We start from the raw sequence: 55,960 nt of genomic DNA, 5'->3' as shown, positions 1-55,960 counted from the left end.
GGGGTAGCAGCAATTGCTCGCACAGGGTAATGGCGGGGTACAGCGCCATGGCCTGGTTGAGTTGCTGGTCAAGTGCCCGCTGCGAGAGGTTGGCGATAGCCTCGATCAACTGCGTCTGTCGCGCCTGCCAGTTGCTGTGTGGGGCGGTGCTGGCCGGTTTATCGAGCAGCTCGCGTACCTGCCCCACCGATGCGCCGCGCTGCAGCCAGGCCAGGATCGCTTCGACCCGTTCGACCTGCTCGTTGGAATACAAGCGATGCCCTTTTGCGGTGCGCTGTGGCTTGAGCAGGCCGTAACGGCGCTCCCAGGCCCGTAGGGTGACTGGGTTGACGCCGGTGCGGCGGGCGAGTTCGCCGATCGCTAGCAGGGCCTCAGACGGCATTGCGCAATCCTAGGCTTTCGGGGTGTGGCTGCAGGTAGGCCTGCTGCATCAGGTAAGGGTCGGGGTGCTTGCGCAGGTGGTGCTTGAGCAGCGTCAGCGGCACCACCAGCGGCACCACGCCCTGTTGGTACTGGCTGATGATGGCTTGCAGTTCGGCCTTGTCCTGCTGGGTCAGGGCATCTTTGAAGTAACCGCTCAGGTGCTGCAGTACGTTGCAGTGCGTGCCACGGCTGGCGCAGCGGCGCAGGGCCTGCATCAGCTGGCTGAAATAGTGTGGGCCGACCTGCTGCGGGTCGTCATCCCGGCTCATGCTGCCCAGTAGTCGCCCCAGGGTGCGGTAGGCATGGGGGTTGTTGGCCATCAGCAGGTACTTGTAGCGCGAGTGAAACCGCACCAGGGCGCCGCGGCTCAAGCCTTCGGCCAGCAGGCGCTGCCAATCGGCATAGGCGTATACGCGGCTGATGAAGTTTTCGCGTAGCACTGCGTCATGCAGGCGGCCTTCCTCCTCCACCGGCAGGTCCGGGCGAAGGTTGCAGAAGGCCTGGGCATACACACCACGTCCGCTATGCAACGCAGGGTGGCCGTTATCCTGGTAGACCTTGACCCGCTCCAACCCGCACGAAGGTGACTTCTGCATGAAGATATAGCCGCAGATATCGTCGAGCTCGCCGGCCATCTGCTCGCCATAGGTGCGCAGCGGGCCGGTGAGGTCCATGCCGGGGTTGCGGGTACCGACCACTTCCGGCTGCTCCGGGTTGCCTACCAGGCGAATAGGGTCGCGCGGTACACCGAGGCCGATAGCGACCTCGGGGCAAACCGGCAGCCATTCGAAGTGCGCTTCAAGTTGCGCGCGGCACAAGTCGGATGCCTTGTGCCCACCGTTGTAGCGCACACTGTGCCCGGTCAGGCAGGCGCTGATGGCGATGCGAGGCTTGCAGTGAGCGGAAGGGGATTGCATGGCTGTCTCCGATAAACTTGTACGCGATATCTATTTTGTACAAGTTTATTCCAGCACAGCCTTGGCGTTATGCAAACTGATTTTTTTGTACAGGCTCAGCGCCCGTTCAGTCGAGATGCTCCAGCAGCCGGCGAGCGGCTTCCTGGCCACTCAGCCAAGCCCCCTCGACGCGGCCGGACAAACACCAGTCGCCGCAGGCGTACAGGCCCTGATCGGCATCGGCCAACGCGCCCCACTCATGGTGGCTGGTGGGGCGTGCATACAGCCAGCGGTGGGCGAGGGAGAAGGTGGGTGCCGGCACCACGCAGCCGACCAGTTCGGCGAATTCGCCCCATAACTGCTCGATCACCTCTTCCTTGGGCAGGTCGATATGCTGCCGGCTCCAGCTCGGCGTGGCATGCAGCACCCAGGTGTCGAGGTGCTCGTCACGCCCGGGCTTGCTGCGGTTGCGGGCCAGCCAGTCGAGCGGGTTGTCCTGCACGAAGCAACCTTGCATGGGGGTGTCCAGTGGCGTCTGGAAGCCCAGGGCGACGGCCCAGGTAGGCTCCATCTGCACGCCAGCGGCCACGGCAGCCAGTTTGGGTGTCGAGGCCAGTAACGGCGTTGCCTGCGGCGCAGGCACCGCGATCACCACGCGGCTGAACGGGCCGTGGCTGCAGCCTTCGGTGTCTTGCAGGTGCCAGTACTGCTTGCCGCGGAATACTTCAGCGATGCGGCAGCCAAAGTTGACCGTCACATCCTTGAGCATGCCGCGGGTGATGGCACTCATGCGCGGCACGCCTACCCAGCGAGTCTGCTCATCCGGGGAAGGTGTGAGTTCGCCGTCGCGGTAGTTGTACAGTTGCGGCTTCCATTGCTCGGCCCAACCCGCAGCCACCCATTGCTGGACCTGATCGACGAAACGCCGATCACGGGCAGTGAAATACTGGGCGCCGAGGTCCAGCGCGCCAGCGTCGCTGCGCTTGCTGGCCATGCGCCCGCCACTGCCGTGGCCTTTGTCGAACAAATGCACGGATTGCCCGGCCTTTTGCAGCGCCTGGGCGGCGGACAGACCGGCGATACCGGCACCGATGATGGCAATAGGTACTGTCATGATGGCCTCTTCAAACCTTGCTGTGAGCAGACTACGCTGTCAGGCAAACCTGTACAATGCACAAATTTTGTATAAGGTTATTCCGCTTTATAGAGCAGGTTGGCCTATGTTTATCCGAGAGCGTCGGGTCAAAAAAGTGCCTTGTTCTAAAAATAGACCACTGCCGCATTCTGCGAGGACACAGCCATGCATATATTGCTGACAGGCGGCACCGGTTTGATAGGCCGGCACCTGTGCCAGCTCTGGCTCGGCCAGGGCCATCGCCTTACGGTTTGGAGCCGCCGGCCTGATCAGGTACCCACACTGTGCGGTAGCCAGGTGCGCGGCATCGCCCGGCTGGAAGAACTGCAGGCGGATGATCAGTTGGATGCGGTCATCAACTTGGCCGGCGCGCCGATTGCCGATCGGCCTTGGACCGGCGCCCGGCGTAACCTGCTGTGGGCCAGCCGGGTCACCCTGACCGAGCAGTTGCTGGCTTGGCTGGGCAGCCGCGAGCAGCGCCCGGAGGTGCTGATCTCCGGGTCTGCGGTGGGCTGGTACGGGGATGGCGGTGAGCGCGAACTGACCGAGGTATCGCAGCCGGTACGCGAAGATTTTGCCAGCCAGTTGTGCATCGCCTGGGAAGAAACCGCCCAGCGTTCGCAGGCACAAGGCATCCGGGTGGTGCTGGTGCGAACGGGGCTGGTGCTGGCCAGCGATGGCGGCTTTTTGTCGCGCCTGCGCCTGCCCTTCAAACTGGGGCTGGGCGGGCCGTTGGGCGATGGCCGGCAGTGGATGCCGTGGGTCCATATAGACGACCAGGTCGCCCTGATTGATTTTCTCTTGCAGCACAAGGACGCCAGCGGTCCTTATAATGCCTGCGCCCCAGAGCCTGTGCGCAACCGCGAGTTCGCCAAGCGCCTGGGCCGGGCCATGCACCGGCCGGCCGTGCTGCCCGTGCCTGCGCTGTTGCTCAAGGCCGGCCTTGGCGAGCTGTCGACGCTGTTGCTCGGTGGCCAGCGGGCGCGCCCGGTGCGCTTGCTGGCGGCAGGGTTCACCTTCCGTTTCAATGATCTGCAATCGGCCCTGGACGACTTGTCCAGCCGCCTCTGACATAGGACGCTGCATGACTGATCACGCCCTGCTGCTGGTCAACCTGGGTTCCCCGGCCTCCACTTCGGTGGCCGATGTGCGCCGTTACCTCAACCAGTTCCTGATGGACCCGTACGTGATCGACCTGCCCTGGCCGGTGCGGCGCTTGCTGGTGTCACTGATCTTGATCAAGCGCCCGGAACAGTCGGCGCACGCCTACGCCTCCATTTGGTGGGAGGACGGTTCGCCACTGGTGGTGCTGACCCGCCGTCTGCAAGCGGCGATGGTCGAGCACTGGCCCCATGGCCCGGTGGAGATGGCCATGCGCTATGGCCAGCCGGCATTGCCCGAGGTGCTCGAGCGCCTGGCCGCCCAAGGCGTGCGCACGGTCACCCTGGCACCGCTTTATCCACAGTTTGCCGACAGTACGGTTACCACGGTGGTCGAGCAGGCGAAGCAGACCATCAGCGAACGCCAGCTGCCGCTGCAGATGCGTGTGCTGCAGCCGTTCTACGATCATCCCGACTACATCGACGCGCTGGTGGCCAGTGCCAGGCCCTATCTGGAGCAGGATTACGATCACCTTCTGCTGAGTTTCCATGGGCTGCCGGAGCGGCACCTGAAGAAGCTGGACCCCACCGGCAAGCATGATTTCCGAGCGGCCGATTGTTGCAAGGACGCCAGTGCCGAGGAGCGCGCAGTGTGCTATCGAGGGCAATGTCAGGCCACGGCCAAGGCGTTTGCGCAGAAAATGGGTATCCCGCACGGCAAGTGGTCGGTGTCGTTCCAGTCGCGGCTGGGGCGGGACAAGTGGATCGAACCCTACACCGAGAATCGCTTGGATGAGCTGGCTGCTGCGGGGGTGAAGAAGCTGCTGGTGATGTGCCCCGCGTTCGTTGCCGATTGCATCGAGACGCTGGAAGAGATTGGCGACCGCGGCAAGGAGCAGTTCATCGAGGCGGGGGGCGAGGAGTTGGTGCTGGTGCCGTGCCTGAATGATCACCCGGAGTGGGTGCGGGTGTTGGCGGGGATGTGCGAAAAGGCTTGAATGCAAAGGGCCGCATTGCGGCCCTTTGCGAGCGGTCTGGCAAGGCCGCTCTTACACATCCAGCTTCTTGTTCTTCCAGCCATCATTGCCCGGCAGAATGAGGTTCAGGGCAATGGCCACTACGGCGCACAGGGAAATACCCTTGAGGCCCCAGTCGTCCGGGCCGTCACCGCTGCCGATCAAGACCCCGCCAATGCCGAACACCAGGGTCACCGAAACGATCACCAGGTTGCGCGCTTCGGCCAGGTCGATCTTGTGGCGGATCATGGTGTTCATGCCCACCGCCGCGATCGAACCGAACAGCAGGCACAGAATACCGCCCATGACCGGTACCGGAATGCTCTGCAGCAGCGCGCCGAACTTGCCGATGAAGGCCAGGGTGATGGCAAAGATCGCCGCCCAGGTCATGATCTTCGGGTTGTAGTTCTTGGTCAGCATCACCGCTCCAGTCACTTCGGCGTAGGTGGTGTTGGGCGGGCCACCGAACAGGCCGGCAGCCGTGGTCGCCAAGCCATCACCCAGCAAGGTGCGATGCAGGCCGGGCTTTTTCAGGTAGTCGCGGCCGGTCACGCTGCCCACAGCGATCACCCCGCCGATGTGTTCGATCGCCGGCGCCAACGCCACCGGCACGATGAACAGGATGGCCTGCCAGTTGAACGCCGGCGCGGTGAAGTTGGGGATCTCCAGCCAAGGCGCGGCGGCAATCTTGGCGGTGTCGACCACACCGAAGGCGAATGCCAGGGCAAAGCCCACCAGCACGCCGGAGATGATCGGTACCAGGCGGAAGATGCCCTTGCCGAACACCGCGACGATCAAGGTGGTCAGCAGCGCCGGCATCGAGATCAGCATGGCGGTCTGGTAAGGCATCAGCGCAGCACCATCACCGCCCTTGCCCATGGCCATGTTGGCGGCGATCGGCGCCATGGCCAGGCCGATCGAGATGATCACCGGGCCAATCACCACGGGCGGCAGCATGCGGTCGATGAAACCGGTGCCTTTGATTTTGACCATCAGCCCCATGAAGGTGTAGACGAAGCCTGCGGCCATCACGCCGCCCATGGTCTCGGCCAGGCCGAACTGGCCCTTGGCAAGGATGATCGGGGTGATGAAGGCAAAGCTCGACGCCAGGAACACCGGTACCTGACGGCCGGTGACCAGTTGGAACAGCAGCGTGCCGATGCCAGCAGTGAACAGCGCGACGTTCGGGTCGAGGCCGGTGATCAGTGGCATCAGCACCAGCGCGCCAAATGCCACGAAGAGCATCTGCGCGCCCGAAACGACCTGGCGCCAGAGCGGGTCGTTGAAGCCGTCCTGCATGGTCAGGCGTCCTTTTGCTTGGTGCCGAAGATCTTGTCGCCGGCATCACCCAGGCCCGGCACGATGTAGCCGTGCTCGTTGAGGCGCTGGTCGATCGAGGCGGTGTAGATCTGTACGTCGGGGTGGGCTTTTTCCACCACGTCGATACCTTCCGGTGCTGCAACCAGGACCATGGCGCGGATTTCCTTGCAGCCAGCCTTTTTCAGCAGGTCGATGGTGGCGACCATCGAGGCGCCGGTGGCCAGCATCGGGTCGATGATCAAGGCCAGGCGCTGGTTGATATCCGGTGCGAGCTTTTCCAGGTAGGTGTGGGCTTCGAGGGTTTCCTCGTTGCGCGCGACGCCAACGGCACTGACCTTGGCACCCGGAATCAGGCTGAGCACGCCGTCGAGCATGCCGATACCGGCGCGCAGGATCGGCACCACGGTAATCTTCTTGCCGGCGATTTTTTCGACCTGCACCTTGCCGCACCAGCCGTCGATCTCGTAGGTTTCCAACGGCAGGTCTTGAGTGGCTTCATAGGTCAGGAGCGCGCCGACTTCCTGGGCGAGTTCGCGAAAATTCTTGGTGCTGATGTCGGCACGGCGCATGAGGCCGAGCTTGTGGCGGATCAGCGGATGGCGGATCTCACGAGTGGGCATAGGGGGGGCTCCGAAAGGCGGGCAAAAAAACCGCGCTAGATTAATCTATTCAACCTGTGCTGTCGTGTAGTCCTTTTGGACGTTAGTCCATAAATGCTTGATCTGTGACGAGCGGATGCGTACCTTTGCCCGCTTTTCCAAAATACCCCCGGAGAGCGCAATGTCCGCCGATCTCGAGCACATCCGTCAAGTCATGCGCGAAGCTGACTGTCTGTACAACGAAGCCGAAGTCGAAGCGGCCATCGCCAAGGTCGGCGAGCAGATCTGCAAAGACCTGCACGACAAGAACCCGGTGGTCTTCTGCGTGATGAATGGCGGCCTGATTTTCACCGGCAAGCTGCTGACTCACCTGCAGTTCCCGCTGGAAGCGTCGTACCTGCACGCCACCCGCTACCGCAACCAGACCAGCGGCGGTGAGCTGTTCTGGAAGGCCAAGCCTGAAGTCTCGTTCATCGACCGTGACGTGCTGATCGTCGACGACATCCTCGACGAAGGCCACACCCTCAGCGCCATCATCGAGTTCTGCAAGCATGCCGGCGCTCGCTCGGTGCACACCGCGGTGCTGATCGACAAGGACCACGACCGCAAGGCCAGCCCGGACCTCAAGGCCAACTACGTCGGCCTGCCGTGCGTCGATCGCTACATCTTCGGCTATGGCATGGATTACAAAGGCTACTGGCGCAACGCCAACGGCATCTTCGCCGTCAAGGGGCTGTGACCATGCGCCAGCCCGCGTTCATCGACCAATCGCTGTTCGCTGGGCTGGCGCAAAAGGCTGCCGCCAACCCTCGCGGGCGGCAGCACCACAATTTCCACGAGATGGAAGAGCCCTGCCACCGCATGGCGGTCGGGTTGCAGCCGAGCACGTACATCCCGCCGCATCGGCATCTGAATGACGACAAGGCCGAAGCACTGATCGTGCTCAAGGGGCGCCTGGGCCTGCTGATTTTCGATGAGCAGGGCGCGCTGACCGACAAGCGTGTGCTGCAGGCTGGCGGTGACTGCCTGGGCGTGGACCTGGCACCCGGTACCTACCATGGGTTGGTGGTGCTGGAGCCAGACAGCATCTTGTTCGAGTGCAAGGCCGGCCCGTACCGGCCGGTGGGCGAGGGCGAGCATGCGCACTGGGCGCCACGCGAAGGCGAAGCGGGCGTGGCCGAGTACCAGGCCTGGATGCGCGCGCAGTTCGATTGAGCGGCGGCTCCGGTACAGGCTGAACACAGCATGCTAGAGTGCCTGTTCATGCCAAGGAGCCTCACATGCGTGCGATTGTTCCCCTCCTGCTGGCGGTCAGCCTGCCGATCGGTGCAGCCCCCCTGCACAGCCAGTTTCTGCCGCCCGATGACCTGTCGTTGCGCCAGGAAGCGCCGACTGGTCAGCAACTGCTGCAGGTGACCGATTATTCGGTCGTAGTAGGTGCCCAGCGCCAGTCCGACCAGCAGCCGATCCCGATCACCGCCTCGTTGCAGATGCGCCTCAAGGGCAAGCCGCTGAGCAAGGGCGCCACCCTTGCCCAGGTGCTGCTGACCTTCGATGGCGAGCCCGGCAAAAGCTTGAAAAAACCGGTCTATGACGAAAAAACCCGCACCTTGAGTCTCAATTACCCGGTCAGCGATTACCGCGTAATCATGGACCTTTTGCGCAACGAGACGCTCTACGTGCAGTTTCTGACCTATGGCAACGGCCATATCTGGGCCGACCTGCACACCGGGACCGTACGTACGCGTTGAGGCGTGCGCCCTGCGGGGGGTAAACTGCCGGCCTTCGAAATTCCGTGATGGTCCAGTTGGAGTCGGCAATGCGTAAAGACAAGAAACAGGTAATCGGTGACGAAATCAGCGACGACTACATCAAGTCGTACCTTCAGTTCGAGCCGGCCGATGGCGTGACTTCGCCTTCTCAGCACAAGCTGATCAAGGCTTACCGCGGTCTGCGTATTGACGACTTCGAGCGTTTCGTCCGCTTCTTCGTCGAAGCTGGCCTGGACCTGGATGGCAAGGACGAGCACGGCAAGACCTTTGTCGAGGTAATCGCCGACCAGCGCGGTGCGCCGGAGTACATCGAGGTCATCGAGAAAGCTCGGAGCTGATATGTAGCCTGTATCGCAGCTACAAAAAAAACGCCCCGAGGGGCGTTTTTTCGTTTCAGCCAGCTCAGGCGTAATGCTGGGCCGGGCTGTCTTCTACCAGTTCCAGCGCCGCATCGTTGTCGGCACTGATCTTGCGGTACAGCGCAGCATCGGTTGCCAAGGTCTTCTCGCGAGCCGGGAAGATCTCCTTGAGCTTGGCAGCCCAGGCACCTTTGGCCTGCTCGGGGAAGCAGCGCTCGATCAGTTCGAGCATGATCGAAACGGTGACCGAAGCACCCGGCGATGCGCCGAGCAGCGCCGCCAGGCTGCCGTCCTGAGCCGAGACCAGCTCGGTACCGAACTGCAGAATGCCGCCTTTTTTCGGGTCTTTCTTGATGATCTGCACACGTTGGCCGGCCACTTCCAGGCGCCAGTCTTCGGCTTTAGCCTGCGGGTAGAAGCGACGCAGGGCTTCCAGGCGTTGCTCCATCGACTGCATCACTTCACTGACCAGGTACTTGGTCAGGTCCATGTTGTCGCGGGCTACGGCCAGCATCGGGCCGATGTTGCCCATGCGTACCGACAGCGGCAGGTCCATCAACGAGCCATGCTTGAGGAACTTGGTGGTAAAGCCGGCGTAAGGGCCGAACAGCAACGAGGTCTTGCCGTCCACCACGCGGGTATCCAGGTGCGGCACCGACATCGGTGGCGCGCCGACTGCGGCCTGGCTGTAGACCTTGGCCTGGTGCAGTTTGACGATTTCCGGGTTGTCGCAGCGCAACCACTGGCCGCTGACCGGGAAGCCGCCGAAGCCTTTGCTCTCGGGGATGCCGGAAAGCTGCAGCAGCGGCAGGGCCGCGCCGCCGGCGCCGAGGAACACGAAGCGGGCATCGACTTCACGGCTGCCGCCGCTGTTGACGTCCTTGATGCTCACGGTCCAGCCGCTGCCGTTACGGCGCAGGCCGACGACTTTCTTGCTGTACTTGACCTGCGTGTCCGGGGTGTCGGCCAGCAGCTTGAGCATCTTGTTGGTCAGCGCGCCGAAGTTGACGTCGGTGCCTTTCGCCACGCGGGTGGCGGCGATGTGCTGGTCGGCCGGGCGGCCGGGCATCATCAGCGGCATCCAGTCCTTCATCACGGCCTTGTCTTCGGTGTATTCCATCTCGGTGAAGGCGTGATGCTGCTTGAGCAGCTCGAAGCGCTTCTTGAGGAAGGACACACCCTTTTCACCTTCGACGTAGCTCAGGTGCGGGACAGGGTTGATGAAAGCACGCGCCGAGCCGAAGTTGCTCTTCTTGCTCAGGTAGGCCCAGAACTGGCGCGAGACCTCGAACTGGGTGTTGATGTGCACGGCCTTCTTGATGTCGATGCTGCCATCGGCGGCCTGGGGCGTGTAGTTAAGCTCGCACAGGCCAGCGTGGCCGGTACCTGCGTTGTTCCAGGGGTTGGAGCTTTCCGCGGCCCCGGAGTCCATCGCCTCGACGACCTCAAGCTTCAGGGTCGGGTCGAGCTCCTTGAGCAGTACGGCCAGGGTGGCACTCATGATGCCCGCGCCTACCAGTACTACATCAACCGATTCGTTCTGCGCCATTTAACGCGTCTCCACAATCTACAGCTACCTAATTGACAGCATAGGACCTGGGTTTGCCAGGATCGCCATGTCCGACTTTTCGCAGTTCTTGCAACTTCCGCGGACACCGCCAATCAGTCTTCGGGTTCAGGTATTGAACCCCGTTTGCCACAGGTGCGGCAATTCGACTTATGGTCAAGGTGTCGTGCGTGCGTTATGGAGCGGCCTCAAATACTCATCCGGGATGAGCGCAGTTGCCGCCTGTTCAGGGCTGTTCGGGACACATCTGCTGCTTTTGCACATGCCAGACTGTTCATTTGCTCGCCACACTCTCGTGAAGTTGTGAAAAACCGTTTTTTCACGCTCTTTTGGAGACGTGAACCTCAAAAGGGGACTGCGCGATGGCAACCCACAGGTTCATGCAGTGCGAAGGGCCGGAAAAGCAGGCACGACAGCCGATGCAAGACCTGAGTGGAAGGCTCTCTGTGGGCGAAGCGGTGAAGGTGCCGGGGTCAAGCGGCAAATGCGGGGCCCGATCAGGAGACGTCCTTATAATCGGGGGGAGATTATAGCGATGTCGCGGGCAGAAAGGTCGTTATTCGTGGTTTTTATTGCAGCGTTTGTCAGGCCGGCAGGCTGCGTTGATGCCAACGGTTGTTTGCGCGCGCGCAAACCCGAGCGCTGGCGGGCAGTTGGCGGCCCAGCCAGGCGAGCTGCACTTCGCTGACCTGCACCCAGCCACTGCCGCTTGGCGGCTGGCTACAGTGCTTGAACGCCAGGCATTTGCCGTCGGCGTCAAGGTGGGCATAGGGGCGGTGGCGCGGGCGTTGGAAGAGCAGGGTCCAGAGCGAGGCCATGGCGGTGAGTCCTTTGTGTTAGGGCTGGGCCAAGGATAACGGCAGGGGCATGAAACGATTGTGACAGCGCAGCCTTGGCGATGACTGGCCTGTGCGAGGCTGGGTATACTGTGCGCCTTAGCCGCATTTTCTGGAGAAACGCGCATGTTGCAACGTCTGTTGTTCGGTTTGATCGCCGTGGCCAGCCTCAGCCTGGTCGGATGTGCCCACAGCCCGCAACAACTCAGCCCGCAACCCAAGCTCACCGCCCAGCTCGCACCTGTCGGCCAGGGTCAGCCGGTGGTGGTCAAGGTGGTTGATGGTCGGGCTTCGCAGTCCCTGGGCACTCGCGGTGGCATGTACCCCGAGACCAGCACCATCAGCGTCAGTGGCAATGATGTGCTGCCCAAGCTGCAGGCCCAGGCCGAAGCCGCTGTACGCCTGCTCGGTTTCACCCCGACGCCGAACGCTAACAATGCGCCGCAACTGACCGTGACCCTGGCCGAGCTGAAATACCAGTCGCCCAAGGACAACCTGTACGTGACCGAGGCCACCATCGGCGCCACCTTCCGTGCCGACGTGGCCAACGCCAACCGCCGCTACAGCGGCCGTTACGGCGCTTCGCTGGATCAGCGCTTCGGCATGGCGCCGAACCAGGAAACCAACACCAAGCTGGTCAGTGATGTGCTGAGCGACGCCCTGACCCGCCTGTTCAAAGACCCGACCATCGGGCAGGTGCTGGCCGAGTAAGCGTTCAGTTGCCTTACAAAAAACCCGCTGCCTGGCAGCGGGTTTTTTGTGGGTGGCTGCGGGGGCTTCAGGCCGCCTGGATGTGGAAATCCAGCACGCTGAAACCGGTGGCAACATCCACCTCTGGCAAGTCTTCATGAGCATGCCCCCCAATGCGCAATAGACCAGCCACTGCCGGTCTTGCACATTGATGGCGAAACCGTCGATCAACGCCTGTTGTTCGTCGCTCTGGGCAACGAGATAGAGGCGGTCCTGGTTTTCGGCGTGCAGCATGAACAAGCTCCGGATCGGGGAAAGGCCGACAGGGTGGCCTGTTCTGATGACGAGCATGTGACAGATGAAATTTAGTGACACTTTGTCGCCCAGGCCGGGCGCCTGGGTCGGAGTTGGGTAGAATGCCGGCCTTCGTTGTCGTTCAAACCGAGGAAGCGTGATGTCGTTGCAAGTGCTCTGGGGGTTTCTGGCCGCCCATCCCACCAAGCTGATCAACCTGCTGGCATTGCTGATGACCTGCCCAGGCGGCCTGCTGCTGCACAGCGCACGGCGCCGCGAGGCGGTCACGCGTGAAAGCCTGGCAATGGATGAAGGGGTGATGGATGCGTTTGACCTGAGGGTGCCGCGTTACTTCTATATTCTCGGTTTTTCGTGCCTGGCCCTGGCGCTGTTGTTGTCCTGGTTCAGTACCTGGGTCTGAAAACCTGGGGCCGCAGAGCAGCCCCAAGGTTGGTCAGGCGACCGGTGCCTGCTGCCTGACCTGATACTGGTTGCGCACCGGCGTCGCATACTGCAACACCAGGTACGGCCGCTGCTCTTCGGGGCATGCCTCCAGGCGCCGCTGCCATTCTTCCTTGGCCCGCGCCAACTCTTCGGCCGGGAACACCTTCTCGGCACTCGGCACCTGCAGTGCCTCATCCTTTTCGTCCCACATCGCGTAGGCCAGGTAGTGCACCGGGAACAGCCGGTAGCCGCCGAGGATCTGCCGGTCGATTTCGGCTGCCAACTGCTTGGTGTCTTCGAAGTATTCGGTCACCGGCGCTGCAAAGTTGATGTGCACACGACCTTTGTAGCCAGTGATGCCTTTGGCGATGCTGTTGTCGTCTTCGCCCGGCGCCTTCTTGTAGGTGCCAGTGGTGGCGCGGATGTACAGCTCACGGGCTTTGGCCTGGTCGCAGGGGTCGTACTCGTAGCTGATCGACACCGGCGTCAGGTTAAGGCTCTGGATGACCGCGCCGAACGGTTCGTCCTTGCGGCTCATGTGGAACATCTTGAGGATCGCCGAGTCGGTGCGGTCGTCACCATCCTTGGCACGGCCTTCGGCCTGGGCGATCCAGATCGACGCAGTATCGTTGCGGATCGAGTGGTTGATGTAGGCCGAAAGCAGTTGGTAAGCCGCCAGCTTTTCGCGACGACCGCTGAGCGAGCGGTGCACGATGAAGCTCTTGTTCAGGCGCATCATGTCGCTGACGAAGGGCTTTTGCAGCAGGTTGTCACCGATGGCGATGCGTGGGGTCGGCAGGCCGGCGTGGTACACGGCGTAGTTGACGAATGCCGGGTCCATGACGATGTCGCGGTGGTTGGCCAGGAACAGGTACGCGGTGCCGGCCTTGAGCTGCTCGACGCCCGAGTAGGTGACGCCATCGGTGGCACGTTCGATGGTTTGATCGACGTAGTACTCGACTTTGTCCTGCAAGGTCGAGACGCAGGTGACGCCGGCGAACTCCTTGCGCAGGCGACGGGCGATTAGCGGCTTGAGCAGCCATCCGAGGGGGCCAGCCGCACGCGGGAAGCGGAAGTGGGTGAGGATATCGAGGAATGCCGGGTCGCTGAGCAGGCGTGCCAGCACGGCAGGGACCTCAGCGTCGTCGTACGGTCGGATGGCATCGAATTCGCCCATCATGCTCTCTTGTTGGAAACGGCTAGGGTAATAAGGTAGGGACGGGGTCCGAAAAACGGCTCGAACACGCGCAGGCCCTGTAATCAGACCGGCAATTATACGCATAAGTCACCGCGGAGGCCGCGATGCTGGAAACCGACTTCTATGATTGCCCTTATTGTGGCGAACGTGTGGAAACCACTGTCGATATTTCCGGTGGCGACCAGCGCTACACCGAGGATTGCCAAGTGTGTTGCCAGCCTGTGGTGTTCATTTTGCAGGTGCACGGTGACGAATGGATGCTTGAGGTCAGACGCGAGGACGATGCCTGATGCAGCGAATCTACGAACCGGAGAGTTTGCTGGAGGCCGAAATGCTGATGGGCATGCTGGCCAGTGAAGGTGTCTCGGTACATTTGATTGGGCGCGACCTGGTCGGTGCTGCCGGTGAGCTACCGATGCAGGGCTTGCTGGCGCTGGCCGTGCCCGACGAGCAGGCCGAATACGCACGGCAGCTGATCGATGCGTACAATGCTGCCCAGCCACTGGTTGGCGACGAACCGGAGAGCTATCCCGGTACCTTGATCTGCTAGGTTCAGAATTCGCTCATGTGTGGACGTTACGCCCTGTTTCGCTGGCCCCAGGCCCTTGCCAGTCTGCCGGGCTTTCCGGCCGGCCAGCCGGCCCAATGGAATATCTCGCCGGGTGCTTCGGTGCTGATACAGCGCCAGCTCGACGGCCAGCAGCAACTGGCCAAGGCGCGCTGGGGGCTGACCCCGGCCTGGCTCACCGACCTTTCCCGTACGCCTGCCCATGCCCGCGCCGAAACCCTTGCCGAGCAACCGATGTTCCGCGAGGCGTTTCGCCAGCGCCGTTGCCTGATGCCGGCCAATGGCTTCTATGAGTGGCGCGGTACTGTGCGCAAACGCCCGTACTGGCTGACGCCAGGGGAGGGGGCTTCGCTGTATTTCGCAGCGGTGTGGGAAGCGTATCCGGTACAGGACCAAGTCTGGTTGAGTTGCGCGGTGGTGACCCAGGCGGCCATGAACCAGCGCCGGCCTTTGATTCTGGATGAGGCGGGGCGAGCGGCCTGGCTGGCCCCTGATACGCCGATGGCGCGGTTGCATGAATTGCTGGCCAGCCCGCCGGCCACGTTGCGTGAGCGGGCGTTGGCACACTTCGTCAATGACCCGAAGCTCGATGCGCCAGAGTGCCTGACCCCGGCCTGATGCGCTGGCTGCAGTGCCGGTAAAATTCTTCCCTGCGGCTATGGCGGGCCTGGGCGACTAGGCCTAGGATACGCCGCATGTAAAAGGGAGTGTTTTCATGCGTAAGTCATTTGTTGTCAGTCTGTTGAGCGCCGGTATCCTGCTGGCAGGCTGCCAGTCGGTAAATACGACCAGCGGCGGGGCCGTCGGTGTCGAGCGCAAGCAGTACATGTTCAGCATGCTCTCGACCGATGAGGTCAACCAGATGTATGCCCAGTCCTACCAGCAGACCCTCGGTGAGGCGTCGAACAAAGGCGTGCTGGACAAGTCCAGCGCCGACGCCAAGCGCGTGCAGGTCATCGCTGACCGGCTGATCGCCCAGGCGCCGATCTTCCGCCCGGATGCTGCGCAGTGGAAGTGGGAAGTCAACGTGATCAAGAGCGATGAGCTCAATGCCAACTGCGGGCCTGGCGGCAAGATCATCGTTTACACCGGCCTGATCGACCAGCTCAAGCTGACCGATGCCGAGATTGCAGCGGTGGTCGGCCACGAGATCGCCCACGCCTTGCGTGAGCACAGCCGCGAAGCGATGTCCAAGGCCTATGGTGTGGAAATGGCCCGCCAGGGCGCGGGCGCCCTCTTCGGACTGGGCCAGAGCAGCATGGCCTTGGCCGATACCGTGGTGAACTACGCCATGACCCTGCCCAACAGCCGTTCCAACGAGAACGAAGCGGACCTGATCGGCCTGGAGCTGTCGGCGCGTGCCGGTTACGACCCGAATGCCGCGATCACCTTGTGGAACAAGATGAGCAAGGCTTCCGAAGGCGCGCCGCCTGAGTTCATGAGCACTCACCCGGCGTCCGAGAGCCGTATCGCCTCGTTGCAGGCAGCCATTCCGAAGGTGATGCCGTTGTATCAGGCGGCCAAGAAGTAAGCATTGCCATGGGGGCCGCTTTGCGGCCCTTTTGCAACGCAAGGCGCCCCCAGCTTTGTGTTACCCCACCCAGCCACTGGCTTTCATCGCCGAATAAACGGCCACGACCGCCAGCACGATGAACGCGGTAGCCGCCAGGCGACGAATCAGCGTCAACGGCAGTTTATCCGCCGCAAAGTTACCCGCCAGTACCACCGGCACGTTGGCAATCAGCATGCCCAGGGTGGTGCCGATGATGACCATGATCAGGTGTGGGTACTGTGCTGCAAGCATCACCGTGGCCACTTGGGTCTTGTCGCCGATCTCGGCCAGGAAGAACGCAATCAGTGTGGTCAGGAACGGGCCGAAGCGGCGCGCGGGATTTTCATCGTCATCCATCTTGTCCGGCACCAGCGTCCACAGTGCAGTGGCGGTGAAGCTGGCGGCCAGGATCCAGTGCAGCGCCGAGTCGCTGAAGAACCCGCCGACCCACGCACCCACGGCGCCTGCGGCGGCATGGTTGGCCAGGGTGGCGGCGATTATACCGGCGATGATCGGCCAAGGCTTGCGAAAGCGGGCAGCGAGGATGAGCGCGAGCAGTTGCGTCTTGTCGCCGATTTCGGCGAGGGCAACGATGGCGGTGGGGACCAGCAGGGATTCCAGCATCAGGTTTCCTACGGGGGCGGGTCGACACGGCTATGACACGTACAGCCTTCCCGCCCCGGGTAAGGTGTGCGTGTCATAGGTCTTGTCAAACCGCGGATCCGTCTGTGCGGATCTCTCTATGCAGGCGCTGCATAGCGGGTCGCACGCGCCATGGCCTGTGGGCCAAGTATGTTGACGCGTGCCGGGCGAGCTGGGTGCTCGCGGGAGACTACTCCCCTAGGACGGTGCGGATTCTGCCTAGCCGAATCGGTTTCGGCAAGCGCTGTTTTTAACCGCGTGTTGCCTGGTAGATACGAAAACCGTCGGCCTCGGCGCGTACCTGGCAGTTGCCCAGCGCCCCTACGATCAGCGGCTGGTAGCGCAGGAAGCTGTTCGCCACCAGGCGCATTTCGCCACCTTTTCGCAGATGAACGCTGGATTTTTTCAGCAAGTTCTCCGACGCTTGGTAATTGGTGTGGACCCCGGTATGAAACGGCGGGTTGCTCAGGATCAGGCTCAAGTCGGTGGGGGCCGCGTCGATGCCATCGCCGCTGATCACTTCACCTTCCAGGCCGTTGGCGGCCAACGTCAGGCGACTGGCAGCCACGGCGAAGGCGTCGACGTCCAGCAAGGTCAGCCGGCTTTGCGGATAGCGGCGTTTCACCGTGGCACCCAGCACGCCGGCACCGCAACCGAAGTCCAGTACATGCCCGCACGGTAGGCCATCGAGGTGCTTGAGCAGCAGTGCGGTACCGCGATCGAGGCGGCCATGGCTGAACACGCCCGGCAGGCTGACCACCTGCAGTGGGCCGTCTTCGAGGTCGAGCTCGAAGCGCTCGGCCAGGCTTTGCAGCGGCGTGGCCGCTGGCGCCTGGTTGACGGTCACTTGCCACAACTGGCAATGCCGGGCGCTGTCGAGCTTGCGCGGTTTGCCAAAGGCCTGCAGTTGCTTCGCCGCGCCTTCGATACCGCCGCGTTTCTCCCCGACCAGGTACAACTCGCGCCCGGCCAGGCGCGACGCCAGGGCGTTGAGCAGGTAGGCGGCCAGCTCACGGGACTTGGGCAGAAACAGCACGGCGCTGTCGAAGGCCACCGGGGGCGGTTCGACACCGTAGTGGCTGCGCCCGGCAAAGCGCCCTTCGAGCATGGCCTGGTCGCCGGCATGCCAGGTCCAGCCATGGGCCATGGGCAGGTGGCCGAGCAGATCGTCGGCGGGCGCACCGGCGATCAGCAGCGGGCCCTGGAACAGGTCCGCCTGGCGGAGCAACACTTCACTGCGCGGGTCCATGGACGACGCCTCCTGGAAAAAAGTCGCGCAGTGTAGCAGAGGCTAACGCTGCGCTCAGCTGACCACGCGGCGTGGCTGACCGGCGAAGTAGGCCTGGGCGTTCTCGCTAAGCTGACCGACGATGCGCTGGCGCGACTCCACTGCACCCCAGGCACTGTGCGGGGTGATGATCAGCCGGGGGATATCGCCTGCCAGCAGCGGGTTGCCATTGACCGGCGGCTCGACGCTGAGCACGTCGGTGGCGGCGCCACCGAGGTGGCCCTGGCGCAGGGCGTCGGCCAGTGCCTGCTCGTCGATCAGTCCGCCCCGGGCGGTGTTGACCACCAGGGCACCGGGCTTGAGCAGGGCCAGCTCGGCAGCCCCGATCATGTGCCGGGTATGCTCGTTCAGTGGGCAGTGCAGGGTCAGCGCGTCGACTTGTGGCAGCAGGTCTTGCAGCGGCATGCGGTCGGCGCGTTCCGGGCGGCCGGGGATCTGCCCGCTCAACACGCGCATGCCAAAGGCTTCCGCTAGGCGTGCCACCGCGCCGCCCAGCTCGCCATGGCCGAGCAGGCCAAGGGTCTTGCCCTCCAGCTCGACGATGGGGAAGTCCAGCAGGCAGAACTGGCTGGCCTTGGCCCATTGGCCGTCAGCCACCGCCTGGTTGTAGTCGCACAGGCGCGTGGCCAGGGCCAGCAGCAGGGCGAGGGTGTGCTGGGCCACCGACGGCGTGCCATAACCCTGGCAGTTGCACACCGTGATGCCTTGGGCGCGGGCCGCTGCCAGGTCGACATTGTTGGTGCCGGTGGCGGCCACCAGGATCAGCTTGAGCTGCGGGTTGGCCGCAAGGGCTGCGGCATCGAGCATGACCTTGTTGCTGATCACCGCGACGGCGCCCTGCAGGCGTTCGGCGACCTGCTCCGGGCGGGTGGCGGCAAACAGCTCGAACGCCTCGAACTGCGATTGCAAGGGCGACAGGTCAAGGTCACCTAGGTCCAGGGACTGGTGATCGAGGAACACGGCGCGACGCGGGCTGGGCATGGGGTTCTCCGGTGGCGGGGCGGGCAATGGGCATGGGTTTCGGTGCAAAGCCCGAAGGGGTTAGCCGCAGTGTCTAGCCCGCGGTTACCGCGCGTCAACGCCTGCCACTCATACCTCAACGGCCCAAATCATTCCTTCGGCTGATTTGACCGTCACATTGAGCTACTACAGTAGATCCAGACTTGTCCGGCCCGCTTTTCAGAAAAGGGATACCCATGTTGCAGACCCGCATCATCAAACCCGCCGAAGGCGCCTACGCCTACCCGCTGCTGATCAAACGCCTGCTGATGTCCGGCAGCCGTTACGAGAAAACCCGCGAGATCGTTTATCGCGATCAGTTGCGCCTGACTTATCCACAGCTCAACGAGCGTATCGCTCGCCTGGCCAATGTCCTGACCGAAGCCGGGGTCAAGGCCGGTGACACGGTGGCGGTGATGGACTGGGACAGCCATCGCTACCTGGAATGCATGTTCGCCATCCCAATGATCGGCGCGGTGGTGCACACCATCAACGTGCGCCTGTCACCGGAACAGATCCTCTACACCATGAACCACGCCGAAGACCGGGTGGTGCTGGTCAACAGTGACTTCGTCGGGCTCTACCAGGCCATCGCCGGTCAGTTGACGACGGTCGACAAGACCGTGCTGCTGACCGATGGCCCTGACAAGACCGCCGAGCTGCCCAACCTGGTCGGCGAGTACGAACAGTTGCTCGCCGCCGCCAGCCCACGCTACGACTTCCCGGATTTCGACGAGAATTCGGTGGCCACCACCTTCTACACCACAGGTACCACCGGCAACCCCAAGGGGGTGTACTTCACCCATCGGCAATTGGTGCTGCACACCCTGGCTGAAGCCTCGGTGACCGGCAGCATCGACAGCGTGCGCCTGCTGGGCAGCAACGATGTGTACATGCCCATCACCCCGATGTTCCACGTGCATGCCTGGGGCATCCCTTACGCCGCCACCATGCTTGGCATGAAGCAGGTGTACCCGGGGCGCTACGAGCCGGACATGCTGGTCAAGCTGTGGCGTGAAGAGAAAGTCACCTTCTCCCATTGCGTGCCGACCATCCTGCAGATGCTGCTCAATTGCCCCAGCGCCCAGGGCGAGGACTTCGGTGGCTGGAAGATCATCATCGGCGGCAGTTCGCTTAACCGGTCGTTGTACCAGGCTGCACTGGCGCGCGGTATCCAGCTGACGGCGGCGTACGGCATGTCCGAGACCTGCCCGTTGATTTCGGCCGCGCACCTGAACGACGAACTGCAGGCCGGCAGCGAGGATGAGCGCATCACCTACCGGATCAAGGCCGGCGTGCCGGTGCCCCTGGTGGAAGCGGCGATCGTCGACGGCGAGGGTAATTTCCTCCCGGCCGATGGCGAGACCCAGGGCGAACTGGTGCTGCGAGCCCCGTGGCTGACCATGGGCTACTTCAAGGAGCCGGAAAAGAGCCAAGAGCTGTGGCAGGGCGGCTGGCTGCACACCGGTGACGTCGCGACCCTCGACGGCATGGGTTACATCGATATCCGCGATCGCATCAAGGATGTGATCAAGACCGGCGGCGAGTGGGTATCTTCGCTTGACCTCGAAGACCTGATCAGCCGTCACCCGGCGGTGCGCGAAGTGGCGGTGGTGGGTGTCGCCGACCCGCAGTGGGGCGAGCGACCCTTTGCCCTGCTGGTGGTGCGCGACGGGCAGGCCATTGACGCCAAGTCGCTCAAGGACCACCTCAAGCCTTTTGTCGAAGAGGGGCACATCAACAAGTGGGCAATTCCAAGCCAGATCGCCGTTGTTACTGAAATTCCCAAGACCAGTGTCGGCAAACTCGACAAGAAACGCATCCGCCAGGACATCGTCCAGTGGCAGGCCAGTAACAGCGCGTTCCTGTCGACTCTGTGAGCACCGTGCGGGTCGTGTACGTCAGAACACGACCCGCATGCTAGAGAGCCCGGCGCCTTGCCAAACAGCCAAAATGCGCCATGCTTCAGCACTGCCAGCGCGTCACGAAGAAAAACGTCGGTGCGAGTTGGCGGCACGGAGCGCAAATCACACTTTAGAGGGATCAAGCGCCTGTGCCTTGCTGGCTATAGTCGAGGCCAGGGGATTTTCAGGAATGGGGGAGGGCGACACGCGCAAGCCGTGTTGCCGCAGGCGCAAGCCTGCATACCGGTCCCACGGGCCGTTTCTGAAAGGACTCACTGCCATAACAAAAAAGTACATGGAGTAGCGTCGATGAAATCTGCAAACCTGTTCTGGCGCCGGGCCAAGTTGCCCCTGGCCGTCAGCCTTGCTTCCACGCTCGCAAGTCCTGCTTTCGCTGTCAGTTTCAACATTGGTGAAATCGAAGGCCAGTTCGACTCGTCGCTCTCCATCGGCGCCAGTTGGTCGACGGCCAACCCCAACAAGAACCTGATCGGGGTGAACAACGGCGGCAAAGGCCTGTCGCAGACCTCCGACGATGGCCACCTGAACTTCAAGAAGGGCGAAACGTTCTCCAAGATCTTCAAGGGCATCCATGACCTCGAACTCAAGTACGGTGACACCGGCGTGTTCGTGCGTGGCAAGTACTGGTACGACTTCGAGCTGAAGGACGAAAGCCGCGAGTTCAAGGACATCAGCGACTCCAACCGCAAGGAAGGCGCCAAGTCTTCCGGTGCCGAACTGCTCGATGCGTTCGTCTATCACAACTATTCGATTGGCGACATGCCAGGCTCGGTGCGCCTGGGCAAGCAGGTTGTCAGTTGGGGTGAGAGTACCTTCATCGGCGGCGGCATCAACTCGATCAACCCGATCGACGTGTCCGCGTTCCGCCGCCCGGGGGCCGAGATCAAGGAAGGCCTGATCCCTGTCAACATGTTCTACATTTCCCAGAGCTTGACCGATAACCTGTCGGCCGAGGCCTTCTATCAGATCGAATGGGACCAGACCGTCGTCGACAACTGCGGCACGTTCTTCTCCCAGCCAGACATCATCGCCGACGGCTGTACCGACAACCTGCGCGTGCTCAACAGCAGCCGCACGGTGCCGGGCGCAGCCCAGCAGTTCCTCGCCACTCAGGGCGTGAACATCAACGAAGAAGGGGTGATGGTGCGCCGCGGCGCCGACCGTGATGCCCGTGACAGCGGCCAGTTCGGCGTGGCTCTGCGCTACATGTTCGACCCGCTGGACACCGAGTTCGGTGCCTACTTCATGAACTACCACAGCCGCGCGCCGATCTTCAGTGCCACTGGCGCCCCACCGTCGGTGTTCGCCGGCCTGAGCGCGCTGCCTGCACAGTTGCGAGCGCTGGCACCGCTGATTGTGGCCGGTAACTCCGAGTACTTCGTCGAGTACCCCGAGGACATCCGCCTGTACGGCCTGAGCTTCTCCACTACGCTGCCTACGGGTACGGCGTGGAGTGGTGAAGTCAGCTATCGCCCCAATGCCCCCGTGCAACTGAATACCACCGACATCCTATTCTCGGGCGTGCGTCCGATTGGTGGCGCACTGACCAACGCTTCGCTGCTCTCCGGTACCCCCGGCCAAGACCTGCACGGCTACCGTCGCAAGGAAATCACCCAGTTCCAGACTACGCTGACGCACTTCTTCGACCAAGTAATGGGCGCCAGCCGCATGACTGTGGTGGGCGAAGTTGGGGTTACCCACGTTGGCGGCCTGGAAAACGCACGCGAGACCCGCTACGGCCGTGACCCGGTCTTCGGGCCTGGCCCGCTGCCTGCTACCGGCGGTGCGGACACCTGCCAGGCGCTCAATGGCAGCACCATCGCTGGCGCAGGTGCTGGGGCATCCACCACCAACCTGAATCGCAAATGCGAGAACGACGGCTACACCACCAGCACCTCCTGGGGTTACCGCGCCCGGGTCATCTGGGACTACAACGACGTCTTCGCCGGGGTTAACCTCAAGCCCAGCGTGGCCTGGTCGCATGACGTTTCCGGCTACTCGCCTGGCCCTGGTGCCAACTTCGAGGAAGGCCGCAAGGCCGTCAGCCTGGGCCTGGACGCCGAGTACCAGAACACCTATACGGCGAGCCTGTCGTACACCAACTTCTTCGACGGCAAGTACAGCACCGTGGATGACCGCGACTTCGTCGCCCTCAGCTTCGGCGTGAACTTCTAAGAATACTGATTCAGGACGACACAACATGAACAAGACCAGAAGTGTGCTGCAAGCCGGTGTACTGGGCCTGTCCCTGCTGGCGACCAGCGTCATGGCTGCGGTATCCGCCGACGAGGCGGCCAAGTTGGGCAGTACCCTGACCCCGATGGGCGCCGAAAAGGCCGGCAACGCCGATGGCTCGATCGGCCCGTGGGAGCCGCTGTCGAAGACGGCGGGTAGCGTCGACGGCAAGGGCTTCCTGGCCGACCCGTATGGCAGTGAAAAGCCGTTGTTCACCATCACTGCGCAGAACGCCGATCAGTACAAGGACAAGCTTTCTCCGGGCCAGCTGGCCATGTTCAAACGCTACCCGGACAGCTTCAGGATCCCGGTATTCAAGACCCATCGCGGCTCCACGGTACCTGCCGACGTGTTCGCCGCCATCAAGAAAAACGCCACCCAGACCACGCTGGTGGAAGGCGGCAACGGCTTGAACAACTTCGACACGGCGGTGCCGTTCCCGATCCCGAAAAGCGGCCTGGAAGTGATCTGGAACCACATTACCCGCTACCGTGGGGGCAGTGTCAGTCGTCTGGTGATCCAGGCCACGCCGCAGCAGAACGGCTCGTTCGTCGCTGTGAACTTCTCGGACCAGTTCGTCTTCCGCGACAAGATGAAGGATTACGACCCGAACAACCCGGGTAACATCCTCTTCTACTTCAAGCAGGAAGTGACCGCGCCCGCACGCCTGGCCGGTACCGTGCTGCTGGTGCACGAAACCCTCGACCAGGTGAAAGAACCGCGCAATGCCTGGATCTACAACGCCGGCCAGCGTCGCGTACGCAAGGCACCGCAAGTGTCGTACGACGGCCCGGGTACTGCTGCCGACGGCCTGCGTACCTCGGACAACCTGGACATGTTCAACGGTGCGCCAGACCGCTACGACTGGAAGCTGGAAGGCAAGAAGGAACTGTACATCGCCTCCAACGCCTTCAAGCTGGATGACCCCAAGCTGAAGTACGTCGACATCATCAAGGCCGGGCACATCAACCAGGACCTGTCCCGTTACGAGCTGCGCCGCGTCTGGCACGTGGTTGCAACGCTCAAACCGAGTCAGCGGCACGTCTACGCCAAGCGTGACTTCTACATCGATGAGGACACCTGGCAGGCTGCAGTGATCGATCAGTACGACGGTCGTGGCCAGCTGTGGCGCGTTTCCGAAGCCCATTCACAGCCGTATTACAACAAAGAAGTACCTTGGTACACCCTGGAAACCATTTACGACCTGCAGTCGGGTCGTTACCTGGCGCTGGGCATGAAGAACGAAGAGAAGCGCGCTTACGACTTTGGCTTCAGTGCCAGCAAAGCCGACTTCCAGCCAGCGGCCCTGCGTCAGTCGGGTATTCGTTGAGCTGATAACCTGCAACTCCGTGTGATCCCCAGAACGCCCCGGCTTGCCGGGGCGTTTCTGTTCAGCCACTGCGCAATTCGCGGCCACCTGCAGGGCCGCGATAAGGCCGGTGAATGTTCCGCCAAAGCCCCGGCCTAGTGCTCGTCCATCAGGGTTGTTGCTTTTTGTCGTAGTCTTTTACAGCGCAATTGCGCCCATCATCTTCAAATGCGCTGCGTTACCCGCTAGTCTCGCAAGCATCCGTATCGCCGTTGTCTTCCCATCAGAATGAGCCGGCCATGACAGATCTGTCCCGTACGCATGGATTCGCCAGCCAGGCCCTCGGCCTGCTGGGCGGGCGTTTCTTTCGGCCACCGCTGCCGGACGGCCACGTGCCGCGTGCACGTCTGTGCCAGCGCCTGCAGGCAGGCCTGAACGGGCGGTTGCTGCTGGTCAACGCGCCGGCGGGCTTTGGTAAAAGCTCGTTGGCCATCGAGTTCTGCGAAGCACTGCCCGAGCACTGGCGAAGCCTCTGGCTTGGCCTGAGCCAGCGCGATGCCGACCCCGGGCGTTTTCTTGAGCGGCTGCTCGAAGGCCTGCAGCAGTACTGCCCCGCCTTGGGTGGCCAGGCCATGGGCCTGCTGAAAATGCGCCAGCGTCACCAGCCATTCGCCTTCGAGGAGTGGCTCGACGGCCTGCTCGACGAGCTGGCGCAGTACCTGCAAGCCGATACGCCCCTGCTACTGGTGCTGGATGACTATCACCTGGCGCAAGGGCCGGTACTCGACAGTTGCCTGCAGTTTTTCCTCAATCACTTGCCCAATGGCCTGGTGCTGTTGATCACCAGCCGCCAGCGCCCGGATTGGCACCTGGCGCGCTTGCGTCTGTCCCGGCAACTGGTCGAACTCAACGAGCAGGAGCTGCGCCTGACGCCTGACGAGTCGTTGGCGGTAATCGGCCGCCAACCCACCGGCCTGCGTGGCCAGGCACTGGACAACCTGATCCAGCGCAGTGACGGCTGGGTGGCCGGGCTACGCTTCTGGCAGCTTGCGGCCAGCGAATCAGGCGATGAGCATGCCTTGCCCCACGCCTTGCATGGCGGCGAAGGGCTGATACGCGATTACTTGCTGGAAGAAGTCATCGAGATCCTGCCGGCGGACGTACAGGCCTTTCTCTACGAAACGGCGTGCCAGGAGCGCTTCTGTGCGCCGCTCTGCGATGCCCTGCGTGGCCGCGAGGACAGTACCGCGATCCTGCGCTTCCTGCAGGCTCACCAGGTGTTTCTGGTGCCGCTGGACGAGCACGGTCACTGGTTTCGTTACCACCACCTGTTCTCTGACCTGCTGCGTAGCCGCCAGGCCAGCGAACCGCTGGCGGGCCTGCACTTGCGTGCCTGTCGTTGGTTCGAGGGGCAAGGCTTGCTGGACGAGGCGGTTGAACAGGCGCTGCGTGCCGGCCACCTCGATGTGGCTGCCGACCTGGTGCAGAGCCTTTCCGAGGAGCAGCTGCTGGCCGAGCAGAACGTCGGCATGCTGCTGCGCTGGAAGATGGACCTCCCAGAAAGCTTGCTGATCAGCACGCCGCGGCTGATCGTGCTGTATAGCTGGGCGTTGGGGTTGGCTTGCCAGCTGGATGCGGCCGAAGAACTGGCCGGTTACCTCAGCCGTTTTCTGCCTGCACCGTCGGCGACCGCGCAGAAGTCGATGCTGGCCCAGTGGCTGGCGCTGAGCGGCGTCATCGCGCGCGGTCGGGGTGATCGCGAGCGCACCTTGGCTTATTGCGGTGAAGCGCTGCAAAGCCTGCCGTGCAAGCGTTATGGCCAGCGCCTGGTGTGCCTGTCGACACTGTCCAACCTGGCCATTGCCGATGCCGACTTCTGGCATGCGCGGGGCTGGAACCGCGAAGCTCTGGAGCTGGCCCAGCGTGTCGGCAACCCGCTGTTCGAGGCCCTGGCGCACTATGATCGGGCGCGGGTGCTGCATGCCCGTGGTGAAGTGTTGCGGGCCCTGGACGAAGTGCGCCAAGGCTTGCAGCGCCTGCAGGGGCTGTCGGGGCAGCGCTTGTATGCGGTGCGGGCGCGGCTGACCCTGTACGAGGGCTACCTGCTGGTTTCGCGCCTGCAAGCCGCCCAAGGCCGTGCGCGCCTGCGTGCGGGGCTGGGTGAAGCGCGGGCCTGCCGGGACATCAGCGTGCTGATCGGCCACTGTGTCATTGCGACGCTCGATGGCCGCGAGGGCCACTTCGCCGAAGCGTTCGCCGAGCTGGCCGAGGCGGAGCGGCTGATGCACATCTGGGATGTTCCGCCGATCTACTACCTGGCCATGATTACCCTGGTCAAATGCGAGCTGTGGCTGGCGCAAGGGCGTACCGACCTTGCCGAGTCGTGGTTGCTGCGGCTGGGGCAGACCTACGGCGGCGAGCAGCCCGCAGCGGCCCCGGAGTTTCACCCGTTGCTGCCACTGCATATCGAACTGCAGCAGGCGTTGCTGGCGCGTATCCAGCTGCGCACAGATGAATCTATTCAGCGCCTGTCGGGGCTGGTCGAACGGGGTTTGGCCAGTGGCGGCATGCTGCTGGCCGTCAGTGCACTGTGCCAGTGGCTTGCCCTGCTGCTAGGGGAGGGCCGTGAAGCGCAAGCTGCCGGGCTGCTGCCCAAGGCGCTCGAAGCCGCGCAGGGCGGCGTGCTGCACCCCTTCCAAACGTTGCTCGAAAAACACCCACAGTGGCTGCACGAGCAGCTTGCAGCGCACCCCGGTTGCGCGGTGCAGGCCGAACTGCTCAAGCGCCTGCCGCCATTACCTGTGGTCAGCAGCGGCAGCGGCGAGGCGTTGAGTGGTCGGGAGCGGGCTGTGCTTGAACTGATCGCGCAGGGGTGTTCCAACCAGCAGATCAGCGAGCGGCTGTTTATCTCGCTGCATACCGTCAAGACCCATGCCAGCCACATCAACAGCAAGCTGGGCGTCGAGCGCCGGACGCAAGCGGTGGCCAAGGCCAAATCGCTGGGCTTACTGGCCTGAGGTAGCCCTCGCGGGGTTTGCTCGCTAAAGTAATGGCTTGAGGCCACTGCGCGCAATTGTTTAGCGCGCTGCATGCTCAACCCTCATCTTTCCCGACCGGTTGCCGATACAGCATTCGGTGGTATGCATCGCCTTGCGCGATTTTTCAATCATCCCAATACAGGTCGTGTTGATGCTGCAGTACGGGCAAAAGAGCTTTCTGATCGTCGACGACTTCACCGACTTTCGTACGTCGACACGTTCCATGTTGCGCGAGCTGGGTGTGCGCGACGTGGACACTGCCGACAGCGGCGAGCAGGCCCTGCGCATGTGCGCGCAGAAACGTTATGACTTCATCCTGCAGGACTTCCACCTGGGCGACGGCAAGAAGAACGGCCAGCAGGTGCTCGAAGACCTGATCCTCGACAAGCACATCAGCCATGAGTGCGTGTTCATCATGGTGACGGCCGAGAGCAGCCAGGCCATCGTCCTCAGTGCCATCGAGCATGAGCCCGATGCCTACCTGACCAAGCCGTTCAACCGGGTAGGCCTGGCCCAGCGCGTCGAGAAGCTGTTCCAGCGCAAGACCTTGCTCAAGCCGATCCTCCAGGCCCTGGACCGCGGTCGCCCGGCCGAAGTCCTGGCGGCCTGCGCCGAGCTGTGCAAGAAGGACCCGCGCTTCGCCCCTTTGTGCCTGCGCTACCGGGCCGATGCCCTGCGCAACCTCAATCGCTTTGACGAGCTGGAAAAGTTCCTCAAGGCCATTCTCGCCAGCCGCCCGCAGCCGTGGGTGTACTCGGCGCTGGGCAGCCTGATGCACAAGCGTGGCCAGAATGCCCAGGCTCAGGGCGTGTACGAGCAGGCACTGAAGGCCTTCCCGATCATGCCGGGCCTGTACGACGGCATGGCCGAAGTGCTGGTGGCGCAGGGCGAGAACAAGCGCGCGCAGAACATGCTGGAAGAAGCAGTGCGGCTGTCGCCGCTGTCGGTACGTCGGCAGGCCACGCTGGGCAAGCTGGCGCTGGGCAACGAGGACTTTGAAACCTCCTCGAAGGCGTTCCGCCATGCAGTGAACCAGGGGCAGAGTTCGCGCTACAAGGATGCCGAGAACAACCTTGGCCTGGTGCAGGCCTTGATGAGCAAGAACGCAGGCTTTGGCCTGGACGCCCGGACCCGCGTCGAGATCAACACCGTGCTCAGTGAAGTGGCCAAGGAAAACCCCGAGGATCAAGGCTTGCAGGTGCGCGCCCGGATGATGAAAGCCGCGAGCCTGCAGCAGGCCGGTGACGCCGAGACGGCCGCCAAGCTCACCGAGCAGGCCATGCAGCGTCTGGACAAGATGGAACAGTTCTTCTCGGTCGATGCTGCGCTGACAGTGGCTGCCCAACTGCAGGCGTCAGGGCAGGAAGCGGCCGCGATTGGGGTGCTCAAAAGCTGTGTGGAAAGCTATGGCGATGACCCCAAGGTCATGCAGAAGGTAGCCAAGCTGACGGATGATCCGGCCGTACTCAATGCGATCACCGAAGCCGTAACCCTCAACCGCCAGGGAGTGCGTAGTTACCAGGGAGGTCAGCTCGACGAAGCGCTGCAGTTGTTCCGCAAGGCCTTGGCCTTGCAACCGAAGAACATCAGCATCGCCCTCAACACCGCCCAGGCGCTGCTGCGCATCGGGGGGGATGACCCACAGCCTGCGATCATGCAGGAATGCCGCAACGCCTTGACCAGCGTTGCCGGCATCCCGGCCAGCGACAACCGCTATGACCGCTATGGCAAACTGCACATCCGAGTGTTCGGCGCATGAATCAAGACAATCAGGGGCTGGATTTTTCCACGGTGATCGCCTCCACCGTGCACGACCTCAAAAACTCCCTGTCAGCGCTGATCCAGTCCCATGACCAGTGGCTGGCGCGCTTGCCCGAAGAGTTGCGCACTGGCACCGAGCAAGGGGTGATGGAGCACGAGTTCCGCCACCTCAACGGTATGCTGGTGCAGCTGTTGGGGCTGTACAAACTGGGTGTCAACCAGCTGCCGGTCTGCCCGGACTACCACGAGCTGGACGACTTCATCGAAGCCCAGTTGGCTGCCCATCAGGAAGTACTCAAGCACAACGACATCCTCGCCACCTGGCGTATCGACACCGACAACCCGTTGGGCTTTTTCGACCGCGAACTGGTGGCGTCGGTGATCGCCAACGTGATCACCAACGCCACCCGTTTTGCCGGGCATGCCTTGTTGATCAGCATCGAGGAAGAGGCCAACCAACTGGTGATCTGCGTCAACGATGACGGCCCGGGTTATCCACAGCGCATGCTCGAACGCCAGGAAGAGTTCATTCAGGGGATCGATTCACACAGTGGCAGTACTGGCCTGGGCCTGTACTTCGCTGCGCGGATCGCGGCGCTGCATGAGAGCGATGGGGTGAAGGGGCGCATCGAGATTTCCAATGGCGGGGCGCTTGGGGGCGGGTTGTTCAGGTTGTTTTTGCCTTGAGGTGAAAGGCTGAAAAAGTGCCTCTATTGTCATAAAGCGTAACCTTTCCGGTCGACTTGGAGGAAAGGTTTCCCGATGTACTGTGGGAAGGATCCGAAGACAGCTAAGAGGGATTTTTAGCCCTTTTTCATTAGGGTTCGAGCTGGTAGATATCCGATTCCAAATGACTGCCAGTGAATGAATCATGAGCAACCCTGTTCAGCAATCCAAGCTCCACTCATGGACTCTGCCTGATCTTCCAGACCGGCTTGAAGGTGAGGGGCGGGCAGTGAGCAATATGAATAGCGTCAAGATGGGTCCGTACGACCTGGCTTCGCTCATCAGTCAATGTGACTTGAATTCGCCGCAATCGGCAGAACTACTGATTTGGGAGCGAATGGGATCAGTCGGGCTTGAGTTCTGAATGGTTATGGAGTCCATTCGGTGGAAGGGACTTCCATGAGGCAGCGAAATATTAATCTTCGTTACCAAGTCTTTCGATCCCAGGCCAGAGCCCTTGTCAATGAGTTCTTGCACCGTCAACCAGAGTTTTTGAGCAACTCTATCGCGACTACCCGTGTCCGAATGGAGCCCATAACGTATGAAGCCATTACTGCTTCCCTTGAGTGGTCAGAGGGTGTCGCCCTGTTCCCTTGGGAGGAGGTTTCTGCCTGGAAAGATAAAGACACGAAGGGTTTCGATCTTTCTATCTGGTACGGTACTGAGCTCTGCGGTCTCTGTTATGCAAGCCCCCGAAGAAGCCGCCTGTGCATAAAGGTCATATTGTTGGAGAGCAACCCTTGTAGGTCTCATCCGCTGAAGGGGCAGGTCGCCTCTCTGGCACTGTTGGCCGTTGATTATTACGCCCGAATGTTGGGTTGTCGGGAGATCGAGGTGCAAGACCCTCTCGCTGGGGCAAGGCCACTATATGAAGCGCTTGGATTCACAAACACGTCTGATGGTCGGCTTGTGATCCAGATAGATCCCTAATAGTATCCGTGCTATGCCCGATCAGGCTTTGGAGGTAATCATGCGATCCGCAAAGAGGCAGGAAAAGCTATTGGTGGCGAAATTTGAGGCTGAGGCTAGACGCCTCGCAGGTCGAATTTCCGAAAACCAAATGCGTTTCCTACAAGTCGCTAAAGGGAAGGGGGCAGAGCTTGAGCCGGTTGGCCCTCTCGCAGGCGCTTCATCCTGAAGATCAAAATGCCATCACCAAGCCGCACCAGCTCCTGTACCTGACTGTCTCAGGTCTTCTGTGTAAAAACCGGCCAAAGTGCCGGTTTTTCGTTTTCCGAAGGTGAGTTTTCGCATTCCGATTTTCAGCGGATTGATGATGCTTCGGTGGTTTTCTCATTCCAGGAACTGCGTAGATCCCCCTGTTTTACTACCGAGACGTTGAATGAACCACGCTCCCCCCACCCTCATCCGCGAAACCTTCCCCGTAGGCCCCCTGCAGTGCAATTGCACCCTGATCGGCGACCCGCTGAGCAAAAAGGCCATCGTCGTCGACCCAGGCGGTGACCCGGAGAAGATCCTCGCCCGCCTGCAAGCCCATGGCCTGACCTTGGTAAGCATCATCCACACCCACGCGCATTTCGATCACTTCCTCGCCTCGGGCAAGTTGAAGGAACTGACTGGCGCGACATTGCACCTGCACAAAGACGACCAGTCGCTGTGGGACAACCTGGAGATGCAGTGCCAGGTGTTCGGCGTACCTTACACCCCGGTGCCTGCCCCAGACCGCTGGCTGAGCGATGACGAGGAACTGGCCTGTGGTTGTGGCGTGGCCTTGCATACCCCGGGGCACACGCCCGGCTCGATGAGCTTCTGGTTCGCCGATGCCAAGCTGTTGATTGCCGGCGATACCCTGTTCCGTCGCGGTATTGGCCGCACCGATTTGTGGGGCGGTGATCAGCGGGCTATCGTTCGTTCGATCAAGGAGCGGTTGTACCGGCTGGATGAAACGGCCATCGTGGTCACAGGCCACGGGCCAGACACCCGCCTGGGTGACGAGATGCGCGAGAACCCGTTCGTGCGGGCATGAACCTGCGTGAAAACGTGTTCATGGAATTTTCTTGCCGCTTGGCAATCCAAGGCTGGCATAGATCCATTCGCGGTCTGCCGCATTTATGAATTTCAGTAGGAGCTTGTCCATGTTCACCATGCGTCGTCTGATTATCGTCGCAACCGCTGCAGCCCTGATGACTGGCTGCGCAAGCCAGAACCCGTACGACAACCAGGGTCAGGCGCAGGGCTCCACGGGGATGAGCAAGACCGCCAAGTACGGCGGCTTGGGTGCGTTGGCCGGCGCTGTCGCCGGTGCCGCCATCGACCACAACAACCGGGGTAAAGGTGCGCTGATCGGCGCCGCCGCAGTGGGTGCCGCAGCAGCCGGTTACGGCTACTACGCCGACAAGCAGGAAGCCGCACTGCGCGCACAAATGGCCAATACCGGCGTCGAGGTGCAGCGCCAGGGCGACCAGATCAAGCTGATCATGCCAGGCAACATCACCTTCGCCACCGACTCGGCCAACATCGCGCCAAGCTTCTACTCGCCGCTGAACAACTTGGCTGGCTCGTTCAAGCAGTTCAACCAGAACACCATCGAAGTGGTCGGCTTCACCGACAGCACCGGCAGCCGTCAGCACAACATGGACCTGTCCCAGCGCCGCGCGCAGGCGGTCAGCACCTACCTGACGTCGCAGGGTGTGGATGCTTCGCGCATTTCGGTACGTGGCATGGGCCCGGACCAGCCGATCGCCAGCAACGCCGACGCCAACGGCCGGGCACAGAACCGTCGCGTGGAGGTCAACCTGAAGCCGATCCCAGGTCAGCAGTATGACCAGCAAGGGCAGGTTCAGCAGTATCCGTAAGTCATGAGGGTCGCCTTGGGGCTGCCAAGCAGCCCCAAGGCTTCAGCGCACGACGCTGGCCTGAATCGCCGTCAGGGCGATGGTATGCACGATATCGTCCACCTGAGCCCCGCGCGGCAAATCGTTCACCGGCTTGCGCAACCCCTGCAGCATCGGCCCCAGGCTGACCCCATCGGCACTGCGCTGCACCGCTTTGTGCGTGGTGTTGCCGGTATTGAGGTCGGGGAAGACGAACACCGTGGCTCGCCCGGCAACCGGGCTGTTCGGTGCCAGTTCCCGGGCGATGGCCGGGTTGGCCGCAGCGTCATACTGCAACGGCCCATCGATCAGCAGATCATGCTCCGCGCTTTGTGCCAGGCGTGTTGCTTCACGCACCTTCTCGACTTCTTCATCGCTCGCCGAATCACTTGAATAACTGATCATCGCCACACGCGGCGCGATGCCGAAGGCCTGTGCCGATTCGGCGCTCTGCCGGGCAATTTCTGCAAGTTCTGCGGCACTGGGGTGCGGGTTCATCACGCAGTCGCCGTACACCAGCACCTGCTCGGGGAACAGCATGAAGAACACCGAAGACACCAGGCTGGCACCTGGCGCCGTCTTGATCAGCTGCAGGGCCGGGCGGATGGTGTTGGCGGTGGAGTGCACCAGGCCCGAGACCAGGCCGTCGACCTCATCCAGGGCCAGCATCATGGTGGCGATCACCACCGGGTCTTCCAGCTGCTGCTCGGCCATGGGCGCATTGAGGTTCTTGCTTTTGCGCAGCTCGACCATCGGTTCGACATAGCGCCCGCGAATCAGCTCCGGGTCGAGTATTTCCAGGTCTGGCGGCAGGGTAATGCCCTGGGCGCGGGCAACGGCTTCGACGGCCTCGGGCTTGGCCAGCAGTACGCAACGCGCGATGCCACGGGCCTGGCAGATCGCCGCCGCCTGCACCAACAGCGGCTCGGCGCCCTCGGGCAGGACGATGCGCTTGTTGGCCTGTTGTGCGCGTTGAATCAACTGATAGCGGAACACCGCAGGCGACAGACGCAGCTCACGTGGTGTGCCACAGCGCTGATGCAGCCAGGCCGCGTCGAGGTGGCTGGCGACGAAATCGGTGATGAACTCGGCACGCTCGCGGTCATCCACGGGGATCTCGCGGTTCAGTGAGTTGAGCTGATTGGCCGTGTCGTACGAACCGGTACTCACCGACAGAATCGGCAGGCCGGCTTGCAGGGCGCCGCGGCACAAGCCAAGGATGCGCGCATCGGGCTTGCTGTCGCTGGTCAGCAGCAGGCCGGCCAGGGGCACGCCATTGATCGCCGCCAGGCTCACGGCCAGAATGATGTCGTCACGGTCACCCGGGGTCACCACCAGGGTGCCAGGTGTGAGCAATGGCACGGTGTTGGCCACGGTGCGTGCGCAGATGATGATCTTGCTCATGCGCCGCTGCTCGTAGTCCCCGGCGTTGAGCACCTGGGCGCCAAGCAGGTCGGCCACATCGCGGGTGCGCGGGGCGTTCAGCTCGGGCTGGTAAGGGATGCAGCCCAGCAGGCGGAAGTCGTTGCCGCGCAGCAACGGCGAGTGCTCGCGCAGGCGCGTGGCGAAGTCCGCCATGCTTTCTTCGGTGCGCACCTTGTTGAGGACCACCCCGAGCACTTTCGGGTCGCGTGGGCCGCCGAACAGCTGGGCCTGCAGCTCGACCCGGCCGGACAACTCGCTGAGGACCTCGTTTTCCGGCGCCGACACCAGAATCACCTCGGCATCCAGGCTCTTGGCCAGGTGCAGGTTGACCCGCGCCGCGTAGCTGGCGTGGCGGGTCGGCACCATGCCCTCGACCACTACCACGTCATTGCCCACGCAGGCTTGCTGGTACAGGCGGATGATTTCTTCGAGCAGTTCGTCAAGTTGGCCATCGCCGAGCATGCGCTCGACGTGCGCCAGGCTCAACGGCTTGGGCGGCTTGATGCCGTGGGTCCGTGCGATCAGTTCGGTGGAGCGCTCGGGGCCGGTATCGCCGGGGTGCGGCTGGGCGATGGGCTTGAAAAAACCGACCTTCAGGCCTGCGCGTTCAAGGGTGCGAACCAGGCCCAGGCTGATTGAAGTCAGGCCGACACCAAAGTCGGTCGGCGCAATGAAAAATGTTTGCATGCGTGCTTCTCGAAATAAAGCGGTGCAAGGAATCAACGGCCAAGGGTAGCGCTATCGGCCGCCTGTGCACACCAGCCACAGGCGAAAGCCTGGCCGATGCGCTGCTGGCGCTGAGCGGCATCGAGCACCCACGGGCGTGCTTGCCAGGGCGGTTGGTGGCGAAGGTGCTGGGTGTGGCCGCACGACAGCTCGACCACCCAGTGGCCTTCTTCGTCCTGATGGAAGCCAGTGATCCGACTGATGGGCTGTTCCTCGGCCGAGGCGCGTTCGCAATCGGGCGATGGCTTGGTTACACTTGTCCGCTCTACATACTTTTGCAAAAGGTCTTGCCCCATGCTGATCGCCGCCAACAAGGCTGTCTCCATCGACTATACCCTGACCAACGACGCCGGGGAGACCATCGACAGCTCCGCCGGTGGCGCGCCGCTGGTTTACCTGCACGGTGCCGGCAACATCATCCCGGGCCTGGAAAAAGCCCTGGAAGGCAAACAGGCCGGTGACGAGCTGAATGTCTCCATCGAGCCGGAAGACGCGTACGGTGAATACCTGGCCGAGCTGGTCAGCACCCTGAACCGCAGCCTGTTCGAAGGCGTCGACGAGCTGGAAGTCGGCATGCAGTTCCACGCCTCGGCGCCGGATGGCCAGATGCAGATCGTCACCATTCGCGACCTCGACGGCGACGACGTTACCGTTGACGGCAACCACCCGCTGGCCGGCCAGCGCCTGACCTTCCAGGTCAAGGTTGTCGACGTGCGTGACGCCAGCGAAGAAGAAATCGCTCACCGTCACATCCACGGTGAAGGTGGCCATCACCACTGATTTTCTGCGCTAAGCTCAGAGAGTCGCCAGGCGCTCGGGCAAGCCATTTGCCTTCCCAACGGGAGGTGGACGGCTTGGACGAGCGCTTTTTTATTGGGCGGATTTCGCCCACGCGGCCATCGGGAACCTGAGAGGGGATTACATCATGAGTGCATTTCACGACCTGAAGTTGGAGGCACTGAACGGCGGGGATCTGCCCCTCGCACCGTTCAAGGGCCAAGTGGTGCTGGTGGTCAACGTTGCCTCCAAGTGTGGCCTGACGCCGCAATACGCTTCGCTGGAAAAGCTGCAACAGCAGTTCAAGGGCAAGGGTTTCAGCGTGCTGGGGCTGCCCTGCAACCAGTTTGCCGGCCAGGAGCCTGGCAGCGAGAAGGAAATCCAGGAATTCTGCAGCCTCAACTACGGTGTCAGCTTCCCCTTGGGCGCCAAGCTGGAGGTCAATGGGCCACAACGCCACTCGCTGTATCGCCTGCTGGCAGGGGAGGGGGCTGAATTCCCCGGTGACATCAGCTGGAACTTCGAAAAGTTTCTGGTAGGCAAGGACGGCCGCGTGCTGGCGCGCTTCTCGCCGCGCACTGCGCCGGATGACCCTGCCGTGGTTCAGGCCATCGAGAAGGCCCTGGGCTAAGGTTTTTCCTCAGCCGCGCGGGGCTGTCGAACCTGGCTTGATCGCCAGCGCAGTGCCCGGGGCCTGTTGCGCCGCGCCTGCGCGTTGTTTGCAGGCACCATACAGATAGGCCTCGAACTGCTCGACAATCGCCGGCCAGCCTTGGCGGCTGGCATGTTGACGGGCATTCAGGCGTACTCGGCGCAGGGTTTCTTCCTCTTCCAGCAACCAGCAGGCGGCATCGATAAAGGCCGCCTGGTCCCCGGGCATGGCCAGCGCGCCGCTGTGCCCATGACGAAGATGTTGCGCGGCCGCCGCCTCATCGTAGGCCACCACCGCCAGCCCCGAAGCCATGCCTTCGAGTACCACGTTGCCAAAGGTTTCGGTCAGGCTTGGGAACAGGAACAGGTCACCGCTGGCATAGTGCTCGGCCAGTGCCTCACCGCGCTGGGCGCCACAGAACACGGCATCAGCCACTTGTTGTTCAAGGGCGGCGCGCTGTGGGCCGTCGCCGACCACGATCAGGCGCAGGCGCTTCTGTGGATAAGTCTGCTTCAGCGCGTCCAGGCACGGGCGCAGCAGCCCCAGGTTCTTTTCTGCCGCCAAGCGCCCGACATGCAGCACGGCGATATCGTCCGGGCCAAGCCCCCAGCTTTCACGCAGCACCTGGCTGCGCCGGGCCGGGTTGAACAGGCAGGCATCGACGCCGCGGGCCAGCAGTTCCAGGCGCTCGAAGCCACGGCGTTCAAGCTCCAGACGCTGGCTGACGCTGGGCACCAGGGTGATGGCCGTACGGCGATGGAACCAGCGCAGGTAGTGGGTGAGCAGGCGTGCCAGCAAACCCAAGCCATATTGGCCGGAGTACTGCGGGAAGTTGGTATGGAAACCGCTGACCACCGGCACCCCCAGGCGCCGTGCCGCGCGCAGCGCACTCAGCCCCAATGGCCCTTCGGTAGCGATGTACAGCACATCCGGGCGTTGTCTGCGCCAGCGCCGCAGCAGCTTGTGCATGGACACTTCGCCCCATTGCAGGCCGGGGTAGCCGGGCAAGCCCCAGCCGCGGCACAGCATCAGTTGCGGGTCGTTGTGCACAGGCGCTTCGCCGGCTTGGCGTGGGCGCACGATCTCGATGTCATGCCCGCGTTGGCGCAACCCTTCGCTGAGGCGGCCAAGGGTATTGGCGACACCGTTGATCTCCGGTGGGAAGGTTTCGCTGACGAGGGTGATACGCAGGGCGGGTGTATTCATGACAAAAAGTGTCCTCCTGCAGCATTGCGCGCATGTGACGGCCTTGTGACGTGCAGGTGACGCCTGATCGCCGGTTGTTTCAACGGTGTGAATATTTGTCTGCAGGGTGCTCAAGAACCTGCCACCACCAGCCGATGAAGATGCATTCGATTACGTGCTGCGCTCCAGGAGAGCGGGAATGTTCAACAACAAGCTCAAGCAAGAAATCCAGCAACTGCGTGAAGACCTGCTGTCGGTCGAACAGGTCAAGAGCAGCCTCGACAGCGAGATGCTGGTGCTCCAGCTCGACCCCCAAGGACGGATCGAGATGGTCAACGGCAACTTCGAGAGCGAGATGCTCTACCGTGCCGACCAACTGCTTGGACGCAAACTCGAAGACATTGTCCCGCCCCATGTGAAGACGCTGGATTTCTATCAGCGCATGAAAAGTGCCATCAGCCGTGGCGAGCACCTCAACGGGGCGTTCCGCCTGCTGCGTGGCAATGGCCAGGAAGCCTGGCTGCGCTCCATCCTGCAGCCGGTCAAGAACAGCGAAGGGCGCCTCAAGTATTTCACCCTGCACTCGAGCGACCTTACCCGCACCATCGAAACCTCACGCGAGCACGAAAGCCTGATCAAGGCATTGATGCGCTCGACCGCCGTGATCGAATTTGGCCTCGATGGCACCATCCTGACTGCCAACGAACGCTTTCTGAGCGCGGTCGGCTACCGTCTCGAGCAGATCTGCGGCAAGCATCACCGCATCTTCTGTGAGCCTGCAGAAGCCAATTCGGCAGGCTATCAGGCGTTCTGGGACAAGCTGCGCCGGGGCGAATACATCGCTGAGCGCTTCAAGCGCATCGATGCCCATGGCCGGGTAGTGTGGCTGGAGGCGTCCTACAACCCGATCTTTGATGCCCATGACGTGCTGTACAAGGTGGTCAAATTTGCCACCGTGATCACCGACCAGGTCAACCAGGAGCAGGCAGTTGCCGAGGCGGCGGACATCGCCTTCAACACCTCGTTGGGCACGGACACCAGCGCGCGCAAGGCCACCGAGGTGGTCACGCAAACCGTAAGCGTCATGCGTGGGCTGGAGGCGTCGATGCAGGAAGCGGCCGAGGGTATCCAGGCGCTGGACACTCAGTCGCGGGTGATCGGCTCAATCATCAAGACCATCAGCGACATTGCCGGGCAGACCAACCTGCTGGCGCTCAACGCCGCCATCGAGGCAGCCCGTGCGGGGGAGCAGGGGCGGGGGTTTGCCGTGGTCGCCGACGAAGTACGCCAGCTGGCCTCGCGTACCAGCACTGCCACCGAAGAGATTGCCCGGGTCGTGCAGCAGAACGAGCAATTGGCCCAGGCTGCGGTGGCGATCATCGACACCAGCAAGCGCCAGGCCGAGCAGGGGCTGGCGCTTGCCGATGAGACCGGCAACGTGATCGTCGAGATTCAGGACGGGGCGAAGCGGGTGGTGGACGTGGTGGGGCAGTTTTCCAGCCGACTGGCTCAGTGATTGTTGTTGTTGTTGTTGTTGTTGTTGTTGTTGTTGTTGTTGTTGTAGGAGCGGCCTTGCGTCGCGAAAGGGTCGCAAAGCGGCCCCGGCGATTTTTGCTGCGCCACAGAACCTGGGGCCGCTACGCGACCCTTTCGCGACGCAAGGCCGCTCCTACACCAGCGCGTGCCAGGCTCAGTTACGCTCGCGTACCCAGAACAACGTAGCACCGGCCACCGCCGCTGGCATCATCAGCACGTTCACCACCGGCACCATCAGCGCCAGGTAGGTGATGCCGCCAAAGCCCAGCGACTGCCAGCGCTTGCTGCGCAGCCAGGCGAGCATGTCCTGCCAGCTCATCTTGTTGTTGTCCGCCGGGTAGTCGATGTATTGGATAGCCATCATCCATACCCCAAAAATCAGCCACAGCGGCGCCGCGATCACGTTGACCACCGGGATCAGCGACAGGATGAACAGGCCGATGGCCCGGGGCAGGAAGTAGCCCAGCTTGCGCATCTCGCGGCCAAAGGTGCGCGGCACCATGGCCACCAGCTCAGCCCAGCTGAACGCGGGGAAATTGTCTTCGCCGCGCACCACCACTTCGACCTTTTCGGCCAGAAAACCATTGAACGGCGCGGCAATGACGTTGGCCACCAGGGTGAAGGTGAAGAACACCATCAGCACCACCAGGGCGACGAACAGTGGCCAGAGAATGTACGTGAGGAAGTTCAACCAGCTTGGCAGGGTCGGCATCAGCGCGTCGACCCACACACTGAACTGGTGGCCGGCAAAGTAGATCAGGCCGCCGAACAGCAGCAGGTTGACGGCCAGGGGCAGCAGCACGAACAACCGCAGGTTCGGGCTCAGCACCAGTTTCAGGCCTTCGCGCAGATACTGGGGGCCAGAGAGGACAGGGGCTTGCATCGAGACACTCCGAACATAAGGAAAACGCGCTGACCTTACCGAGTTTGTTGCGCCGACGAAAGGCGGGCGATGTCGGCGAAACCGGCTGTAACAAAAGCATCAGGGCGTTTTTCGTGAATGAAATTGCTGAATAGACGATGCCTATGAGGTGGATTGTCGAAGGATATTTCCTTAATCTTTGCGACCTCGCTACAGTGCGCTCAACTTTTAGGTTCTGGACCGACGCGTTGTAGCCTTCCCCAAGGTTGCGTGGGTCCTTTTTAAATTCCAGCTGGCACCGCCGGCACACCGATGCTGGCCCCGTGCGGCCGGCTCGACAGGAGTTCGACATGTCTGAAGTACGTCATTCGCGCGTCATCATCCTCGGTTCCGGCCCTGCCGGTTACAGCGCCGCAGTCTATGCCGCCCGTGCCAACCTCAAGCCGCTGCTGATCACCGGCATGCAGGCCGGTGGCCAGCTGACGACCACCACCGAAGTCGACAACTGGCCGGGCGACCCCCATGGCCTGACTGGCCCAGCCCTGATGCAGCGCATGCAAGAGCACGCCGAGCGCTTCGAGACCGAGATCGTCTTCGACCACATCAACGCTGTCGACCTGGCCAACAAGCCATTCACCCTGCAAGGTGACAGTGGCACCTATACCTGCGACGCGCTGATCGTTGCCACTGGCGCCAGCGCTCGCTACCTGGGCCTGCCGTCGGAAGAAACCTTTATGGGCAAGGGTGTTTCGGCCTGCGCTACCTGTGACGGCTTCTTCTACCGCAACAAGCCGGTAGCCGTTGTCGGCGGTGGCAACACCGCGGTTGAAGAGGCGCTGTACCTGGCCAACATCGCCAGCAAGGTGACCTTGGTTCACCGTCGCGAAACCTTCCGTGCCGAGAAGATTCTGGTCGACAAGCTCAACGCCCGCGTGGCCGAAGGCAAGATCGAGCTCAAGCTCAACGCCACCCTGGACGAAGTACTGGGTGACAACATGGGCGTGACCGGTGCGCGCCTGAAGAACAACGATGGCAGCAGCGACGAAATCAAGGTCGACGGCGTGTTCATCGCCATCGGCCACACGCCGAACACGTCGCTGTTCGAAGGCCAGCTGACCCTCAAGGACGGCTACCTGGTGGTCAATGGCGGCCGTGAAGGCAACGCCACTGCCACCAACGTCGAAGGTGTGTTCGCAGCGGGCGACGTGGCCGACCACGTCTACCGTCAGGCCATCACCTCGGCCGGTGCAGGCTGCATGGCGGCACTGGACGTCGAGCGTTACCTGGACGGCTTGGCCAACGCCTCGTTCTGATCCAACGTTAAAAAAAAACCGGCCATCTGGCCGGTTTTTTCATGCCTGCAATTTTCTGCGCCTTCAGAGGCTCAAGCGCATCGACAAGTCCACCGCCTTCACATCCTTGGTCATGGCACCAATGGAGATGTAATCGACGCCGGTTTCGGCAATCACCCGCAAGGTGCTCTCGTTGACGCCGCCGCTGGCCTCAAGTTTGGCCTTGCCTGCGGTGATGCGCACCGCTTCGCGCATTTCATCCAGGGTCAGCTCGTCGAGCATGATGATATCCGCGCCCGCACTCAGGGCCTGGCGCAGTTCGTCCAGGCTTTCGACCTCGATTTCCACGGGTTTGCCAGGGGCGATGCGGTGCGCTGCTGCGACCGCTTCAGGCACGCCACCGCTGGCGGCGATGTGGTTTTCCTTGATCAGGAAGGCATCGTAAAGGCCGATGCGGTGGTTGTCGCAACCGCCACAGGTGACTGCGTACTTTTGCGCCAGGCGCAGGCCGGGCAGGGTCTTGCGGGTGTCGAGCAGGCGCACCTGGGTGCCGTCGACCAGGTCGGCCAGAAAGCGCGCGCGCGTGGCGACGCCAGACAGCATCTGCAAAAAGTTGAGCGCACTGCGCTCACCGCTGAGCAGCGAGCGTGCCGGGCCTTCCAGGTGGAACAGCGGCTGGTTGGCCAGCGCGCGGTCGCCGTCGGCGACTTGCCAGTGCACGGCTACCCGCGGGTCGAGCTGGCGAAACACGGCGTCGACCCAGGCGGTGCCGGCGATCACGCAGTCCTCGCGGGTAATGATGGTCGCCTTGGCCAGGCGCTCGGCAGGGATCAGCTGCGCGGTGATATCGCCACTGCCGATGTCCTCCAGCAGCGCGCGGCGCACGTTGGCTTCGATTTCGGCGGTCAGGTCGGCGAGGCGTAGGTTCGGCATGGTCGGCTCCACAAGCTAGATGCCGGCGATTATAGGGCAGGGGGCCGGTGTGTACAGCGCCCTGGCGGGTGACCTTTGGTCGGTCGGTGTGAGCATGTGCGGCAAAGCAGGGTCATTTCCCTGCACGCGAAACGGCGCTGGCAGCTATCAGATTTTTTGCTGATAATGGTGCCCAGTATTTGGCGTCATAGCTTTGACGAATTATTGCCCGCTCGGGCAAGCGAGCCTGCAAGGAGTTCGGGATGCATAAAGAAGGCAAGGTGGTGCCGCTGGCGGCAGCCATCGACAGAGGGGCGCGCACGCCTCTGCCTTGCCTTCCGGTACTGCTCCTGCAAGTGCGCGACAAGGCTGCACTGCAATTGCGCCAAGGCCTGCAAGCCTTGTTCGACAACGCCGACGACACCCTGTTCGAGATGGCCGACAAGGCCTTCGAGCGCTGCGACCAGAACCTGTATTTCGAAGCGATGCGCGACGTGCGCCTGAAGCGCAAAAGCATCGAGCGGGGCTTTCTCGATACCTTCTACGACACCTTCGCCAGCATCGGCAAGGTTGACCCCTTGGGGTGCCTGGGTGAAACGCAAAGCGCAGCGAGCAAGGCGCAACTGGAGCGCGCATCGGCGCTTGAAGGGATGGTCGCGCGCGTGCTCTCGCGTGACGGCATTGCCCTCCAGCAACTGGGCCTGCGCTTGCAGGCCTTGCTCGATCGCCCTGTAGCGGAGCAGCAGAACCCGGTCGGGCCTGCTGCCCTGTGCGGTTATTTTCTCGATGCGGGCCGCAACCTGGGGGTCGGTCTGCGGGTGAAGCTGGTGTTGCTCAAGCTCTTCGAGCGCTACGTGCTGCGTGATGTGGATGTGCTTTACGCGGAGGCCAACCAGTTGCTGGCCGCCGCCGGCGTGCTGCCCGAGTTGCAACCCGCACCGCGTCGGCGTGCCGAGGACCGGCGCATGAGTGCCGGGCGCCGGCCGGCAAACCTGGAGGCACAGGGGCAGGAGGGCGCGGACAGTGCGGGGCAAGCGTTTTTTGCTTCGCTGCAGGCACTGCTGGCCCCGTCGCGTGGGCAGATCGCACCGCGTTTGCAGGCTGTGGCCGCTGCCCAACCGATCAGCACCGGCGACCTGCTGCGCCTGCTCTCGCACCTGCAACACTATGTACCCGCCACCCAAGCGGCAGATGACTTCGAACTCGGCCAGCAGCTTGAGCAACTGCTGTTGCGCGTCAGTGTGCGCAGTGGCACCCGCCGGCGCATCGCCATCGCCGATGAAGACATGATCAACCTGGTCGGCCTGCTGTTCGGCTATATCCACAATGACCACAACCTGCCGCCCAGCCTGCGGGCGCTGATTGCGCGTTTGCATATCCCGCTGCTCAAGGTCGCGCTGCTCGACAAGGGGTTGTTCAGCCGTGCCAGCCACCCGGCCCGCCGCCTGCTCAACGAGATCGCTGCTGCTGCGATCGGCTGGGAGCACGGCGGTGAGGGCCTGCGCGACAGTTTGCATCTGCGGGTGGAGCGAATCATTCAGCGCCTGCTCAACGATTACACCGAGGACGCGTGCCTGTTCGCCGAACTGCTCGACGAATTCCTCGCCTTCAGCCACGACGAGCGCCGCCGTAACGAGCTGCTCGAGCAGCGCACCCGAGACGCCGAAGAGGGCCGGGCGCGCACCTTGCAGGCCCGCCTGCGGGTGCAGCAAGTGCTCAACCAGCGTCTGCGCGGGCGGGTGTTGCCGCAGGTGGTGGTACAGATGCTGGTGCAGGCCTGGAGCCAGGTGCTGCTGCTAGCGTGGCTCAAGCAGGGCGAAGGCTCGCCCGTGTGGCGTGATGCCCTGGCCACCATGGACACTCTGCTCGTCAGCATTGCCCCGCACCAGGCCTGCGAGCAACTGCTGCAACAGGTGCCAGGCCTGCTCAAGGCCTTGCGTGAAGGCCTGGCTGGCGTGGCGCTGGACTCGTCCGCCACCCGCGACTTCTTCCAGCAACTGGAGCAATTGCACCTGCGTGCCTGCTCGGCTTGCGTACCGCCATTGGCCGATGACCACCCGGCGTTGCAAGAGGTACGGGTAGCCGAGGACATCGTCCTGGCCCTCGCCGAAGAGCCGGCCTGTGCGCCCTTGCACATTGCCGATGGGTTCGCCGCGCAACTGCGCCAAGTGCAGCGCCTGCGTATCGGCACCTGGGTCGAGGTGTTCGATGAAGACGACCCACTGCGCTGCAAGCTGGTGGCACGTATCGACAGCAATGATCGGTTGGTCTTTGCCAATCGCACGGGCATGAAGGTGCGAGAATGGAGCACTGGCAGCCTGGCCCAGGCGCTGCAGCGGGGGGATGCGCGTGTGCTCGATGACGGCTTGCTGTTCGAACGGGCGCTGGCGTCGGTGCTTGAAGGGCTGCGGCAACAGCAGGTGCATTGACCCCCTTACAATGATTCACATGCAAACGGCCTCGCCCGCAGGGCATACTGCTGTTCTGTACCCGGCGTTTTTCAGGATCTGCCACCATGCAATTGGACCGTGCCACCGGCTGGTTCCACGGAATCACCCACTGCCCTTCGCCGAACTTCAACGCGCGCCCCGAGGGCGAGTCGATTTCCCTGCTGGTGATCCACAACATCAGCCTGCCGCCCGCGTGTTTCGGCACCGGCAAGGTTCAGGAGTTCTTCCAGAACCGCCTGGACGCCAATGAGCACCCCTATTTCCAGAGCATCTGCCAGCTGACGGTGTCGGCGCACCTGTTCGTCGAGCGCGATGGCGCCGTGACCCAGTTCGTGTCATTGCTCGACCGCGCCTGGCATGCTGGCGTCTCCAGCTTCGACGGGCGTGAAGGCTGCAATGACTTTTCCATCGGCATCGAGCTCGAAGGCACTGACGACCTGCCTTACACCGATGCCCAGTACGCCACGCTGGCGCAGCTTACCCGGCAGATCCGCAACGCCTGGCCGGTCATCGGCCTGGCGCGCATCCAGGGCCACAGCGACATTGCGCCGGTGCGCAAGACCGACCCAGGCCCGGCATTCGACTGGGGCCGCTATCGCCAAACCGTGAAGGATAACGAGGATTACCCATGAGTTTTCTGGTTCTGCTGCTGGCGCTGTGGGTCGAGAAGTTCTCGGCACTGCGCCATCAAGTACAGCGTGATGGTTTTTTCCTGGGCGAGATGGTGCGCCTGGAGCGCAGCGGCAAGGTGCAGCCGTGGTGGACGCTGGCCATTCTGGTGCTGGCGCCGGTAGCGGTGCTGGTACTGCTGCTGCATGTGCTGGAGCCGGTGGCCTATGGCCTGCTGGCATTGCCGGTACACCTGCTGGTGCTGGTCTACAGCCTGGGCCGCGGCGATGCGAAGGCGGCGCTGGGGCCGTTTCGCGATGCCTGGCGGCGCGGTGATGATCAGGCCGCCCTGCACGTTGCCGAGCGCGATCTGGGCCTGGTGGCCGACGAACCGCAAAGCCTGCTGGTGCGCGTGCAAGGCTATTTGCTGTGGCAGGCTTACCAGAGCTTCTTTGCCGTGATCTTCTGGTATTTCGTGCTCGGCCCAGGTGCTGCGTTGGCCTATCGCCTGCTGGCGCTGTGCGGCGAGCATAGCAATCAGCCCGCGCTCAAGGCGCGTGCCGAGCAATTGCGGCACATCATGGACTGGCTGCCGGTGCGGGTGCTGGCCTTGAGCTTCGCGCTGGTCGGCAATTTCGTCGCGGTCACCCGCGTCATGCTCCACGAACTGCTCAACTGGCACATCAGCGCCGGGCACCTGGTGGCCCGGGTCGGCCGGATTGCCGACGATATTCCCGAGGAAGAAGACAGCCAGCGTGGGTTGAGCCGGTTGGACAGCTTGTGGGAGTTGCTGCTGCGCTGCGCGGTGCTGTGGTATGCCGGGTTCGCCTTGTGGACGGTGCTGGTCTGAGCCTACCCAGGTAGCTGGCTACCAGCCAAACAGCTCACAGGCATTGCGGCTGCTGGCGGCGGCCAATTGCTCGACATCGACCCCCATCACCTGCGCCAGCGCCGCCGCGATCTCAGGCAGGTGCTCCGGGCTGTTGCGCTCACCCGGGTACATCACCGGGGCCATGTCCGGCGCATCGGTCTCCAGCACGACGCTCTCCAGCGGTAGCCGTGCCAGGGTCTTGCGCAACCGCAACGCCTGGGGCCAGGTGGCTGCCCCGCCAAGGCCAAGGCGAAACCCGAGCTTGATGTATTCACGCGCTTCTTCGTAGCTGCCCGCAAACGCATGGATCACCCCCGCCCGCGCCGGCTTGTAGCGCTTGAGCGTGGCGATCACCAGGGCGTGGCTTCGGCGCACATGCAGCAAGGCGGGCAGTGCGAAGTCGCAGGCCAGTTGCAACTGGGCCTCGAACAGCGCCTGTTGGCGGCCCTTGTCCAGCGCTTCGAGGTAGTAGTCCAGCCCGAACTCACCCACAGCGCACAGGCGCGGGTCGCCGCGCAGGCGGTCCAGCCAGTCGCGCAGTTGCGTGAGGTGCTCGGGGCGATGCTGGTCGAGATAGACCGGATGCAGCCCAAGGGCTGCAAACACCTGCGTCTCGGCGCAGGCCAGGTCCCATACCCGCTGGAAGTTCGCCTGATACACCCCCAGCACCACCATGCGTTCAACCCCTCGCGCCGCCGCGTTGGCCAGCAGGCGCGGGCGGTCGGCATCGAAGTCGGGGAAGTCGAGGTGGGTGTGGGTGTCGATCAGGCGCATGCTCAGCCCGCTGTGATCCGTTGCTTGAAGGTTCGACCGATGGCGTGTACGCCGGGTTCGTAGCGTTTTTCCTCGATTGCAGCCAAGGCCAGCTCCAGTGCGGTGGCAGCAATCAGCCCGTGCTGCTGGGCCATGGCATTGACCGGAAGCGGCAGGAAATCGAGCAGTTGATTGTCACCGAAGGTGCCCAGCTGCAGCTGGCGCGAGTCGGCGGGGCGCGCCTGCAGGGTGTCGAACACCCCTTGCAGCAGCACGTAGGAAGTGGTGACCAAGGCATCGGGCAACCCCCCTTGCTCGTCGATCAGTTGCTGCATCAGGCGCTGGCCGCATTCGCGGCTGAATGCCTCGCCCTGGTAGCGCCGCACTTCACCGGCATAGCCTTGCAGCGCTTCGTCGAAGCCGCCGGCACGGGCCTGGCTGACCGAAAGCTCAGGGCGCGCGCCGATCAGGGCGATGCTGCGCGGGGCAGCGTTTAGCAGGCTGGCCGCCAACTGGCGGCTGGCATCGCGGTCATCGCTGATGACCGAGCAGAAGTGCGCTGGGTCCAGGCGGCGGTCGATGGCGATCACCGGCATGCCCTTGTCCTGCAGTTCACGGTAGCTGTCGTCTTCCACCGGCAGGCAGCTGGCGACGAACAGGGCGTCGCAACGGCGGGCGCGGAACAGTTGCTGCAGCTGGCGCTCGCTGTCGGGCTGGTCATCGCTGCTGGCAATCAGCAGTTGATAGCCCCGGGCGCGGGCGCCTTGTTCCAACTGCTTGGCAATGCGCGCGTAGCTGGGGTTCTCAAGGTCAGGGAGAATGAAGCCCAATGTGCGGGTGTGTCGGCTGCGCAGGCCGGCGGCTTGCGGGTTGGGCGTGAAGCCATGGGCCTCGACCACCGCGCGCACACGCTCGACAGTGCCGCTGCTGATGCGCTGCTGTTCGGCCTTGCCATTGATGACGTAGCTGGCAGTGGTCACGGACACACCGGCCAGACGGGCGATATCGCTGAGTTTCACCGAATTTTCCTTATTATTACCGGGGCTGGCTGCGAGGCCTGACCGGGTAGTTTGACCCGGAGTTGCCACCGCGCGCAGACGACCATTGTCGCAATTGTCCGACAGGATGGGGCTTTTTCCTGGGGAGATTATCGAGTAACGTGGCCGCCTGGTCAGGTTAAACGTTTCAGCTGCCAAATATTCTGCCTTGGCTGCCGCCTGTGCAAGGCTGTTGAACTGGCCGTTTTCGTGAATTTCACAACAATAACCTCAGTACCCGACTTTGGGCACTGTAAAAGGAGAAGGTCATGCTCGAGCTCGCCACAGGGCAGATAGCCATGGGCCAGAAGGCCGCGGACAAGGCCGAGGCATTGCGCCTGCTGGCGGACCAACTGGTTGCCGACGGCCTGGTCGCCGAGGGTTACCTGCAAGGCCTGCAGGCCCGTGAGGCGCAGGGCTCGACCTTCCTCGGCCAGGGCATTGCCATCCCCCACGGCACCCCGCAGACCCGCGACCTGGTGCATACCACCGGGGTGCGCTTGCTGCAGTTCCCCGAGGGTGTGGACTGGGGCGACGGCCAGATGGTCTACCTGGCCATCGGTATCGCTGCCCGCTCTGACGAACACTTGCGCTTGCTGCAACTGCTGACCCGCGCCTTGGGCGAGACCGACCTCGCCGAAGCGCTGCGCCGGGCCAGCTCTGCCGAGGCCTTGCTCAAGTTGTTGCAAGGTGCGCCGCAAGCCTTGGCGCTGGATGCGCAACTGGTTGGCCTGAACCTGCCGGCCGAAGACTTCGACGAACTGGCCTGGCGCGGTGCGCGCCTGCTGCAGCGCGCCGGTTGCGTCGACAGTGGCTTTGCCGCCGTGCTGCAACAGGCCGAGCCGCTGCCACTGGGCGAGGGCCTGTGGTGGCTGCACAGCGAGCGCCAGGTGCGCCAGCCTGGCCTGGCATTCATTACCCCGCAGCAACCGTTGCGTTACCGCGACCAACCGCTCAACGGCTTGTTCTGCCTGGCAAGCCTCGGCGCTGCCCATCAGGCCTTGCTCGAGCGCCTGTGCGAAGTGCTGATCGAAGGGCGCGGGCAGATGCTCTACCAGGCCACCAGCAGCCGCGCGGTGCTGCAGGTGCTGGGCGGCGAGGCGCCGGCAGATTGGCCCAGCGCGCGCATCGTGCTGGCCAACTCGCATGGTTTGCATGCCCGCCCGGCCAAGGTGCTGGCGCAACTGGCCAAGGGGTTCGAGGGCGAAGTCCGTGTGCGCCTGACCGACAGCGCGCAACCCGCCGTGTCGGTCAAGAGCTTGAGCAAGTTGCTCAGCCTCGGTGCCCGTCGTGGTCAGGAGCTGGAACTGATTGCCGAACCCGGCATTGCCGCTGATGCGCTGCCGGTGCTGCTGGCGGCCATCGAGCAGGGCCTGGGCGAGGACGTCGAGCCGCTGCCGCAAAGCGCTGCAGCGCTTGCCGTCCCGCCGCAGGAGGTGCTGCAGGCACCCGCCGCAGGTAGCCGAATTCAGGGCGTCGGCGCGGCCCCCGGCATTGCCAGTGGCCCAGCGCACGTCTGCGTCGAGCGCGACATCGACTACCCGCTGCGCGGTGAGTCCCCCGCCCAGGAACGGGTCAAGCTGCGCGAGGCCCTGGCAACGGTAAACGGCGAGTTGCAAACGCTGGTCCAGCGCAGCGACAAGGCCATCGGCGAGATCTTCGTCACCCACCAGGAAATGCTCGCCGACCCGGCGTTGGCCGATGATGTCGAGCAGCGTCTGGCCCAGGGCGAGAGCGCCCCTGCGGCGTGGATGGCGGTGACCGAGGCGGCCGCCCGGCAGCAGGAGTCGCTGCACGACGCCTTGCTCGCCGAGCGTGCCGCCGACCTGCGCGACATCGGCCGCCGCGTGCTGGCCCAGTTGTGCGGCGTACAGGCGCAGGTTGAGCCCGACCAGCCCTATGTACTGGTGATGACCGAGGTCGGGCCTTCCGATGTGGCCAGGCTGGACCCAAGCCGGGTCGCCGGCATCGTCACCGCCCAGGGCGGGGCGACTGCTCACAGTGCCATCGTCGCGCGCGCCTTGGGCATCCCAGCGGTGGTCGGCGCCGGTGCAGCGATTCTGCTGCTCGATGGCGGCACGCCATTGTTGCTCGATGGGCAACGCGGTGTGGTGAACATCGCGCCAGCCGCCGCCGAGCTGCAACGCGCCCTGGCCGAGCGCGACCAGCGTGAGCAGCGCCTGCAAGCGGCCTGGGCCAACCGTCATGAACCGGCTATCACCCGTGATGGCCATGCCGTCGAGGTCTTTGCCAACATCGGCGAGAGCAGCGGTATCGACAAGGTCGTGGAGCAGGGCGCAGAAGGCGTCGGCTTGCTGCGCACCGAGCTGATTTTCATGGCCCACCCCCAGGCGCCGGACGTGGCCACCCAGGAAGCCGAGTACCGCCGCGTGCTCGACGGCCTGGGTGGGCGGCCGCTGGTGGTGCGCACCCTGGATGTCGGCGGCGACAAGCCGCTGCCTTACTGGCCGATCGCTGCCGAAGACAACCCCTTCCTCGGCGTGCGCGGTGTGCGTTTGACCTTGCAGCGCCCACAGGTGATGGAAGACCAGCTGCGCGCCTTGCTGCGCGCGGCCGACCAGCGCCCGCTGCGGATCATGTTCCCGATGGTCGGCCAGGTGCACGAATGGCGTGAAGCGCGGGCCATGGTCGAGCGCCTGCGTGAGGAAATTCCGGTGGCCGACCTGCAACTGGGCATCATGGTCGAGGTGCCCTCGGCGGCCCTGCTGGCGCCGCAGCTGGCACGTGAAGTGGACTTCTTCAGCATCGGCACCAACGACCTGACCCAATACACCCTGGCCATCGACCGTGGCCACCCGAGCCTGTCGGCCCAGGCCGACGGCCTGCACCCGGCGGTGTTGAGCCTGATCGACATGACCGTGCGCGCTGCCCATGCCGAAGGCAAGTGGGTGGGTGTGTGCGGTGAGCTGGCCGCCGACCCGCAGGCGGTCGCCGTGCTGCTTGGCCTGGACGTTGACGAGTTGAGCGTCGCCGCCCGCAGCATTGCCGAAGTCAAGGCCCTGGTCCGCCAGGCCGATCACCAGACGGCCCGCGCCCTGGCGCGCGAAGCCTTGCAACAAGACAGCGCCGCGGCGGTTCGCGCGCTGGTGGAGCGTTACTGATGGCCAAGATCCTCACCCTCACCCTGAACCCGGCGCTGGATATCACCATCGGCCTCGATACCTTGCGCCCAGGGCACGTCAATCGCAGCCAGGCGCAGCACAGCCATGCCGCCGGCAAAGGGCTGAACGTCGCCCAGGTACTGGCCGATCTGGGCCACAGCGTCACCGTTGGCGGCTTCCTCGGGCAGGGCAACCTGCAGCCGTTCGAAGCCTTGATCGACTGGCGTGGTTTTACCGATTGCTTTGTCCGCGTAGCGGGCGAGACGCGCAGCAACATCAAGCTGGTCGAAGCCGATGGCCGCGTGACCGACATCAACGGCCAGGGGCCAGAGGTCGACGAAGCCGCCCGCGCTGCGTTGCTGCGGCGGCTGCTGCAGGTCGCCCCCGGGCATGATGCGGTGGTGGTGGCCGGCAGCCTGCCCCGCGGTATCAGCCCTGAGTGGTTCCGTCAGTTGCTCGAACAACTGAAGGCTCAGGGCCTGAAAATTGCCCTGGACAGCAGCGGCGAAGCGCTGCGTGCCGGCCTGCAATGCGCGCCGTGGTTGGTCAAACCCAATACCGAGGAACTTGGCGAGGTGCTTGGCCTGGTGCTGCAAAGCCCGGCGCAGCAACGCGCGGCGGCCGAGCACCTGCTGGCCAGTGGCGTCGAGCATGTGGTGGTGTCTGCCGGCGAGCAGGGCGTCAGCTGGTTCGCCCGCGACCTGGCCGTGCATGCCCAGCCGCCCAAGGTACGGGTTGCCAGCACCGTGGGCGCGGGGGATTCGCTGGTGGCGGGCATGGTCCATGGCCTGTTGCTTGGCGAGGCGCCCGCGCAGACCTTGCGCCGAGCCACCGCCATCGCCGCCCAGGCCGTGACCCAGGTCGGTTTCGGCATTCGTGACCGCGAGCAACTGGCACGCCTGGAAGCGGGCGTGCAAGTGACAGAACAACAAGAGGGTTGCCGATGAACATTGCCATTGTCACCGCCTGCCCCAACGGCCAGGTGTCCAGCGTGCTGAGCGCGCGCCTGCTGGCTGCGGCTGCCCAGCGTCGTGGCTGGAGCACCAGCGTCGAGGTGGAGGACGCCGAGCACCCCGAGCGGCAGCTGACGCCGGCACAGATCAGCGAAGCCGACTGGGTATTGGTGGTCAGCACCGGGCCAGTGGACCTGGCCCGTTTTGTCGGCAAGCGCGTGTACCAGAGCACACCGTCCCAGGCGTTGGCCGACCGCGAGGGTTTCCTCGACGAGGCGGCGGCCAAGGCCCAGCTGTTGGCCGAGGTGCCCGGCAGCCCGGTCGCGGTGAGTGGCGCTGGCACGCGGATCGTCGCGGTGACTGCCTGCCCGACCGGCGTCGCGCACACCTTCATGGCCGCAGAGGCCTTGCAGCAGGCCGCACAGCAGCAGGGCTACCAACTCACCGTGGAGACTCAAGGGTCGGTGGGCGCGCGTAACCCACTGTCCGCCCAAGCCATCGCCGAGGCCGACGTGGTGCTGCTGGCCGCCGACATCGAAGTGCCCACGGCGCGTTTCGCCGGCAAGCGCATCTACCGCTGCGGCACCGGCATCGCCCTCAAGCAGGCTGGCGCCACCCTGGACAAGGCCCTGGCCGAAGCCAAGGTCGAACATGCCGCCGATGCCGCTGCGGCCTCCAGCGCCGGGAAGGGTGAGAAGACGGGGGTGTACAAGCACCTGCTTACCGGGGTGTCGTTCATGCTGCCGATGGTGGTGGCCGGCGGCCTGTTGATCGCATTATCGTTCGTGTTCGGTATCGAAGCCTACAAAGAGCCTGGCACCTTGCCGGCGGCCTTGATGCAGATTGGCGGCGAGGCGGCGTTCAAGCTGATGGTGCCGCTGTTGGCCGGCTACATCGCCTGGTCGATCGCCGACCGCCCGGGCCTGGCGCCCGGCATGATCGGTGGTCTGTTGGCCAGCTCCCTGGGGGCTGGCTTCATCGGCGGCATCATTGCAGGGTTTCTCGCCGGCTACAGCGCCAAGGCCATTGCCCGTTGGGCGAGGCTGCCAAGCAGCCTGGAGGCGCTCAAGCCGATCCTGATCATTCCGCTGTTGGCCAGCCTGTTCACCGGCCTGGTGATGATCTATGTGGTCGGCCAGCCAGTGGCGGCGATGCTCGAAGGGCTGACGCAGTTTCTCGACAGCATGGGCACCACCAACGCCATCCTGCTTGGGCTGGTGCTTGGCGGCATGATGTGCGTGGACCTGGGCGGGCCGATCAACAAGGCCGCCTACGCCTTTTCGGTGGGCTTGCTGGCCTCGTCGAGCTATGCCCCCATGGCGGCGACCATGGCTGCCGGCATGGTGCCGCCGATCGGCCTGGGGATTGCCAGCTTCATCGCCCGGCACAAGTTTGCCCAGAGCGAACGCGAGGCGGGCAAGGCCGCGCTGGCCCTGGGGCTGTGCTTCATTTCCGAAGGCGCCATCCCGTTTGCCGCCAAGGACCCGCTGCGGGTGATTCCGGCCAGTGTCGCCGGGGGCGCCTTGACCGGTGCGTTGTCGATGTACTTCGGCTGTAAGCTGATGGCACCGCACGGGGGCCTGTTCGTGCTGTTGATCCCCAACGCGATCAACCATGCGTTGCTGTACCTGCTGGCGATCGTGGCGGGGAGCCTGCTGACGGCCGTGGTGTACGCGGTGATCAAGAAGCGTGAGCAGGTGGAACTGGCAGTGGTGCCGGTGAAGGGGTAATCGAGCGTTCTGGGGCTGCGCAGCAGCCCCCCTGCCTACCGCTGATGTTTACGCCGCAACGGCTCCAGCAAGTCCATCAGCCCGTTATGATCGACTTCATGCATCAGCGCCAACAACCCCCCCAGTTCCCCGGCCGGGAAGCCCTTGCGCGCGAACCAGGCCAGGTAGTCGCCCGGCAAGTCGGCAATGATGCGGCCTTGATACTTGCCAAAGGGCATGGTCCGGGTGACCAGCAGTTCGAGGGTTTCCGGTTTCATCGGCGCACCTGGCTGTGGAAAAGCGCCGACCATACTGCAATCTGCACGAAGGCCCAAGCGGCAATCATGCAGAACGCCGCTTCGAGCATGGCTGGGATGTTTTTTAAGTAATTGATTTAAAAGGATTTAATTCTAAGTCGAGGGTTGGCACGAACGCTGCTCCATTACAGATGACTATCACCTGCCAAGGAGTTCGTGAACATGAGCAACCCCAACAAAGACGTGATCGATGTGCTCAACGACTTGATCGAATACAGCAAGGATGGCGAAAAAGGCTTCAAGGCCTCGGCCGAAGATGTGAAAAACCCCGAGCTGAAAGCCTTCTTCGTCCAGCGTGCCGGTGAATGTGGCAACGCCGCCGGCGAGCTGCAAAGCGAAGTACGCCGCCTGGGTGGCGACCCTGAGACATCCACCAGCATCAGCGGTGACCTGCACCGTGGCTGGGTCAACCTCAAGGCGATGGTCACCGGCAAGGATGAAGAGGCCGTGCTGAACGAGGTCGAGCGGGGCGAGGACCATGCCCTGAAAGCCTACAAGGAAGCCCGTGAGAAACTGGTCAAACTGGGCCGTACCGCCAGCGATCAGACTTACACCCTGGTAGAGAGACAGCTGCAAGGTGTGCAGCGTAACCACGACCAGGTCAAGGCACTGCGTAACGCCGCCCGCGCCCGTTCCTAAAGCGTAGGCCCCTCTACCCGGTTGCGGCCATTGGCCTTGGCCCGGTAGAGCGCCTCGTCCGCAGCCCTCAGTACGCTCGCCAGATCGTGCTGGGGGCCTGCTTCGTACAGGCCAATGCCAATGCTCACCGTCACTGCCCGGGTGTCATTGGCAAACGGCGCCAGCGCCGCCACGCTGCTGCGAATACGTTCGGCCAGCATCCGCGCCCCGGCCAGATCGGTCTCGGGCAAGATCACCTGAAACTCCTCCCCACCATAACGCGCCGCCAAGTCCGCCGGCCGCCTGATGCAGGCCTCGATGCACTTGGCTACTTCACGCAGTGCATGGTCACCCCCGGCATGGCCGTGGCGTTGGTTGAACGCTTTGAAATGGTCCACATCCACCATCAGCACTGCCAACGGTTTGTGGTTGCGTTGTGCGCGCGCCCACTCCAGGCGCAGCACCTGATCCAGCCGACGGCGGTTGGCCAGGCCGGTCAGGCTATCGGTGGCAGCCAGTGTCGCCAGGCCCTGCTCGGCCTCGTGGCGACGGCGCAGTTCGCGGCCTAGCAACAAGGTCAGCCAGAGCAGGCCCATGCACAGCACGCCCGTGGCTACGCCGACCACAATCGCGGTACGCCGCCACGACTGGAACACTTCGTCGGCCGAGTGCACCACCAACACGATCAGTGGCAAGTCGGCCACGTGGGCGAAGGTGTACATGCGTGAGGTGCCGTGGGTGGCGGAGTGGGCAGTGAAGCTGCCACTGCGCTCGCCAAGGATGCGCTTGAAGTTGGGCCGCTCGGCATAGTGGGTGCCGATCAGCGGGTCTTGCGGGCGCGTGGGCTGGCGGGCCAGCAGTTGGCCGTCGGTATTGAACAAGTTGATGCTGCTGTCATCGCCGATGTCCAGGCGCTTGAACAGTTCGCTGAAGTACGAAAGGCGCAGGGCGCCCGCCACCAGGCCGGCAAACTCGCCATCGGGGCCGGAGATGCGCCGGCTGAAACTGATGCACCAGTCCAGGTCGCCCAGCCTGGCCTTGAACGGCGGGCCAACCAGCAAGCCGAGGTCGGCATTGTGTAAATGGGCCTGGAACACCCCGGTGTCGCTGAAGTTGGCCTTGCGCGGTACGGTGCTGGTGGAATCGCCCACCACGTTGCCTTGCTTGTCGAGCCAGAGCACGTCACCGCGCTTGCGGTCGACGAACGCTTCATTGAACAACAGGCGTTGGCGTAGCGCACCGGGGATCTCCGGCAGTTCCTTGCGCCCGACCGCCCAGATCAAGCCCTGCAACGACTGATCGTAAAGTTCGGCGTTGCGCAGGATGTCGCTTTCGATCAGTTGGACGATGTTGTTGGAGGCGCGGATGGCCGACAGTTCGACGCTTTCGCGCTCACGGGCCAGCAGGTAACTGACGATGGCCACGATGGCGAGCACGGCAAGGCAACTGCCCAGGTTGAGGATCAGCTCGGGGTGCGACCTGTAGAGTGCGAAACGCGGTGATCGGGTGAGCATGCTCGCTACTGCTGAGGCAGGGCCATTCGCGGCGGCGCCATTCTAGGGAACTGGGGATTGTCGGACAAGATTTGTCCGACGGAATCACGCGCTTGTTTGGCTGGAAGGGGGCGG

Annotated in this window: 51 protein-coding genes, 1 pseudogene and 1 riboswitch (1 of these 53 cut by a window edge); of the genes and pseudogenes, 31 read left to right on the top strand and 21 right to left on the bottom strand. The window is 63.2% G+C overall.

Annotation, left to right across the window (positions count from 1 at the left end; all coding sequences use genetic code 11):
• The 3 genes from HU766_RS20910 to HU766_RS20900 form a co-directional block, all read right to left on the bottom strand.
• Positions 1-382, bottom strand: the 5' portion of a protein-coding gene (locus HU766_RS20910; RefSeq protein ID WP_186660265.1) for a MerR family transcriptional regulator. The gene continues 518 nt to the left of window position 1, outside the view; the window shows 382 of its 900 coding nt (coding positions 1-382); the start codon lies at positions 380-382; its stop codon lies off the left edge, out of view.
• Positions 372-1,340, bottom strand: coding sequence for a DUF523 and DUF1722 domain-containing protein (locus HU766_RS20905; RefSeq protein WP_186660263.1), 969 nt, complete (start codon positions 1,338-1,340; stop codon positions 372-374). Before HU766_RS20905 ends, HU766_RS20910 begins: the two co-directional genes overlap by 11 nt.
• 106 nt (positions 1,341-1,446) lie before the next feature.
• The gene (locus HU766_RS20900; protein WP_186660261.1) at positions 1,447-2,433 is read right to left on the bottom strand and encodes an NAD(P)/FAD-dependent oxidoreductase; all 987 of its coding nucleotides are present in this window, start codon (positions 2,431-2,433) and stop codon (positions 1,447-1,449) included.
• 186 nt (positions 2,434-2,619) lie between these two features.
• Between HU766_RS20900 and HU766_RS20895 the strand changes: the two genes are divergently transcribed.
• Positions 2,620-3,525, top strand: a complete 906-nt coding sequence (locus HU766_RS20895; protein ID WP_186660259.1) for a TIGR01777 family oxidoreductase — start codon at positions 2,620-2,622, stop codon at positions 3,523-3,525.
• A 13-nt stretch (positions 3,526-3,538) separates the two neighbouring features.
• The gene (hemH, locus tag HU766_RS20890; protein ID WP_047582759.1) at positions 3,539-4,552 is read left to right on the top strand and encodes a ferrochelatase; all 1,014 of its coding nucleotides are present in this window, start codon (positions 3,539-3,541) and stop codon (positions 4,550-4,552) included.
• 51 nt (positions 4,553-4,603) lie between these two features.
• Here hemH and HU766_RS20885 read toward each other — a convergent pair whose 3' ends face one another.
• Positions 4,604-5,869, bottom strand: a complete 1,266-nt coding sequence (locus tag HU766_RS20885; protein WP_033701311.1) for a uracil-xanthine permease family protein — start codon at positions 5,867-5,869, stop codon at positions 4,604-4,606.
• Between the two features lie 2 nt (positions 5,870-5,871).
• Positions 5,872-6,510 (bottom strand): uracil phosphoribosyltransferase, encoded by a 639-nt coding sequence (upp, locus tag HU766_RS20880; protein WP_033701309.1) that lies wholly within the window; start codon positions 6,508-6,510, stop codon positions 5,872-5,874.
• A 160-nt stretch (positions 6,511-6,670) separates the two neighbouring features.
• On the opposite strand from upp, the gene HU766_RS20875 reads away from it, so the two are divergent.
• From HU766_RS20875 to HU766_RS20860, 4 genes are all read left to right on the top strand, one after another.
• Positions 6,671-7,228, top strand: coding sequence for a hypoxanthine-guanine phosphoribosyltransferase (locus HU766_RS20875; RefSeq protein ID WP_033701308.1), 558 nt, complete (start codon positions 6,671-6,673; stop codon positions 7,226-7,228).
• A 2-nt stretch (positions 7,229-7,230) separates the two neighbouring features.
• Positions 7,231-7,704: a WbuC family cupin fold metalloprotein gene (locus HU766_RS20870; RefSeq protein ID WP_186660257.1), complete on the top strand. Its 474-nt coding sequence runs from the start codon at positions 7,231-7,233 to the stop codon at positions 7,702-7,704.
• A gap of 65 nt (positions 7,705-7,769) precedes the next feature.
• On the top strand, positions 7,770-8,240 hold the full coding sequence (locus HU766_RS20865; RefSeq protein WP_033701305.1) for a hypothetical protein: 471 nt from the start codon (positions 7,770-7,772) through the stop codon (positions 8,238-8,240).
• 68 nt (positions 8,241-8,308) lie between these two features.
• Entirely contained in the window at positions 8,309-8,599 is a 291-nt protein-coding gene (locus HU766_RS20860; RefSeq protein WP_186660255.1) for a PA4642 family protein, read from the top strand.
• A 64-nt stretch (positions 8,600-8,663) separates the two neighbouring features.
• Here HU766_RS20860 and mqo read toward each other — a convergent pair whose 3' ends face one another.
• Both mqo and HU766_RS20850 read right to left on the bottom strand, forming a co-directional pair.
• Positions 8,664-10,169 (bottom strand): malate dehydrogenase (quinone), encoded by a 1,506-nt coding sequence (gene mqo, locus HU766_RS20855; protein WP_186660253.1) that lies wholly within the window; start codon positions 10,167-10,169, stop codon positions 8,664-8,666.
• Between the two features lie 602 nt (positions 10,170-10,771).
• Positions 10,772-11,005, bottom strand: a complete 234-nt coding sequence (locus HU766_RS20850; RefSeq protein ID WP_033701301.1) for a hypothetical protein — start codon at positions 11,003-11,005, stop codon at positions 10,772-10,774.
• A gap of 144 nt (positions 11,006-11,149) precedes the next feature.
• Between HU766_RS20850 and HU766_RS20845 the strand changes: the two genes are divergently transcribed.
• Positions 11,150-11,734 (top strand): YajG family lipoprotein, encoded by a 585-nt coding sequence (locus tag HU766_RS20845; protein ID WP_033701300.1) that lies wholly within the window; start codon positions 11,150-11,152, stop codon positions 11,732-11,734.
• Between the two features lie 67 nt (positions 11,735-11,801).
• On the opposite strand, the pseudogene HU766_RS20840 reads toward HU766_RS20845, so the two are convergent.
• Positions 11,802-12,007: pseudogene (locus HU766_RS20840) on the bottom strand (hypothetical protein).
• Positions 12,008-12,167: 160 nt separating this feature from the next.
• Between HU766_RS20840 and HU766_RS20835 the strand changes: the two are divergent.
• Positions 12,168-12,428 (top strand): hypothetical protein, encoded by a 261-nt coding sequence (locus tag HU766_RS20835; protein WP_033701298.1) that lies wholly within the window; start codon positions 12,168-12,170, stop codon positions 12,426-12,428.
• 33 nt (positions 12,429-12,461) lie between these two features.
• On the opposite strand, the gene HU766_RS20830 is transcribed toward HU766_RS20835, so the two are convergent.
• Positions 12,462-13,631, bottom strand: a complete 1,170-nt coding sequence (locus HU766_RS20830; protein ID WP_033701297.1) for a 1-acyl-sn-glycerol-3-phosphate acyltransferase — start codon at positions 13,629-13,631, stop codon at positions 12,462-12,464.
• Between the two features lie 122 nt (positions 13,632-13,753).
• Here HU766_RS20830 and HU766_RS20825 point away from each other — a divergent pair, with 122 nt between their 5' ends.
• The 4 genes from HU766_RS20825 (at position 13,754) to HU766_RS20810 (ending at position 15,748) form a co-directional block, all read left to right on the top strand.
• Positions 13,754-13,939: a CPXCG motif-containing cysteine-rich protein gene (locus HU766_RS20825; protein ID WP_033701296.1), complete on the top strand. Its 186-nt coding sequence runs from the start codon at positions 13,754-13,756 to the stop codon at positions 13,937-13,939.
• Complete coding sequence (locus tag HU766_RS20820) at positions 13,939-14,199, top strand: DUF2007 domain-containing protein (protein ID WP_033701294.1); 261 nt, start codon at positions 13,939-13,941, stop codon at positions 14,197-14,199. The genes HU766_RS20825 and HU766_RS20820 overlap by 1 nt, the downstream gene beginning before the upstream one ends.
• Positions 14,200-14,214: 15 nt before the next feature.
• A complete protein-coding gene (locus tag HU766_RS20815; protein ID WP_186660251.1) occupies positions 14,215-14,835 on the top strand; it encodes an SOS response-associated peptidase in 621 nt (206 codons plus the stop codon).
• 97 nt (positions 14,836-14,932) lie between these two features.
• Positions 14,933-15,748, top strand: a complete 816-nt coding sequence (locus tag HU766_RS20810; RefSeq protein ID WP_033701292.1) for a M48 family metallopeptidase — start codon at positions 14,933-14,935, stop codon at positions 15,746-15,748.
• 60 nt (positions 15,749-15,808) lie between these two features.
• Here HU766_RS20810 and HU766_RS20805 read toward each other — a convergent pair whose 3' ends face one another.
• The 3 genes from HU766_RS20805 to HU766_RS20795 all read right to left on the bottom strand — a co-directional run bounded on the left by HU766_RS20805 (position 15,809) and on the right by HU766_RS20795 (position 18,680).
• Positions 15,809-16,390 (bottom strand): TMEM165/GDT1 family protein, encoded by a 582-nt coding sequence (locus tag HU766_RS20805; protein WP_177326489.1) that lies wholly within the window; start codon positions 16,388-16,390, stop codon positions 15,809-15,811.
• Between the two features lie 90 nt (positions 16,391-16,480).
• Positions 16,481-16,622: riboswitch (yybP-ykoY riboswitch) on the bottom strand.
• Between the two features lie 39 nt (positions 16,623-16,661).
• On the bottom strand, positions 16,662-17,660 hold the full coding sequence (locus tag HU766_RS20800) for a class I SAM-dependent methyltransferase (RefSeq protein ID WP_186660249.1): 999 nt from the start codon (positions 17,658-17,660) through the stop codon (positions 16,662-16,664).
• A 54-nt stretch (positions 17,661-17,714) separates the two neighbouring features.
• On the bottom strand, positions 17,715-18,680 hold the full coding sequence (locus HU766_RS20795; RefSeq protein WP_186660247.1) for a 2-hydroxyacid dehydrogenase: 966 nt from the start codon (positions 18,678-18,680) through the stop codon (positions 17,715-17,717).
• Positions 18,681-18,895: 215 nt separating this feature from the next.
• On the opposite strand from HU766_RS20795, the gene HU766_RS20790 reads away from it, so the two are divergent.
• From HU766_RS20790 to HU766_RS20755, 8 genes are all read left to right on the top strand, one after another.
• Complete coding sequence (locus HU766_RS20790; protein ID WP_047582748.1) at positions 18,896-20,578, top strand: fatty acid--CoA ligase; 1,683 nt, start codon at positions 18,896-18,898, stop codon at positions 20,576-20,578.
• A 333-nt stretch (positions 20,579-20,911) separates the two neighbouring features.
• Positions 20,912-22,798, top strand: coding sequence for a DUF1302 domain-containing protein (locus HU766_RS20785; protein ID WP_186660245.1), 1,887 nt, complete (start codon positions 20,912-20,914; stop codon positions 22,796-22,798).
• A 25-nt stretch (positions 22,799-22,823) separates the two neighbouring features.
• Complete coding sequence (locus tag HU766_RS20780) at positions 22,824-24,188, top strand: DUF1329 domain-containing protein (protein WP_186660243.1); 1,365 nt, start codon at positions 22,824-22,826, stop codon at positions 24,186-24,188.
• A gap of 278 nt (positions 24,189-24,466) precedes the next feature.
• Positions 24,467-27,184 (top strand): LuxR C-terminal-related transcriptional regulator, encoded by a 2,718-nt coding sequence (locus HU766_RS20775; RefSeq protein WP_186660240.1) that lies wholly within the window; start codon positions 24,467-24,469, stop codon positions 27,182-27,184.
• Positions 27,185-27,356: 172 nt separating this feature from the next.
• Complete coding sequence (locus tag HU766_RS20770; protein ID WP_033701281.1) at positions 27,357-28,964, top strand: tetratricopeptide repeat-containing response regulator; 1,608 nt, start codon at positions 27,357-27,359, stop codon at positions 28,962-28,964.
• Positions 28,961-29,653, top strand: a complete 693-nt coding sequence (locus HU766_RS20765; protein ID WP_033701279.1) for a HAMP domain-containing sensor histidine kinase — start codon at positions 28,961-28,963, stop codon at positions 29,651-29,653. The genes HU766_RS20770 and HU766_RS20765 overlap by 4 nt, the downstream gene beginning before the upstream one ends.
• A gap of 1,381 nt (positions 29,654-31,034) precedes the next feature.
• The gene (locus HU766_RS20760) at positions 31,035-31,679 is read left to right on the top strand and encodes an MBL fold metallo-hydrolase (RefSeq protein WP_186660238.1); all 645 of its coding nucleotides are present in this window, start codon (positions 31,035-31,037) and stop codon (positions 31,677-31,679) included.
• Between the two features lie 109 nt (positions 31,680-31,788).
• Positions 31,789-32,508: an OmpA family protein gene (locus HU766_RS20755; RefSeq protein WP_047582740.1), complete on the top strand. Its 720-nt coding sequence runs from the start codon at positions 31,789-31,791 to the stop codon at positions 32,506-32,508.
• A gap of 42 nt (positions 32,509-32,550) precedes the next feature.
• Here HU766_RS20755 and pta read toward each other — a convergent pair whose 3' ends face one another.
• Together pta and HU766_RS20745 are read right to left on the bottom strand one after the other, a co-directional pair.
• Positions 32,551-34,638, bottom strand: a complete 2,088-nt coding sequence (pta, locus tag HU766_RS20750; RefSeq protein WP_033701274.1) for a phosphate acetyltransferase — start codon at positions 34,636-34,638, stop codon at positions 32,551-32,553.
• Between the two features lie 32 nt (positions 34,639-34,670).
• Entirely contained in the window at positions 34,671-34,973 is a 303-nt protein-coding gene (locus HU766_RS20745; RefSeq protein ID WP_095064021.1) for a DUF3565 domain-containing protein, read from the bottom strand.
• On the opposite strand from HU766_RS20745, the gene HU766_RS20740 reads away from it, so the two are divergent.
• Positions 34,972-35,457 (top strand): peptidylprolyl isomerase, encoded by a 486-nt coding sequence (locus HU766_RS20740; protein ID WP_016501463.1) that lies wholly within the window; start codon positions 34,972-34,974, stop codon positions 35,455-35,457. The genes HU766_RS20745 and HU766_RS20740 overlap by 2 nt on opposite strands.
• Positions 35,458-35,602: 145 nt before the next feature.
• Complete coding sequence (locus tag HU766_RS20735) at positions 35,603-36,085, top strand: glutathione peroxidase (protein WP_186660236.1); 483 nt, start codon at positions 35,603-35,605, stop codon at positions 36,083-36,085.
• Positions 36,086-36,094: 9 nt separating this feature from the next.
• Here the strand turns inward: HU766_RS20735 and HU766_RS20730 are convergent, their stop codons facing one another.
• Positions 36,095-37,312, bottom strand: a complete 1,218-nt coding sequence (locus HU766_RS20730) for a glycosyltransferase family 1 protein (protein WP_186660234.1) — start codon at positions 37,310-37,312, stop codon at positions 36,095-36,097.
• Positions 37,313-37,490: 178 nt separating this feature from the next.
• Here HU766_RS20730 and HU766_RS20725 point away from each other — a divergent pair, with 178 nt between their 5' ends.
• Positions 37,491-38,807 carry a PAS domain-containing methyl-accepting chemotaxis protein gene (locus HU766_RS20725; RefSeq protein ID WP_186660231.1) on the top strand — a complete coding sequence of 439 codons (1,317 nt, stop codon included), beginning with the start codon at positions 37,491-37,493 and terminating at the stop codon, positions 38,805-38,807.
• A gap of 174 nt (positions 38,808-38,981) precedes the next feature.
• Here HU766_RS20725 and cysZ read toward each other — a convergent pair whose 3' ends face one another.
• A complete protein-coding gene (gene cysZ / locus HU766_RS20720; protein ID WP_186660229.1) occupies positions 38,982-39,710 on the bottom strand; it encodes a sulfate transporter CysZ in 729 nt (242 codons plus the stop codon).
• A gap of 329 nt (positions 39,711-40,039) precedes the next feature.
• Here cysZ and trxB point away from each other — a divergent pair, with 329 nt between their 5' ends.
• On the top strand, positions 40,040-41,002 hold the full coding sequence (trxB, locus tag HU766_RS20715; RefSeq protein ID WP_033701267.1) for a thioredoxin-disulfide reductase: 963 nt from the start codon (positions 40,040-40,042) through the stop codon (positions 41,000-41,002).
• Positions 41,003-41,065: 63 nt separating this feature from the next.
• Here trxB and nadC read toward each other — a convergent pair whose 3' ends face one another.
• Positions 41,066-41,914: a carboxylating nicotinate-nucleotide diphosphorylase gene (nadC, locus tag HU766_RS20710; protein ID WP_186660227.1), complete on the bottom strand. Its 849-nt coding sequence runs from the start codon at positions 41,912-41,914 to the stop codon at positions 41,066-41,068.
• Positions 41,915-42,156: 242 nt separating this feature from the next.
• Between nadC and HU766_RS20705 the strand changes: the two genes are divergently transcribed.
• The 3 genes from HU766_RS20705 to ampE all read left to right on the top strand — a co-directional run bounded on the left by HU766_RS20705 (position 42,157) and on the right by ampE (position 45,802).
• Positions 42,157-44,322 carry a DUF1631 domain-containing protein gene (locus HU766_RS20705; protein ID WP_186660225.1) on the top strand — a complete coding sequence of 722 codons (2,166 nt, stop codon included), beginning with the start codon at positions 42,157-42,159 and terminating at the stop codon, positions 44,320-44,322.
• 86 nt (positions 44,323-44,408) lie between these two features.
• The gene (gene ampD, locus HU766_RS20700) at positions 44,409-44,975 is read left to right on the top strand and encodes a 1,6-anhydro-N-acetylmuramyl-L-alanine amidase AmpD (RefSeq protein ID WP_033701263.1); all 567 of its coding nucleotides are present in this window, start codon (positions 44,409-44,411) and stop codon (positions 44,973-44,975) included.
• Positions 44,972-45,802: a regulatory signaling modulator protein AmpE gene (ampE, locus tag HU766_RS20695; protein ID WP_033701262.1), complete on the top strand. Its 831-nt coding sequence runs from the start codon at positions 44,972-44,974 to the stop codon at positions 45,800-45,802. Before ampD ends, ampE begins: the two co-directional genes overlap by 4 nt.
• 18 nt (positions 45,803-45,820) lie before the next feature.
• Here ampE and HU766_RS20690 read toward each other — a convergent pair whose 3' ends face one another.
• Both HU766_RS20690 and cra read right to left on the bottom strand, forming a co-directional pair.
• Positions 45,821-46,597 carry a TatD family hydrolase gene (locus HU766_RS20690; RefSeq protein WP_186660223.1) on the bottom strand — a complete coding sequence of 259 codons (777 nt, stop codon included), beginning with the start codon at positions 46,595-46,597 and terminating at the stop codon, positions 45,821-45,823.
• A 2-nt stretch (positions 46,598-46,599) separates the two neighbouring features.
• The gene (gene cra / locus HU766_RS20685; RefSeq protein ID WP_186660221.1) at positions 46,600-47,595 is read right to left on the bottom strand and encodes a catabolite repressor/activator; all 996 of its coding nucleotides are present in this window, start codon (positions 47,593-47,595) and stop codon (positions 46,600-46,602) included.
• A 287-nt stretch (positions 47,596-47,882) separates the two neighbouring features.
• On the opposite strand from cra, the gene ptsP reads away from it, so the two are divergent.
• From ptsP to HU766_RS20670, 3 genes are read left to right on the top strand one after another with little or no spacing between them, the layout of a single operon-like run.
• On the top strand, positions 47,883-50,735 hold the full coding sequence (ptsP, locus tag HU766_RS20680) for a phosphoenolpyruvate--protein phosphotransferase (RefSeq protein WP_186660219.1): 2,853 nt from the start codon (positions 47,883-47,885) through the stop codon (positions 50,733-50,735).
• Positions 50,735-51,682, top strand: coding sequence for a 1-phosphofructokinase (gene pfkB / locus HU766_RS20675; RefSeq protein ID WP_186660217.1), 948 nt, complete (start codon positions 50,735-50,737; stop codon positions 51,680-51,682). Before ptsP ends, pfkB begins: the two co-directional genes overlap by 1 nt.
• Complete coding sequence (locus HU766_RS20670; RefSeq protein ID WP_186660215.1) at positions 51,679-53,418, top strand: PTS fructose-like transporter subunit IIB; 1,740 nt, start codon at positions 51,679-51,681, stop codon at positions 53,416-53,418. The genes pfkB and HU766_RS20670 overlap by 4 nt, the downstream gene beginning before the upstream one ends.
• A 35-nt stretch (positions 53,419-53,453) precedes the next feature.
• Here the strand turns inward: HU766_RS20670 and HU766_RS20665 are convergent, their stop codons facing one another.
• Positions 53,454-53,675: a DUF3820 family protein gene (locus tag HU766_RS20665; protein ID WP_095064025.1), complete on the bottom strand. Its 222-nt coding sequence runs from the start codon at positions 53,673-53,675 to the stop codon at positions 53,454-53,456.
• A gap of 201 nt (positions 53,676-53,876) precedes the next feature.
• Between HU766_RS20665 and HU766_RS20660 the strand changes: the two genes are divergently transcribed.
• Positions 53,877-54,353: a PA2169 family four-helix-bundle protein gene (locus HU766_RS20660; RefSeq protein WP_186660213.1), complete on the top strand. Its 477-nt coding sequence runs from the start codon at positions 53,877-53,879 to the stop codon at positions 54,351-54,353.
• Here the strand turns inward: HU766_RS20660 and HU766_RS20655 are convergent.
• Positions 54,350-55,846, bottom strand: coding sequence for a sensor domain-containing diguanylate cyclase (locus tag HU766_RS20655; protein WP_186660211.1), 1,497 nt, complete (start codon positions 55,844-55,846; stop codon positions 54,350-54,352). The two genes, HU766_RS20660 and HU766_RS20655, sit on opposite strands and share 4 nt — an antisense overlap.
• Positions 55,847-55,960: the final 114 nt, after the last annotated feature.

This window comes from Pseudomonas sp. SWRI77 (assembly GCF_014269105.1).
Taxonomy (GTDB): Bacteria; Pseudomonadota; Gammaproteobacteria; order Pseudomonadales; family Pseudomonadaceae; genus Aquipseudomonas; species Aquipseudomonas capeferrum.
Note: the sequence above shows the minus strand (reverse complement) of the source record. Positions and strands in the feature narration are given on the sequence as shown.

Coding starts and splice junctions, on each gene's coding strand:
- HU766_RS20905 (WP_186660263.1), bottom strand. CDS start 1,340: ATGCAATCCCCTTCCGCTCACTGCAAGCCTCGCATCGCCATCAGCGCC.
- HU766_RS20900 (WP_186660261.1), bottom strand. CDS start 2,433: ATGACAGTACCTATTGCCATCATCGGTGCCGGTATCGCCGGTCTGTCC.
- HU766_RS20895 (WP_186660259.1), top strand. CDS start 2,620: ATGCATATATTGCTGACAGGCGGCACCGGTTTGATAGGCCGGCACCTG.
- hemH (WP_047582759.1), top strand. CDS start 3,539: ATGACTGATCACGCCCTGCTGCTGGTCAACCTGGGTTCCCCGGCCTCC.
- HU766_RS20885 (WP_033701311.1), bottom strand. CDS start 5,869: ATGCAGGACGGCTTCAACGACCCGCTCTGGCGCCAGGTCGTTTCGGGC.
- upp (WP_033701309.1), bottom strand. CDS start 6,510: ATGCCCACTCGTGAGATCCGCCATCCGCTGATCCGCCACAAGCTCGGC.
- HU766_RS20875 (WP_033701308.1), top strand. CDS start 6,671: ATGTCCGCCGATCTCGAGCACATCCGTCAAGTCATGCGCGAAGCTGAC.
- HU766_RS20870 (WP_186660257.1), top strand. CDS start 7,231: ATGCGCCAGCCCGCGTTCATCGACCAATCGCTGTTCGCTGGGCTGGCG.
- HU766_RS20865 (WP_033701305.1), top strand. CDS start 7,770: ATGCGTGCGATTGTTCCCCTCCTGCTGGCGGTCAGCCTGCCGATCGGT.
- HU766_RS20860 (WP_186660255.1), top strand. CDS start 8,309: ATGCGTAAAGACAAGAAACAGGTAATCGGTGACGAAATCAGCGACGAC.
- mqo (WP_186660253.1), bottom strand. CDS start 10,169: ATGGCGCAGAACGAATCGGTTGATGTAGTACTGGTAGGCGCGGGCATC.
- HU766_RS20850 (WP_033701301.1), bottom strand. CDS start 11,005: ATGGCCTCGCTCTGGACCCTGCTCTTCCAACGCCCGCGCCACCGCCCC.
- HU766_RS20845 (WP_033701300.1), top strand. CDS start 11,150: ATGTTGCAACGTCTGTTGTTCGGTTTGATCGCCGTGGCCAGCCTCAGC.
- HU766_RS20835 (WP_033701298.1), top strand. CDS start 12,168: ATGTCGTTGCAAGTGCTCTGGGGGTTTCTGGCCGCCCATCCCACCAAG.
- HU766_RS20830 (WP_033701297.1), bottom strand. CDS start 13,631: ATGATGGGCGAATTCGATGCCATCCGACCGTACGACGACGCTGAGGTC.
- HU766_RS20825 (WP_033701296.1), top strand. CDS start 13,754: ATGCTGGAAACCGACTTCTATGATTGCCCTTATTGTGGCGAACGTGTG.
- HU766_RS20820 (WP_033701294.1), top strand. CDS start 13,939: ATGCAGCGAATCTACGAACCGGAGAGTTTGCTGGAGGCCGAAATGCTG.
- HU766_RS20815 (WP_186660251.1), top strand. CDS start 14,215: ATGTGTGGACGTTACGCCCTGTTTCGCTGGCCCCAGGCCCTTGCCAGT.
- HU766_RS20810 (WP_033701292.1), top strand. CDS start 14,933: ATGCGTAAGTCATTTGTTGTCAGTCTGTTGAGCGCCGGTATCCTGCTG.
- HU766_RS20800 (WP_186660249.1), bottom strand. CDS start 17,660: ATGGACCCGCGCAGTGAAGTGTTGCTCCGCCAGGCGGACCTGTTCCAG.
- HU766_RS20795 (WP_186660247.1), bottom strand. CDS start 18,680: ATGCCCAGCCCGCGTCGCGCCGTGTTCCTCGATCACCAGTCCCTGGAC.
- HU766_RS20790 (WP_047582748.1), top strand. CDS start 18,896: ATGTTGCAGACCCGCATCATCAAACCCGCCGAAGGCGCCTACGCCTAC.
- HU766_RS20785 (WP_186660245.1), top strand. CDS start 20,912: ATGAAATCTGCAAACCTGTTCTGGCGCCGGGCCAAGTTGCCCCTGGCC.
- HU766_RS20780 (WP_186660243.1), top strand. CDS start 22,824: ATGAACAAGACCAGAAGTGTGCTGCAAGCCGGTGTACTGGGCCTGTCC.
- HU766_RS20775 (WP_186660240.1), top strand. CDS start 24,467: ATGACAGATCTGTCCCGTACGCATGGATTCGCCAGCCAGGCCCTCGGC.
- HU766_RS20770 (WP_033701281.1), top strand. CDS start 27,357: ATGCTGCAGTACGGGCAAAAGAGCTTTCTGATCGTCGACGACTTCACC.
- HU766_RS20765 (WP_033701279.1), top strand. CDS start 28,961: ATGAATCAAGACAATCAGGGGCTGGATTTTTCCACGGTGATCGCCTCC.
- HU766_RS20760 (WP_186660238.1), top strand. CDS start 31,035: ATGAACCACGCTCCCCCCACCCTCATCCGCGAAACCTTCCCCGTAGGC.
- HU766_RS20755 (WP_047582740.1), top strand. CDS start 31,789: ATGTTCACCATGCGTCGTCTGATTATCGTCGCAACCGCTGCAGCCCTG.
- pta (WP_033701274.1), bottom strand. CDS start 34,638: ATGCAAACATTTTTCATTGCGCCGACCGACTTTGGTGTCGGCCTGACT.
- HU766_RS20740 (WP_016501463.1), top strand. CDS start 34,972: ATGCTGATCGCCGCCAACAAGGCTGTCTCCATCGACTATACCCTGACC.
- HU766_RS20745 (WP_095064021.1), bottom strand. CDS start 34,973: ATGGGGCAAGACCTTTTGCAAAAGTATGTAGAGCGGACAAGTGTAACC.
- HU766_RS20735 (WP_186660236.1), top strand. CDS start 35,603: ATGAGTGCATTTCACGACCTGAAGTTGGAGGCACTGAACGGCGGGGAT.
- HU766_RS20730 (WP_186660234.1), bottom strand. CDS start 37,312: ATGAATACACCCGCCCTGCGTATCACCCTCGTCAGCGAAACCTTCCCA.
- HU766_RS20725 (WP_186660231.1), top strand. CDS start 37,491: ATGTTCAACAACAAGCTCAAGCAAGAAATCCAGCAACTGCGTGAAGAC.
- cysZ (WP_186660229.1), bottom strand. CDS start 39,710: ATGCAAGCCCCTGTCCTCTCTGGCCCCCAGTATCTGCGCGAAGGCCTG.
- trxB (WP_033701267.1), top strand. CDS start 40,040: ATGTCTGAAGTACGTCATTCGCGCGTCATCATCCTCGGTTCCGGCCCT.
- nadC (WP_186660227.1), bottom strand. CDS start 41,914: ATGCCGAACCTACGCCTCGCCGACCTGACCGCCGAAATCGAAGCCAAC.
- HU766_RS20705 (WP_186660225.1), top strand. CDS start 42,157: ATGCATAAAGAAGGCAAGGTGGTGCCGCTGGCGGCAGCCATCGACAGA.
- ampD (WP_033701263.1), top strand. CDS start 44,409: ATGCAATTGGACCGTGCCACCGGCTGGTTCCACGGAATCACCCACTGC.
- ampE (WP_033701262.1), top strand. CDS start 44,972: ATGAGTTTTCTGGTTCTGCTGCTGGCGCTGTGGGTCGAGAAGTTCTCG.
- HU766_RS20690 (WP_186660223.1), bottom strand. CDS start 46,597: ATGCGCCTGATCGACACCCACACCCACCTCGACTTCCCCGACTTCGAT.
- ptsP (WP_186660219.1), top strand. CDS start 47,883: ATGCTCGAGCTCGCCACAGGGCAGATAGCCATGGGCCAGAAGGCCGCG.
- pfkB (WP_186660217.1), top strand. CDS start 50,735: ATGGCCAAGATCCTCACCCTCACCCTGAACCCGGCGCTGGATATCACC.
- HU766_RS20670 (WP_186660215.1), top strand. CDS start 51,679: ATGAACATTGCCATTGTCACCGCCTGCCCCAACGGCCAGGTGTCCAGC.
- HU766_RS20665 (WP_095064025.1), bottom strand. CDS start 53,675: ATGAAACCGGAAACCCTCGAACTGCTGGTCACCCGGACCATGCCCTTT.
- HU766_RS20660 (WP_186660213.1), top strand. CDS start 53,877: ATGAGCAACCCCAACAAAGACGTGATCGATGTGCTCAACGACTTGATC.
- HU766_RS20655 (WP_186660211.1), bottom strand. CDS start 55,846: ATGCTCACCCGATCACCGCGTTTCGCACTCTACAGGTCGCACCCCGAG.